The 57,671-nt window shown below is 38.7% G+C and carries 50 protein-coding genes (1 of these 50 running past the window's edge); 24 read left to right on the top strand and 26 right to left on the bottom strand.

What is annotated here, in order from left to right; translation table 11 throughout:
- Positions 1-157 precede the first annotated feature (157 nt).
- The 3 genes from clpB to rluD all read right to left on the bottom strand — a co-directional run bounded on the left by clpB (position 158) and on the right by rluD (position 4,539).
- Positions 158-2,734: an ATP-dependent chaperone ClpB gene (gene clpB, locus H5118_RS09385; RefSeq protein WP_165723615.1), complete on the bottom strand. Its 2,577-nt coding sequence runs from the start codon at positions 2,732-2,734 to the stop codon at positions 158-160.
- A 96-nt stretch (positions 2,735-2,830) separates the two neighbouring features.
- Positions 2,831-3,562, bottom strand: coding sequence for a peptidoglycan editing factor PgeF (gene pgeF, locus H5118_RS09390; RefSeq protein ID WP_182748641.1), 732 nt, complete (start codon positions 3,560-3,562; stop codon positions 2,831-2,833).
- Positions 3,562-4,539, bottom strand: a complete 978-nt coding sequence (rluD, locus tag H5118_RS09395; RefSeq protein ID WP_024596579.1) for a 23S rRNA pseudouridine(1911/1915/1917) synthase RluD — start codon at positions 4,537-4,539, stop codon at positions 3,562-3,564. Before rluD ends, pgeF begins: the two co-directional genes overlap by 1 nt.
- A gap of 141 nt (positions 4,540-4,680) precedes the next feature.
- Between rluD and H5118_RS09400 the strand changes: the two genes are divergently transcribed.
- Entirely contained in the window at positions 4,681-5,445 is a 765-nt protein-coding gene (locus H5118_RS09400) for an outer membrane protein assembly factor BamD (RefSeq protein WP_002962210.1), read from the top strand.
- A 50-nt stretch (positions 5,446-5,495) separates the two neighbouring features.
- Here H5118_RS09400 and glnB read toward each other — a convergent pair whose 3' ends face one another.
- Positions 5,496-5,834: a nitrogen regulatory protein P-II gene (gene glnB / locus H5118_RS09405; RefSeq protein ID WP_002962211.1), complete on the bottom strand. Its 339-nt coding sequence runs from the start codon at positions 5,832-5,834 to the stop codon at positions 5,496-5,498.
- A 160-nt stretch (positions 5,835-5,994) separates the two neighbouring features.
- Between glnB and H5118_RS09410 the strand changes: the two genes are divergently transcribed.
- Positions 5,995-6,558 carry a GspH/FimT family pseudopilin gene (locus tag H5118_RS09410; RefSeq protein WP_165723617.1) on the top strand — a complete coding sequence of 188 codons (564 nt, stop codon included), beginning with the start codon at positions 5,995-5,997 and terminating at the stop codon, positions 6,556-6,558.
- Between the two features lie 79 nt (positions 6,559-6,637).
- Entirely contained in the window at positions 6,638-7,168 is a 531-nt protein-coding gene (locus H5118_RS09415) for a GspH/FimT family pseudopilin (protein ID WP_182748642.1), read from the top strand.
- Positions 7,169-7,174: 6 nt separating this feature from the next.
- Here the strand turns inward: H5118_RS09415 and H5118_RS09420 are convergent, their stop codons facing one another.
- The 13 genes from H5118_RS09420 to murJ all read right to left on the bottom strand — a co-directional run bounded on the left by H5118_RS09420 (position 7,175) and on the right by murJ (position 22,085).
- Positions 7,175-7,591, bottom strand: a complete 417-nt coding sequence (locus H5118_RS09420) for a type IV pilin protein (RefSeq protein WP_182712591.1) — start codon at positions 7,589-7,591, stop codon at positions 7,175-7,177.
- 9 nt (positions 7,592-7,600) lie between these two features.
- Complete coding sequence (locus tag H5118_RS09425; RefSeq protein ID WP_182748643.1) at positions 7,601-10,819, bottom strand: PilC/PilY family type IV pilus protein; 3,219 nt, start codon at positions 10,817-10,819, stop codon at positions 7,601-7,603.
- Between the two features lies 1 nt (position 10,820).
- Positions 10,821-11,324 (bottom strand): pilus assembly protein PilX, encoded by a 504-nt coding sequence (locus tag H5118_RS09430; protein ID WP_165723619.1) that lies wholly within the window; start codon positions 11,322-11,324, stop codon positions 10,821-10,823.
- Positions 11,312-12,289, bottom strand: coding sequence for a PilW family protein (locus tag H5118_RS09435; RefSeq protein WP_182712589.1), 978 nt, complete (start codon positions 12,287-12,289; stop codon positions 11,312-11,314). The genes H5118_RS09430 and H5118_RS09435 overlap by 13 nt, the downstream gene beginning before the upstream one ends.
- A gap of 1 nt (position 12,290) precedes the next feature.
- Positions 12,291-12,851 (bottom strand): type IV pilus modification protein PilV, encoded by a 561-nt coding sequence (gene pilV, locus H5118_RS09440; RefSeq protein ID WP_182748644.1) that lies wholly within the window; start codon positions 12,849-12,851, stop codon positions 12,291-12,293.
- 185 nt (positions 12,852-13,036) lie between these two features.
- On the bottom strand, positions 13,037-13,738 hold the full coding sequence (locus tag H5118_RS09445; protein ID WP_024596571.1) for a LytTR family DNA-binding domain-containing protein: 702 nt from the start codon (positions 13,736-13,738) through the stop codon (positions 13,037-13,039).
- Positions 13,735-14,769 carry a sensor histidine kinase gene (locus tag H5118_RS09450; RefSeq protein WP_002958233.1) on the bottom strand — a complete coding sequence of 345 codons (1,035 nt, stop codon included), beginning with the start codon at positions 14,767-14,769 and terminating at the stop codon, positions 13,735-13,737. The genes H5118_RS09445 and H5118_RS09450 overlap by 4 nt, the downstream gene beginning before the upstream one ends.
- A 29-nt stretch (positions 14,770-14,798) precedes the next feature.
- On the bottom strand, positions 14,799-15,728 hold the full coding sequence (ispH, locus tag H5118_RS09455) for a 4-hydroxy-3-methylbut-2-enyl diphosphate reductase (RefSeq protein WP_002958232.1): 930 nt from the start codon (positions 15,726-15,728) through the stop codon (positions 14,799-14,801).
- Positions 15,728-16,168: an FKBP-type peptidyl-prolyl cis-trans isomerase gene (gene fkpB, locus H5118_RS09460; protein WP_002958231.1), complete on the bottom strand. Its 441-nt coding sequence runs from the start codon at positions 16,166-16,168 to the stop codon at positions 15,728-15,730. The genes ispH and fkpB overlap by 1 nt, the downstream gene beginning before the upstream one ends.
- The gene (gene lspA / locus H5118_RS09465; protein ID WP_002958230.1) at positions 16,165-16,665 is read right to left on the bottom strand and encodes a signal peptidase II; all 501 of its coding nucleotides are present in this window, start codon (positions 16,663-16,665) and stop codon (positions 16,165-16,167) included. The genes fkpB and lspA overlap by 4 nt, the downstream gene beginning before the upstream one ends.
- A 12-nt stretch (positions 16,666-16,677) precedes the next feature.
- Complete coding sequence (gene ileS / locus H5118_RS09470; protein WP_182720530.1) at positions 16,678-19,506, bottom strand: isoleucine--tRNA ligase; 2,829 nt, start codon at positions 19,504-19,506, stop codon at positions 16,678-16,680.
- Positions 19,507-19,511: 5 nt separating this feature from the next.
- Entirely contained in the window at positions 19,512-20,462 is a 951-nt protein-coding gene (gene ribF, locus H5118_RS09475) for a bifunctional riboflavin kinase/FAD synthetase (RefSeq protein WP_024596625.1), read from the bottom strand.
- Between the two features lie 84 nt (positions 20,463-20,546).
- Positions 20,547-22,085, bottom strand: coding sequence for a murein biosynthesis integral membrane protein MurJ (gene murJ / locus H5118_RS09480; RefSeq protein WP_409074709.1), 1,539 nt, complete (start codon positions 22,083-22,085; stop codon positions 20,547-20,549).
- Between the two features lie 295 nt (positions 22,086-22,380).
- Between murJ and rpsT the strand changes: the two genes are divergently transcribed.
- Positions 22,381-22,641, top strand: coding sequence for a 30S ribosomal protein S20 (gene rpsT / locus H5118_RS09485; protein WP_002958225.1), 261 nt, complete (start codon positions 22,381-22,383; stop codon positions 22,639-22,641).
- Positions 22,642-22,750: 109 nt separating this feature from the next.
- On the opposite strand, the gene H5118_RS09490 is transcribed toward rpsT, so the two are convergent.
- Positions 22,751-23,134 carry a response regulator gene (locus H5118_RS09490; RefSeq protein ID WP_002958224.1) on the bottom strand — a complete coding sequence of 128 codons (384 nt, stop codon included), beginning with the start codon at positions 23,132-23,134 and terminating at the stop codon, positions 22,751-22,753.
- Positions 23,135-23,247: 113 nt separating this feature from the next.
- On the opposite strand from H5118_RS09490, the gene H5118_RS09495 reads away from it, so the two are divergent.
- Positions 23,248-23,691, top strand: coding sequence for a hypothetical protein (locus H5118_RS09495; RefSeq protein WP_182748645.1), 444 nt, complete (start codon positions 23,248-23,250; stop codon positions 23,689-23,691).
- Positions 23,692-23,797: 106 nt separating this feature from the next.
- Positions 23,798-24,043 carry a hypothetical protein gene (locus tag H5118_RS09500; protein ID WP_002958222.1) on the top strand — a complete coding sequence of 82 codons (246 nt, stop codon included), beginning with the start codon at positions 23,798-23,800 and terminating at the stop codon, positions 24,041-24,043.
- A gap of 194 nt (positions 24,044-24,237) precedes the next feature.
- On the opposite strand, the gene H5118_RS09505 is transcribed toward H5118_RS09500, so the two are convergent.
- Together H5118_RS09505 and H5118_RS09510 are read right to left on the bottom strand one after the other, a co-directional pair.
- On the bottom strand, positions 24,238-24,384 hold the full coding sequence (locus H5118_RS09505; protein ID WP_002958221.1) for a hypothetical protein: 147 nt from the start codon (positions 24,382-24,384) through the stop codon (positions 24,238-24,240).
- Between the two features lie 96 nt (positions 24,385-24,480).
- The gene (locus H5118_RS09510; protein ID WP_182696008.1) at positions 24,481-25,401 is read right to left on the bottom strand and encodes a glyoxylate/hydroxypyruvate reductase A; all 921 of its coding nucleotides are present in this window, start codon (positions 25,399-25,401) and stop codon (positions 24,481-24,483) included.
- A gap of 129 nt (positions 25,402-25,530) precedes the next feature.
- Here H5118_RS09510 and H5118_RS09515 point away from each other — a divergent pair, with 129 nt between their 5' ends.
- Both H5118_RS09515 and H5118_RS09520 read left to right on the top strand, forming a co-directional pair.
- Complete coding sequence (locus H5118_RS09515) at positions 25,531-27,237, top strand: lysophospholipid acyltransferase family protein (RefSeq protein WP_002958219.1); 1,707 nt, start codon at positions 25,531-25,533, stop codon at positions 27,235-27,237.
- A 412-nt stretch (positions 27,238-27,649) separates the two neighbouring features.
- Complete coding sequence (locus H5118_RS09520) at positions 27,650-28,303, top strand: OmpW family protein (RefSeq protein ID WP_024596630.1); 654 nt, start codon at positions 27,650-27,652, stop codon at positions 28,301-28,303.
- 82 nt (positions 28,304-28,385) lie between these two features.
- Here the strand turns inward: H5118_RS09520 and H5118_RS09525 are convergent, their stop codons facing one another.
- A complete protein-coding gene (locus H5118_RS09525) occupies positions 28,386-28,925 on the bottom strand; it encodes a thioesterase family protein (protein WP_024596631.1) in 540 nt (179 codons plus the stop codon).
- Between the two features lie 106 nt (positions 28,926-29,031).
- On the opposite strand from H5118_RS09525, the gene H5118_RS09530 reads away from it, so the two are divergent.
- Positions 29,032-29,526, top strand: coding sequence for a hypothetical protein (locus tag H5118_RS09530; RefSeq protein WP_024596632.1), 495 nt, complete (start codon positions 29,032-29,034; stop codon positions 29,524-29,526).
- A gap of 28 nt (positions 29,527-29,554) precedes the next feature.
- Here H5118_RS09530 and tyrR read toward each other — a convergent pair whose 3' ends face one another.
- The 4 genes from tyrR to bcsE all read right to left on the bottom strand — a co-directional run bounded on the left by tyrR (position 29,555) and on the right by bcsE (position 34,656).
- Complete coding sequence (tyrR, locus tag H5118_RS09535) at positions 29,555-31,111, bottom strand: transcriptional regulator TyrR (RefSeq protein WP_002958215.1); 1,557 nt, start codon at positions 31,109-31,111, stop codon at positions 29,555-29,557.
- 171 nt (positions 31,112-31,282) lie between these two features.
- Entirely contained in the window at positions 31,283-32,863 is a 1,581-nt protein-coding gene (gene bcsG / locus H5118_RS09540; RefSeq protein ID WP_182712582.1) for a cellulose biosynthesis protein BcsG, read from the bottom strand.
- Entirely contained in the window at positions 32,860-33,036 is a 177-nt protein-coding gene (locus H5118_RS09545; RefSeq protein WP_182748646.1) for a hypothetical protein, read from the bottom strand. Before H5118_RS09545 ends, bcsG begins: the two co-directional genes overlap by 4 nt.
- Before the next feature lie 3 nt (positions 33,037-33,039).
- Positions 33,040-34,656: a cellulose biosynthesis protein BcsE gene (gene bcsE / locus H5118_RS09550; protein WP_182694360.1), complete on the bottom strand. Its 1,617-nt coding sequence runs from the start codon at positions 34,654-34,656 to the stop codon at positions 33,040-33,042.
- A gap of 114 nt (positions 34,657-34,770) precedes the next feature.
- Between bcsE and bcsR the strand changes: the two genes are divergently transcribed.
- The 12 genes from bcsR to H5118_RS09610 all read left to right on the top strand — a co-directional run bounded on the left by bcsR (position 34,771) and on the right by H5118_RS09610 (position 54,759).
- Positions 34,771-34,965, top strand: a complete 195-nt coding sequence (gene bcsR / locus H5118_RS09555) for a BcsR/BcsP family cellulose biosynthesis protein (protein WP_058429545.1) — start codon at positions 34,771-34,773, stop codon at positions 34,963-34,965.
- Positions 34,966-34,980: 15 nt separating this feature from the next.
- On the top strand, positions 34,981-35,694 hold the full coding sequence (gene bcsQ / locus H5118_RS09560) for a cellulose biosynthesis protein BcsQ (protein WP_182693947.1): 714 nt from the start codon (positions 34,981-34,983) through the stop codon (positions 35,692-35,694).
- Between the two features lie 2 nt (positions 35,695-35,696).
- A complete protein-coding gene (gene bcsA, locus H5118_RS09565; RefSeq protein WP_182715391.1) occupies positions 35,697-38,369 on the top strand; it encodes a UDP-forming cellulose synthase catalytic subunit in 2,673 nt (890 codons plus the stop codon).
- On the top strand, positions 38,362-40,608 hold the full coding sequence (gene bcsB / locus H5118_RS09570) for a cellulose biosynthesis cyclic di-GMP-binding regulatory protein BcsB (protein ID WP_182748648.1): 2,247 nt from the start codon (positions 38,362-38,364) through the stop codon (positions 40,606-40,608). Before bcsA ends, bcsB begins: the two co-directional genes overlap by 8 nt.
- Positions 40,608-41,738, top strand: coding sequence for a cellulose synthase complex periplasmic endoglucanase BcsZ (gene bcsZ, locus H5118_RS09575; protein WP_182748650.1), 1,131 nt, complete (start codon positions 40,608-40,610; stop codon positions 41,736-41,738). Before bcsB ends, bcsZ begins: the two co-directional genes overlap by 1 nt.
- On the top strand, positions 41,729-45,547 hold the full coding sequence (locus H5118_RS09580) for a cellulose synthase subunit BcsC-related outer membrane protein (protein WP_182748651.1): 3,819 nt from the start codon (positions 41,729-41,731) through the stop codon (positions 45,545-45,547). The genes bcsZ and H5118_RS09580 overlap by 10 nt, the downstream gene beginning before the upstream one ends.
- Positions 45,548-45,794: 247 nt before the next feature.
- A complete protein-coding gene (locus H5118_RS09585) occupies positions 45,795-47,288 on the top strand; it encodes a peptide MFS transporter (RefSeq protein ID WP_024598453.1) in 1,494 nt (497 codons plus the stop codon).
- Between the two features lie 147 nt (positions 47,289-47,435).
- A complete protein-coding gene (locus tag H5118_RS09590; protein WP_182748653.1) occupies positions 47,436-50,165 on the top strand; it encodes a metallophosphoesterase in 2,730 nt (909 codons plus the stop codon).
- Between the two features lie 318 nt (positions 50,166-50,483).
- Entirely contained in the window at positions 50,484-51,530 is a 1,047-nt protein-coding gene (gene hppD / locus H5118_RS09595) for a 4-hydroxyphenylpyruvate dioxygenase (RefSeq protein WP_002958202.1), read from the top strand.
- 136 nt (positions 51,531-51,666) lie between these two features.
- The gene (fahA, locus tag H5118_RS09600) at positions 51,667-52,980 is read left to right on the top strand and encodes a fumarylacetoacetase (RefSeq protein ID WP_182748655.1); all 1,314 of its coding nucleotides are present in this window, start codon (positions 51,667-51,669) and stop codon (positions 52,978-52,980) included.
- A gap of 143 nt (positions 52,981-53,123) precedes the next feature.
- On the top strand, positions 53,124-54,287 hold the full coding sequence (locus tag H5118_RS09605; RefSeq protein ID WP_024605844.1) for a M23 family metallopeptidase: 1,164 nt from the start codon (positions 53,124-53,126) through the stop codon (positions 54,285-54,287).
- Entirely contained in the window at positions 54,277-54,759 is a 483-nt protein-coding gene (locus H5118_RS09610; RefSeq protein ID WP_002958196.1) for a polymer-forming cytoskeletal protein, read from the top strand. The genes H5118_RS09605 and H5118_RS09610 overlap by 11 nt, the downstream gene beginning before the upstream one ends.
- A 21-nt stretch (positions 54,760-54,780) precedes the next feature.
- On the opposite strand, the gene H5118_RS09615 is transcribed toward H5118_RS09610, so the two are convergent.
- A complete protein-coding gene (locus H5118_RS09615) occupies positions 54,781-55,254 on the bottom strand; it encodes a hotdog fold domain-containing protein (protein WP_024595671.1) in 474 nt (157 codons plus the stop codon).
- 183 nt (positions 55,255-55,437) lie between these two features.
- On the opposite strand from H5118_RS09615, the gene H5118_RS09620 reads away from it, so the two are divergent.
- The 3 genes from H5118_RS09620 to H5118_RS09630 form a co-directional block, all read left to right on the top strand.
- Positions 55,438-56,637 carry a multidrug effflux MFS transporter gene (locus H5118_RS09620; protein ID WP_024598245.1) on the top strand — a complete coding sequence of 400 codons (1,200 nt, stop codon included), beginning with the start codon at positions 55,438-55,440 and terminating at the stop codon, positions 56,635-56,637.
- The gene (locus H5118_RS09625) at positions 56,634-57,278 is read left to right on the top strand and encodes a LysE family translocator (protein WP_182748657.1); all 645 of its coding nucleotides are present in this window, start codon (positions 56,634-56,636) and stop codon (positions 57,276-57,278) included. Before H5118_RS09620 ends, H5118_RS09625 begins: the two co-directional genes overlap by 4 nt.
- A 66-nt stretch (positions 57,279-57,344) precedes the next feature.
- Positions 57,345-57,671, top strand: the 5' portion of a protein-coding gene (locus H5118_RS09630; RefSeq protein WP_002958191.1) for a methylglyoxal synthase. 138 nt of this gene lie beyond the right edge of the window; 327 of the gene's 465 nt are visible here — the first part of the coding sequence; the start codon lies at positions 57,345-57,347; the stop codon falls past the right edge of the window.

Below are 57,671 nucleotides of genomic sequence, written 5' to 3' on the forward strand. Positions count from 1 at the left end.
GAGTATGTTCGTTAATCATAATGTGCCCTCAAACAAGATTTGAAGATCTGATCATGACATTGAGATTTAGTTCAAAAAAATCCCCGCTAATTTCTTAGCAGGGATTTGTGTATAAGAGACAGCTATTTTAGCGGCTTTAGAGTTTAATTATTTACAATCAGCGTTTGGTAAATACCAAAGAGTCGTCATTTGCATCAATAACAATCACGCTACCTGGTATGTAGTCCCCATTAAGTAGCTTTTGTGCTAGCGGATTTTCAATCGTTTGCTGAATAGCACGCTTAAGCGGGCGTGCACCGTACACAGGATCAAACCCACTTGCTGCAATTCGCTCAAGTGCAGCATCGCTTATTTCAAGCAGATACCCCATCTCTGTTAAACGCTCACGTAATTTCATTAACTGAATATCAGCTATTTCTTTTATATGCTCGTTTGCTAACGGGTGGAATACAACAGTCTCGTCAATACGGTTAATAAACTCAGGTCTAAACTCATTAATCAATACTTCCATTACTTTAGCTTTAAGGGTCGTATAGTCATTATTCCCCGCTTGTTCTTGGATAATATCTGAGCCTAAATTTGATGTCATGATAATAACAGTATTTTTAAAATCAACGGTTCTACCTTGTCCGTCAGTTAATCGGCCATCATCTAACACTTGCAGTAAAATGTTAAACACATCTGGGTGTGCTTTTTCTATTTCATCAAGCAATATAACTGAGTAAGGTTTACGACGAACAGCTTCTGTTAAATAACCGCCCTCTTCATAACCCACATAACCTGGAGGTGCGCCCACTAGGCGTGCAACTGAGTGCTTTTCCATAAACTCAGACATGTCAATACGTACCATGGCATCTTCGGTATCAAACATAAAACCTGCCAGTGCTTTTGTAAGCTCGGTTTTACCCACACCTGTTGGACCTAAAAACAAGAAAGAACCAATTGGGCGATTAGGATCTGCAAGTCCTGCACGTGAGCGTCGTATTGCGTTAGCAACAGCAACGACCGCTTCATCTTGCCCTATTACTTTACTGTGTAACTTATCTTCCATTTGCAGCAGCTTTTCACGCTCACCTTGTAGCATTCTTGCAACAGGAATACCTGTCCAGCGAGATAAAATTTCAGCAATTTCATCCTCACCTACTTGGTTCTTAAGCAGAGTCATTTCTTGCATTTCAGCTTGTGAGGCTAAATCAAGTTTTCGTTCAAGCTCTGGAATTCGCCCATATTGCAGCTCTGACATACGCTGTAAATCACTTGCTCTTCGCGCTACATCTAAATCTAATCTTGCTTGTTCAAGTTCGGCTTTAATTACTTGTGTACCTTGAAGCGATGCTTTTTCAGCATTCCAAATTTCGTCTAGTTCACGATATTGTCCATCAAGGTCGGTGATCAACTCTTGCATTTCAGTGCGACGTTTTTGACTCGCCTCATCTTTTTCTTTAGCAAGTGCATTATCTTCTAATTTTAATTGGATAATACGACGCTCAAGCTTATCTAACGACTCTGGTTTTGAATCAATTTGTAATCGAATTGAAGAACCCGCTTCGTCAATTAAATCAATTGCTTTATCTGGTAACTGACGATCGCTAATGTAGCGGTGAGATAACTGCGCCGCAGCAACTATCGCGGGATCAGTAATTTCTACTGAATGATGTAGCTCATATCGCTCTTTTAAGCCACGCAATATTGCAATGGTATCTTCAACCGACGGCTCTTCAATGAGTACCTTTTGGAATCGACGCTCAAGTGCTGCGTCTTTCTCTATATATTTACGGTATTCATCAAGCGTGGTTGCGCCAACACAGTGTAACTCACCGCGTGCTAAAGCAGGTTTTAGCATATTACCCGCATCCATTGCGCCATCACTTTTGCCTGCACCCACAATAGTGTGTATTTCATCAATAAATAAAATGACTTGGCCTTCTTCTTTAGCCAATTCGTTTAACACTGATTTTAAACGCTCTTCAAATTCACCGCGATATTTAGCGCCCGCAACTAGTGCTCCTAAATCAAGCGATAAAACACGTTTGTTTTTTAATCCTTCAGGTACTTCACCATTAATAATACGCTGTGCTAAACCTTCTGCTATTGCTGTTTTACCAACACCTGGCTCACCGATTAATACAGGGTTATTTTTAGTACGGCGCTGTAATACTTGAATCGTGCGGCGAATTTCGTCATCACGACCAATAACAGGGTCAAGCTTACCTTGCTCTGCTCGCTCAGTTAGATCAATCGTGAACTTTTCAAGCGCTTGGCGTGTTTCTTCGGCATTTGGGTCATCAACTTTTTGACCACCACGAATCGCTTTAATTGCTGTTTCAATTTTAGTGGAGGTAATATTTAACGATCTGAATATATCGCCAAGTGGACCTTTATCGTCGCATGCTGCCAGTACAAACAATTCACTTGAAATGTATTTGTCTTTGCGTTTTTGCGCATACTTGTCACATAGGTTAATAAGTGAAGCCATATTATTTGATAGCTGCACGTCGCCACCTACGCCTTCTACTTTAAATAGTTTTTCTATTTCTTGAGAAAGCTTGGTGTTAAGTTCATCTGCGCTGACCCCCGTTTGTGCAAATAACGCGCGCACACTGGAGCCGCTTTGCTGCAGTAGTGAATACATTAAATGTACGGGTTCAATAAATTGATGGTCGCGGCCAAGGGCTAGCGATTGCGCATCAGAAAGCGCAGATTGAAATTTACTTGTAAATCTATCTAAACGCATGGTGTTACCTATTAAATAATCTAATTGCTTAATTAATGGGTATGTTTAGGTGTTTGTTCAAGGTGTAGAGAGAAATATAATAGCTAAAGGTGCTAATTACTTGCGCCAGATCAAACTTGCCATACGTCCGGTTTGCCCATCCCGTCGATAAGAAAAAAATAAGTCACTTTGAGAGACTGTACAATAGTCGCCGCCTGTAATATTTTTAACGCCTTGCTGGGTAAGTAAAGTACGCGCAATGCCAAAAATATCAGCAAGAAATTTGCCATTAGCTTGTGGTGTAAATGCTTGAATAAATGAAGAAGACCTTTTTTGAAATAACTCAAACACTTCAGCGCCAACCTCAAATTGAGTTGGCCCAATTGCAGGCCCTAGCCAAGCATTTATATTTTCATACTTTGAGCTAAAACATTCTAAAGTATTTTTAATAATTCCCTGCTCAAGCCCCCGCCAGCCACCATGTATAGCTGCAACTTCCTTCTCATCATCACTCACTAATAAAATAGGTAAGCAATCGGCAGTCATGATAGCCAAAGGCTGATTTAATAACTGAGTATAAAGCGCATCAGCATTGTGTAACTTATTAGAGTCAAAATGTTCATCAACAATAACAACATCAGAGCTATGAACTTGATTTAGCCACACGGCAGGTTTAGGTAAGTGTTTGGTTAATAGTGAGCGGTTTTTTGATACATGATCTTGATTATCTCCAACATGGTATCCCAAATTGAAACTTTTAAATGGGTTTTTTGAAACACCACCTCCACAAGTAGTACTTAACGTTCCTACTTTATGAAGGTTTTGCCATGTCGCTGACAATAAGTGCATTATCTATCGATATCAGGATTAGCTTTAGTATCTTCACGTAGTGCATGTGTCATAGCAACCATATCATCAGGGATAGGTGCTTGCCATGTCATCATTTCACCCGTGATTGGATGCGCAATACTTAATTTTACGGCATGTAGTGCTTGGCGTCTAAAGCTACGAAGTAACTCGAATAACTCTGGTGTTGCACCTTTAGGTGGACGCGGACGGCCGCCATAAGATTGATCGCCAATTAGCGGATGATTTAAATGTGCCATGTGCACACGAATCTGGTGAGTACGGCCTGTTTCTAGGCGCAGACGTAAACGAGTATGAGCACGGAATTTTTCAGCAACACGGTAATGTGTAATTGCCGGTTTACCCAGTTCATGTACGGCCATATGCGTACGCTGAGTAGGATGGCGGCCAATTGCTTTTTCAACCATACCACCAGCAGTCATGGTGCCATTACACAGTGCTTCATATTCACGAGTGAAATTTTCGCGCTTTTGTAGTGCTTTCACTAAATGCGTTTGGGCCTGAATCGTTTTAGCTACAACCATTAAACCGGTCGTGTCTTTATCTAAACGATGTACAATACCTGCGCGTGGCACGTTAATTATTTCAGGGTAGTAATGTAGCAATGCGTTTAACACTGTTCCATTAGGGTTACCTGCACCTGGGTGAACCACTAGGCCCATTGGTTTATTAATTACCAAAATATCATCGTCTTCATAAACAATGTTTAATTTGATATCTTGTGCTTCGTATTCGCGTGGTGCTTCAATTGTTGTTTCAACACTTACAACTTCACCACCTAGTAGCTTTTCGCGTGGAGTGTTGAAAATTTCACCGTCTACAGTGATTTTATCATCCAAAATCCACGTTTTTATACGAGAACGTGAATAATCAGGGAACAATTGTGCTAATACTTGGTCTAGACGTTTACCACCTAATTCGGTTGGAACGTCGGCTTGAAGAGAAATTTGCTCTGACATTAGTAACTTTACCCAATTTACCAGTGCAAGCTTTGCTCGACTGGGTTAGAATCGCTTTTAATAAAAGCATAATATAATACGCATAGTTTACTCGGTTTTACCGACTTGGCCTAGCCGAAGACATCGAAGGTAACAAATAAAATGATAAATAAAATAGGGAAACGTGCATTTGCCATTGTTTTTTCAGTTTCTGTACTTAGTTTAGGCGCTTGTTCGTCTGCTCCAGACCAAGAAGACATTCAACGTGTACCGAATAAGTCTGCACACGCTTTATATGAAGATGCAAAAGAAACGCTAGATTCTGGTTTATATGCTCGTGCAATTGAACTTTTGAGTGCTATAGACTCTCGCTACCCATTTGGCCCATTCTCTAAGCAAGTACAAATGGACTTAGTCTATGCACATTATCAATCAGGTAATACTGAACAAGCACTTGCAACCATTGACCGCTTTATTCGCTTAAACCCAAATCATAAAGATTTAGACTACATGTATTACATGCGTGGTTTAGTAAATATTAAAGCAGATAAAAATGCGTTCCAAGAGTACTTTGGTGTAGATAGAGCCGACCGTGATGCTAACCGTACTCGTGTTGCATTTACAGATTTATCGACATTAGTAAAACGTTTTCCAAAAAGTGATTACGCGCCTGAAGCTAAGCGTCGTTTAGTGTGGCTTTTAAACCGCATGGCACGTTATGAATTAAAAGTAGCAACTTACTATTACGAACGTGAAGCTTATTTAGCTGCTGCTAATAGAGGTAAGTTTGTTGTTGAGCATTATTCACAAAGCAGTTACTTAGATCCCGCGCTTGAAATGATGGAGAAAAGTTACGACCAATTAGGTTTAACTGAGCTTAGTGAGCACGCAAAGCAAACACGAAAACTAAATAAAAGAACTAAATAAATAAAAAAGGCGCTTACTAAAGCGCCTTTTAACTACATAGAAAAACAAGCTTAAATCGCTTCTTCATCTTCCTCTGCAGTACGAATACGTATTACACGCTCAACATCTGTGACAAATATTTTACCATCACCGATTTTTCCTGTTTGCGCCGTTTTTACAATAACTTCAATTGCACGGTCTACATCTTCATCAGTCAATACAATATCAAGTTTTACTTTAGGTAAAAAATCGACCATATACTCTGCGCCACGATATAGCTCAGTGTGACCTTTTTGACGCCCAAAGCCTTTAACTTCGCTTACCGTCATCCCCGTAATACCCACATCTGACAACGCTTCACGCACATCGTCTAACTTAAAAGGTTTGATAATTGCTTCTATTTTTTTCATATTAATTACTTTTGAAAGCTTCAGTTGCCTCGATTTTAGACAATCATAGTGTTCATAGCAAACAAAGCAATTGAATTACGGTGATAAAACAACCGATCGTGGTATAATTTATTATATAAAAATAGCTATACTTAAATGACTAGCAGTAAATGAGATTAATATGAAAAACAAACAAAACGGGTTCACCCTTTTAGAACTCATGGTAACCGTTGCTATCGTTGGCATTATTGCATCAATTGCGATTTGGAATAGCAGCGATATGCTAGAAGAAAATAGAGCTGAGAATTTTTTGTTGGAATTAAAAAGAAATATTAGCTACGCCCGTGCTCAAGCTGCAAGTACGGATGAAATTGTTATCATATGCCCTGCTCCTATAAGTAAAGTTGAGATTAATAGATACTTTAAATGTCAAAGTTCATGGGGGGAGGATTCAATCATAACTCTCTTTGTAGATACTAATAATAACGGAATATATAACTGGAAAGAAGATACTATTTTACGCACCATGGAGCAGATAAATAGTATAGACAAGGTTAAATTTACTGGTGATAGTAGCCTTCGCTTTAATACTAGTGGGCGCATTACAACAAACCTAAACACCAGCGGTAACTTTGCTGGCTTTGTATACTGCCCTAATAATGACAATGAAAACAATAAAGCGCTGAATGTATCAGTATCTGGTACTGCTTTCTACCTTGGTGACACCACTGAAAAGTGCGATTAAAAAACGTACAATTATATCTTGTCATATTTGTATCATTTACTAGACTGAGTTAATCATTTATTAACTCAGGTCTTCAAGGATGAGATTATCAATATCAAAAAGTAAGGGAGTAACACTTCTCGAATTAATGGTATCTATGGCTGTTGTCAGTATTATCAGCCAATTATCTATGTGGTTTTACCCAGATTTTTTAGCTAAAAACCGCTTAGATAACCACGTAAACCTCCTACACCGAAATATAAATTATGGCCGTTTATATGCCATTGAAAATACTACTTACGTCACGCTTTGTGCACTAAAAGACAGTCAATGTACAAAAGATGAGTGGAATGGCCAAATGTCACTCTTTATCGACAAAGATAAATCAACCTCGTTAGATGATGATGAACTACTCTTAAGTACTTTTGAGGAGATCCATGAAGCTGACAGTTTTAAATACCCTCGCAGCGCAATTACGTTTCGTCCTGATGGTTCTTTGAATGGTTTTCAAAATGGTACTTTTATATATTGCCCCAACAGCAATAAGGCCAACCTCGAGGGGTTGGCCTTATCAGTAAGTCAAACTGGCAGAATACGTATTAAATCAACTGATAAGTGCCAGAAGAAGTAATCTAGGCTATCGACCCCAGCAATAACCAACATCGGTGTCACCTTTAGACCCTTTTGCACCTTTGAGACCAATATCAGTGATTGAAAGCTCTTTACAATCAGTATCTCCTTTTACAGCACCGTCTATAGGCTTAGCTGTAATAGTGAAGGTATTACTATCGACTACGCTGATAGATAGTTCAAAGTGACCATTTTCGGTTTTACTTTGTAGCCCTAAGTCAGTAAAGGATTGCGTATACTCACGATTATCTACAAAATATTGCTCCTCTTTGTTTGCAGCATCTAACAATGCTGCAGCAGCTTCAGCGCGCGAAGCACGCTTTACATATTCTGTATAATTGGGCAATGCAATTGAGGCAAGTATGCCTACAATTGCAACCGCTATCATCAGCTCAATTAAGGTAAACCCATGTTGTTTCTTCATTTAATTTCCTTAATTATTAACTTCGTCATTTTCTTCACGTTTATAGATATATGTTTGTTGAGTTTTAAAGCCAAACCCTACAGCATTGTCATTAACCAATACAACTTTACCATCAACAATTGTTAAGCCAGGGCCCTTTATCTCAACAGGCTTCATTGGGTTTTCAGCATTTTCACCTTTGATACCCGGCCCAATTAGATAAAACTGACTTTCTTGTGTTAAGTCAACTGTTGGGTTGTCATCACACTTACCATCTCCATTACCATCTACGCATGAAGGGCCTTCGCCAAAGTATAACTGAGGTGTATCAGGTACATCATAGCTGGTTGTAAATTTAAGGTCGTCATACACTTTAGTACCGTAATGTAAGTGAAATGCGTATAAAGAACCACCACCACCACTTAGTGAACATTGGTTTTCAGTCGATGTATCTGATGCAGGTGTGAAACTTGTAAAATAAGCAACACCTCCAACAACTGTAGCAGCAGCTAGTGATTTTTCACCCGTTCCTAACTCATATCTCCAACCATTAAATTTAGCCAAGTCGACTTCTAAGTCAACAAAATCATTAACGTCATCTAGAGCATTACCAAATGGGTCTGAATTCATTTGCATCAAATCAGCAGGTACAATAGTATCCGGTGCATTCGTTTTATATGATTTAGTAACTGTATTTTCATCTCTGATCATAAACAGTTGATCTTTTTCATTGGTACCGGTTGGTTTTGAGCGGTTACCACTACCAATAACTATTGCATCATACGGCGTATCTAAGCGTGTTATAACGGTACTACCATCAACGGTTGTCTCGCTTACTTTACTATAAATGGTTCGTGCAACGAGTGGTTTGTAAAAAAAGCGTCTGTCCTCAGTTGCTTTATTACTGCCAAGCTCAGCTAATTTAAAGTGACTAAATTCACTAGTACTAGTGCCTGGCATATCTATACGCCAAATATCTCCACCAGTATCTGCCGCATAAATTCGGTCTATATATCCATCATAATCTGAGTCAAGCGTGGTAATATCTGCAGCAATACTATGCTTACCTTTAAAGCCATTAATATCGGGTGTTAATGCCCATACTCTTTTACCTGTTTCGGCTTCAACAATGTAAATACCTCGCCCTGTACTATCTTCACTTTTAATCACCGCATCTTTGTTTGTATCGTACCCAGCACCAAAAATTAATAAAGGCTTGTCACCAAATGCTTTAATGTAGGCTATTTGCGGTTTTGACCATGTTTGCGCAAGCTCTTTAAAATCACCTTTTCCGCCTTCTATTGGTGCGCTCCATAGTTTTTTAGGCTGATCGGGATTTGTTATATCCAGTGCGTAGTAGTTTTTACCACCTCGACGCATTCCTGCAAAAGCCCATACTTCATCATCACCACTCGCATCAATAATCCCGTCGTTTAAACCATCGCTATTTAAGTTTTTATTATTAAAATAAACGCTGATTGGTCCATCCATACCATATTTTTTACCCGTTTCTTTGTTGCGCAGCGGTTGGATAATACTGTACAGATCTGAGGGTATAAATGCCCAGCTTTCAGATACTTCATTATTTGTATCATCGTCTTTAAACATATGCAAAAAGCCAGCATTGGTACCAATAAGAATACGAATATCATCATTACCGTAATCAAGCGCAACAGGCTTTGAATGCAGAGGATCACCAAAAATATCATCTCTTTGATCCGTGGTATCGTTATCGTTATCTTCATCATCAACATCAATACCCATAGCCCATTTAATATCTGAACTAGATAAGCTAATTGGGTTATTAGTTATTAAATCAAGAATGTCACTAACAATCGATGTAGTAAATCGTACTATATCGCCTTGTTTATCTGTATATAGTGTTCTTCGTTCTTCTGCGTTGGTTCCTGTTAAGGTACTTAGTTGATAATTAACGCCACCTTGTGCTACTAAGTTCCCATCTGCTGACTTACCATCAGGAAGCCAAAATGTTTTTGCATCAGTGTCTATCAAACCATTAGAATCAAGCGCTACATTGCCTGTTGAATCAACTATGTTACTACCCGATACCTTTAACTTTTTTAAGTTACCGCCCCAGCGGGTATTTGTCTCTGGATAAAACATTGCAAAATAAATAGCATCTCGACTACGGGTTTGATCTACGTTGTTACTAGCAACGGACGGCGATGAAAAGCTATCATTTACTTCACGAATACGAGAAATTGCACTGTTTAATGATTCAGAAAGCTCATCTGGCGTACTTGCGGGCAAGTTTTCACCACCACCTAAAGAAGCGGCCCTACGTAAAAGCTCTTGTCCACTCGCGCTCATACCAGAGCCAAAACCGATAGTATATAAACGGCCTGTTTCATGAATATCGGGAGTCGACGGGTATAAATCAACAGTAGTATCACTTGTACCATGAATAATTTTAGCCATTTGGTGTAGGTAACTACTGTAGTAACTATCCGTATTCCAGTTTAATCCTTCCCCAAAGTACTTCTCATGCTCTGCACTAATTTGGCTGTCACTATCATTATCACCAGATGGGTCGCCATCGGTCATATAAATGATATTTATCGAATTATCACAACGTTTAGCTTCTGCTGTACTATCTGCAAAAGGTGATATATAGGTATAATTCGTTTCAGGTACATAATATGTATTACATACCTGATAGCGATTTCGTCCCCGACCAGCCCAGTAACAATATTGATTTTCAACTTGGACAGTAGAGGAACTTTCTACACTCGTATCACGCTCTATTATTGAAGCTTCAAGCCCGTACTGAACTCCTTGCCCAGTAATATATAAATAAGCTTCCCAAAGAGTTTCTGTTAAAGGGGTCCCCCCAGCAGCAGGTAAAGCAGCAAGTGAATTTCGTATAATTGTAGAATCTTTACCAACTCCATTAACTATATAACCACCGTCTGTGGCTTTAAAGCGCATTAAACCAAAGTCGATAGTATCTTCGTTATCGGTAATAACTTTATTCATCGCAAACTGTGCTGCAGCTAATCGACTATCAGAACATAAAACCCAACCTCCACTCGAATATTGCCCACAATTACTACCTGTACTTGATGAAAAAGCCATGCTTCCTGATGTATCAAAAATCAGTAATACTCGAGGTTTTTCTTCAACATCCACATCATGATTAACATAAAGCTCTATATCTTCAGCATAAACTGACGCACTTATTGTTAAGCCAAGTAAAGAGGCTAGCACTTTGTTTAATTTAAATTTCATCTTAAATCCCCTTACTTACGCTAGCCATTTCTTGTGCTACACCTGTAACAATGGTTAGTTCATGCTTACTTTTAGAGCCATATTCTATTGTCGTGGCGACCTGTAACATATTGCACGATATACCTGCAGTAAAATTAAAGCGTCGAGGACACTCTAGGTCAAGCGCACCTTTGTTTAGATTAACCATTTTGCTTTGCATACCATCATGTGTTGCGATCACCATGCCTTCTTTATCAGAGGCTGCAATCGAAGTGACTTCATCTGGACTCAAAAAAAACTGATTATTCGCACCTTTATTTGCTTCATCAGAAATCATGCGCTGTACTTCGCCAATAAGTTCATTTTCGGCCACTTCACGCTCTTGCGCTGCATTGGTAATTTTAATATCAATACTACTACTGCTCATAAGAGTCACCGCTATACCCGTCACTGCAATTACCATTATTAGAGCAGTGATCAGTACTACACCCTGCTGCTTTTTCTGTGATTGTTTTAAATACGCCATAAATTTGATCCAACATTATTTAATCGAATAGTCGTGGTAAACACTGTGCGTCTGAAACTATCTGTGAATTTCAATTCACGCTTGTTTTCATCTTCACCTAATATGTAAGTTTGGTTTTTAATTTTAACCCCAGGGTCTGGCTCCAATGCGCGTATTAATAAAAATACCTGTACTGTTAAAATACCCTTTCGATTTTCCCAATCAGTGTGCTCCATACTTTTAATACTTCGGTATGTATCTACACGATTGTCGCTGTTTGTATCGAGACCAAAAACAAACCGCATGTTTTCGACACCTTCCATAATAGTTTCTGTGGTGATATTTCCACCAACTAAGCGCTTTCTCATTAATGCAGGTACAGTTAGGTTCTTGTTATTTACTTTATATGTTTGCTCTGAAATATAATAAACATGATGGCTATACGGCCAAATAGAGGCATTAACAGAACTTCCTGTAATTTCACCTCGCTTGAATTGAGCTCTCTCTTGCTCCGCTATGAAATAGTTTTCACTCGTTTGAGTCTCAGCTTCAGTTAATTGATCACCTTGTAAAAACTTTAACTGAATAATATCGGTACCTTTTACTGGACTCGTTACGCAGTTTAGTTCTTTTGAAGCATCTGCAACCTTCGCATAAATAGTTCTAAAGTTACTCGCAGTTGCCAAATCAGGAAAACTACCGTTATTTAGTCCTTCGAAACAGTCATTTAGCGGGTTTGATAATGCTTCTGTGTTTACCGAAGTAAAAGAATCATCATAATAAGTGCCCCAAAAGCCAATTTGCTCAATATCACGTTGCATTATGTTAATTGCAAGGCGTCCTGATTCTTGAAGTTCACCAATAGTCATCGTATCTTTAGTGGTTACTTTCATACCTATATAGGTAAACATAACGCCGCCTAAAATTAACCCACCAATAAATAATGAAATCATCATTTCTACAAGTGTAAAACCTTTTTGCTTCATGTTAGCTCCTAAGGTAAATATAACTAGTTAAAACAACTAAACGGCGCTTTTTATCAGCCGTTCCACACTTTATAGCGCCAGTAGCATCATTTGCATTAAACTCTTGACGCCCTTGCCAAGATACAACGACCTCTAAATTAAATGCTTTACCACCTGTACCTGCAACTGCAGTAGCCGCAATACATACAGTTGCGTCATCTAAAGAGCCTGTGTTTCCCCTTGCTTTTATAGCTCTTTTCCATTGCTCAAGGTCTAGGGCTGCAACTTGCGCTGCGCTACAAGTGCTTGTAAAACACGTCTGTGAGGTTTTAGTTGAGGCTTCGCTATTAAATGTTTGGGTATATAGGCTAGCTATTTGCGGGGTATCGTTAGCACGGATACGCTGCACAATATCATTACCAAGTGCAACTGCAGCAGCACGCTGCATAGAATCAAAGCTTGCTTGCTTTGCTTTTGCTTGCAAAGCAACTGCGCCTAAAAGGCCAAAACTAAGAATAATAAATGCAATTAGCACTTCAATCAGAGTGAAGCCTCTTTGCACTTTTACGTGAGGTGATTGCATAATAAAACCAAATAAAAATTATCTGATTATAAGTTTATGTTATTTATTTGAGGAATCAATGAGGACTAAGACAAGCGGTTATATTTGTTGATAAACGGTTAATTAAACCTGTTTATTCAATAACACCGTTGATAATTAAGACTCAAATGTATTTAAATCAGGGGGAGGTTAATTGCAAGGTAAGCCTAAAGCGAATTTTTTACTAATTTAAGCTCACGGCGGCTCACTGGCAATAACTCACTGCACCCTTGTAGCTCAATCATATGATTGCCATTCGCTTTTGAATGCAAAGCAATTACTTTTTGTTTATTAACCAATGTATTGCGATGAATTCGCAAAATATGTGTAGGAAATTGTAACTCTAATTGTTTTAGACTTTGTTCAAGTAAAGCTTCTCCACCACAGAATATCATTTTGGTATACTTTTCTTCGGCACTAAAATACAAAACATCATTTATATCAACACTGCGTAGAGTACCAGCTAGCTGATAAGAGATTTTTACATTTTGTTGTTTTTGAATATGTACTTTATTTAAGCGCCCGACTTGCTTAAGCACCTTTTGCAATGATTGCTCTGAAATAGGTTTAACTAAATAACCTGCAGCGCTTAATTGTAAAGCATCGAAGGCATGCTCAGGGTGAGCAGTTATAAAAACAATAGCAGGAGGTAGAGTTAAACTATTGAGCTCATTAGCAACTTGTAAACCATTCATACCGGGCATATCAACATCTAAAAAAATCAAATCCGGCGTTTGCTTTTTAGCAAGTACCAGAGCTTCATTACCATTACTTGCCTCGCCTTGTACAACTATGCTTTTATCATGTGCCAACAAACGAATTAAGCGCGATCTCGCAAGAGGTTCATCATCTACAATGAGTACGTTCATACACTGCCCTCAATTAACTTAGGGATCACAACCTTGACCCTAAACACATCATTTTTATTAGTAATTGTTAGCTGCGCTTTATTTTTATAATAAATATTTAATCGCTGGCGAATATTTTCAAGCGCCATGCCGTTATTAGGCCTAGTTTGAGCATTAGAAATTGTTATTGGGTTAGAAACAATCATGGTTATATAGCCGGTAGTAATATGTAGCTCTACTTTTATTTCTGCACCATGCTCACTTGTTTCAACACCGTGGCATACTGCATTTTCAATTAATGGCTGCAGTGTTAAACAAGGAATACTCAATGCAGGTAGTTCATTGGGTATTTGCCAATCAACGCTTAAGCGATTACCGAAACGCCATGTTTCAAGTGCTATATATTGCTTACTCAGCGTTATTTCATCGTCAAGAGATACATTTTTTCCTGAGTGCATTGCAGCCTGCGATAAGGCGGCTAATGCTAAAATAGCCTGCTCTGCCGCATCGGCATCATGATGAGTAAGCTCTGCAGCAGTGTTTAAACTATTATATAAAAAATGAGGACGTATTCTAGCTTGCAAGGCATCAAGCTCAGCTCGAGAAAGCGCTTTAGTTTGCTGCTCTTTCTCAAAATGAATTAATAAAAATTGGACGAATAAAGCCGCCAGCAAAGCCACTATAATGCAATTGCGAAGTGTAAAATAAATTAAGTTATCTGTATCATCTATATCAAAAGCAAAATGGGAAAATAAAATACTAAAAATGCATGTAGATAATAAAAAAAAGATAAAAAACAAACTTAATTGAAAAGTTTGAGTGCGCGTTTGTAAGAAAAATCTACAAAAGTATAAAGAAGAGGTACCGACTAAAACAATTAAATGCATAAACAAACTGATGATCCCAAGTCGAAGCCAAATATCGCCTTCTACATTGGGTGCAAAGGCTAAAACAATAGCAATAACTTGAGAAACAATAAGCGAAGCTAGTACGCCTCGCTCATTAAAAAGAGCCGAAAAAAGCAAACCATCATTTTTTAGTGACTTGCTCATAACGACTCTCCTATAATCTAAATTTTAAATTAACGTAGCTCTACAGGAACAGCAAATACGATATTCTCTTCTTCGCCTGGGTTTTCAACAACCTGCGTACCACCAAGATCTTTTAATCGGCTTATAACTTGTTGTACAAGTACTTCTGGCGCAGATGCACCCGCAGTTACACCCACTGATTTAGAACCTGAAACCCACTGCTCTTGCACATCAGTTGCATCATCAATTAAATAAGCAACAGTGCCCATTTTATCTGCAAGTTCACGTAAGCGATTAGAGTTAGAGCTGTTTTTAGCGCCAACAACTAATAGCACATCAACTTTGTCAGCTAAGTCACGAACAGCATCCTGACGATTTTGCGTTGCATAACAAATATCATCTTTACGAGGTCCGTCAATTGATGGAAACTTATTGCGTAGTGCATCAATAACATCAGCAGTATCATCAACTGATAAAGTCGTTTGACTACAGTAAAAAAGATTTTCAGCATTTTTTACATTAAGCGCAACAACATCATCAACGGTTTCAACAAGATAAATACCACCGTCTGAGTTATCATATTGTCCCATTGTTCCCTCTACTTCAGGGTGACCATGATGTCCAATTAAAATACACTCAATACCTTTGCGACTCGCACGTGTAACTTCCATATGCACTTTAGTTACAAGCGGACACGTTGCATCAAATACTTTTAAATCACGACGTTTAGCCTCGCTGCGAACCGCTTGCGATACGCCATGTGCGCTAAAAATAACAATACTGTCGTCAGGTACTTGATCAAGCTCTTCAACAAATACCGCACCACGGCTTTTTAGTCCATCAACCACATAGCGGTTATGTACTACTTCGTGGCGAACATAAATTGGCTTTTCAAAAATATCTAAAGCGCGCTCAACAATACTAATAGCACGGTCAACACCAGCGCAAAAGCCGCGAGGATTAGCTAGTAATATTTCCATTAACCTTCCACCTCAATAATATCAACTTCAAAGGTTAAACGCTGGCCAGATAAAGGGTGATTAAAATCAATCGTTACCGACTCACCTTGCACTTCGCGAACTAAACCAGGAAGCTCAGTGCCATCAGGTTGAGTAAACGCAATAATTGCACCTACCTTAGCTGGTGTTTCTGGACCAAACTTACTACGGTCAACGTAGTAAATATTATCTGGGTTTGGTTGACCAAAAGCATCTTCAGGTTCTAATTCAAACGTTTTACTTTCGCCTGCAGTTAAACCTAATAAACACTTTTCGAAGTTTGCCGTTAAGCTGCCATCACCCATTGTTAATTTAGCAGGTTTGTTGTGCACCTTGGTAGAATCAGCGGCAGAGCCATCTTCTAATTTAATAGAAAAATGGAAAATAACTTGCGAGTTTTCACCAATTACAGCTTGGCTCATGCTTTATGCTCCTTTGGACTCTCGCCGGTGAAGGCGTCAAATAACAATAATGCTGCGCCAATACAAATAGCGCAATCGGCAATATTGAATACAGGAAAATGTGAGTCTTTATAAAAAACGTGAATAAAGTCGATTACATAACCATACGCAATACGATCGTATAAATTACCAATAGCGCCAGCAAGTACCAATGCATAAGCACCGCATAGTACTTTATTTGTAGCAGGTAAGCGTTTTAGCCACCATACAAGCAAAGCACTAATAGCAACGGCAATTGCACTTAAAAACCAACGCTGCCAACCACCCGCTTCACTTAAAAAGCTATAAGCAGCACCATAGTTATGTACATAAGTAATACTAAAAACAGGGAGTAAGTTTATAGACTCTTGATAAGCCATAGTCCCTACAACAAGTGTTTTACTGGCAAAGTCTATTACTAAAAGTAATAGACTCAACCAAAGCCACACTAAACCACTTTTTTGGGCTAGTTTGCTCACTAAGAATAACTCCTAAGCGAATTGACGCTTTTCACCTTCGCCGTCAACATTACTTACACAACGACCACAAATTTCAGGATGAGCAGGCTCAACGCCTACATCTTCGCTGTAATGCCAACAACGCTCACATTTAGCAGCATCTGTTGCAGCAACGCTAATGAACAAACCTTCAATCTCGGTAGCTTGTGTATCTACAGGCTGGCTATCAACTTCAGTAACATTCACGGCTGATGTTAACAATACAAAACGCAGTTCATCACCAAGCGCGTTTAATTTAGCGGCAAGCTCTTTACCCGTAAATAAATTCACCGTTGCTTGAAGTGTTGCACCAATGACTTCTTCTTTACGTGCAGCTTCTAATAAGCGGTTTACTTCGTCACGTACAGTTAAAATCTCTAACCAATCATCGTTACTAAATTGGCTATTTGTTGGTGCTTGTAAGCCATCGTACCAAACTGATGTAAATACGTAGTCACTACGCTCACCCGGTAACGCTTCCCAAATTTCTTGTGCGGTAAAGCTCATAATAGGTGCCATCCAACGCGTCATTGCTTCTGCAATATGATAAAGCGCAGTTTGACAAGAACGACGTGCATGGCTATCACTCTTAGCTGTATATTGACGATCTTTAATAACATCTAAATAGAACGAGCCAAGCTCACCCGTACAGAAGTTCATTAGCTTTTGAGTTACTAATAGCATTTGGTAGCTGTCGTATGCGGCTAAAATCTCGTCTTGCAACTGAGCTGCGCGACCAACAATCCACTTATCAAGCTCAACCATATCATCAACAGCTACTTGATCTGTTTCTGGGTTAAAACCATTTAGGTTAGCAAGCAAGTAACGGCTGGTGTTACGAATACGACGGTAACGATCGGCTGAGCGTTTAAATATTTCATCCGACACAGTCATTTCTGCCGTGTAATCGGTAGAAGCCACCCACAAACGTAGAATGTCAGCACCTAGTTTATTCATCACATTTTGTGGTGAAATAACATTACCTAGTGACTTAGACATTTTGCGGCCGTTTTCATCAACAGTAAAACCATGAGTCAATACTTGGCGGTATGGCGCATGACCATTAATAGCAACAGATGTCATCATTGATGACATAAACCAACCACGGTGCTGATCAGAACCTTCAAGGTATAAGTCAGCTGGACCAACCAGGTCTTCACGTGCATCTACTACACAAGCGTGTGACACACCTGAGTCAAACCATACATCTAGCGTATCTTGCACTTTCATGTATTGCTTGGCGTCTTCTTCACCAAGTAAAGTAGCTGGTTCTAAATCGTACCATGCTTGTATACCAGACTTTTCAACAAGCTCTGCTGCTTGAGCAATTAACTCTTGTGTATTTGGGTGAAGTGCACCGGTGTCTTTATCAACGAACAATGCAATAGGAACGCCCCAAGTACGCTGGCGAGAAATACACCAATCTGGGCGGCTTTCAACCATGTTAGAAATACGGCTTTCGCCCCACTCTGGTAACCACTGCGTGTTTTTAATCTCAGCAAGAGAATCTTGACGTAAGTTAGCCTGATCCATACTTACAAACCATTGTGGTGTAGCACGGAAAATGATTGGTGTTTTATGACGCCAGCAATGTGGGTAACTATGCGTAAGCGCATGGTGATGCATAAGCGCACCACGCTCTTTTAACACTTCAATTACGCTCGCATTCGCCTTAAATACATGCTGACCTGCAAAAAGTTCGGTATCTGGTAAATAAACACCATTTGCACCAACGGGGTTAGCCACTTCAAGGTTGTAATTTAAACCAGCCACGAAATCTTCTTGACCATGGCCTGGGGCGGTATGTACAACACCAGTACCTGAATCAGTAGTTACGTGTTCTGCAACAATCACTGGTACATTAAAATCATAAAAAGGATGGGCTACTTGCAAGTTTTCAAGCGCTGCACCTTTTACATACCCTAGTACGTGAAAGTGATTAAAACCAAAACGGTCCATAGCATCTTTAACAAGCTCAGAACCTAAAATTAGACGTTGTTGTACTCCTTCATCTTCAACCTGTACTAACGCATACTCTAAATCGGCATGCACAGCCACAGCGCGGTTTGCAGGAAGCGTCCACGGTGTTGTTGTCCAAATAACAGTACCAACACTGCCTTCGCCTTTATGACCATCAGCCAAATCAAATGCACTAACAACAGCATCTTGATCAACAAATATAAAACGCACATCGATTGCTGGAGACTGCTTATCTTGGTATTCAACTTCAGCTTCTGCTAATGCAGAGCCACAGTCTGTACACCAATGCACAGGCTTGGCGCCTTTATGCAAATGACCTTTTTCAATAATTCGACCAAGCACACGAATTGCATTCGCTTCAAAGTCAAAGTTCATTGTTAAATATGGCTTATCCCAATCTGCAAATACGCCTAAACGTTTAAAATCAACTTTTTGACCTTCAACTTGTTTTTTAGCGTATGCACGGCATTTTTCACGAAACTCACTCGCAGTAACTTTTACACCCGGCTTGCCTACTTTTTTCTCAACCATTAACTCGATTGGTAAACCATGACAATCCCAACCTGGAACTAATGGTGAATCAAAGTCAGATAATGTTTTAGACTTAACAATAATATCTTTTAATATTTTATTAACTGAGTGGCCTAAATGGATATCGCCATTTGCATACGGAGGGCCGTCATGCAAAATAAAGGTTTTTTTACCTTTCTTAGCGCTGCGAATTTGACCATAAAGGTCGTCCTCATACCATGCTTTAAGCATTTTTGGTTCACGTTGTGCCAAATTGCCACGCATTGGAAACGGTGTTTCCGGTAAGTTCAAAGTATGTTTATAGTCGCTCATTTATCCTACATTCCGTCTCTATCGGCTACCTGATTTAAACCAAAACACTGCTTAGCGGCAGCAACATCAGTTGCTATTTGCGCCGTTAATTGTGTTAATGTCTCGAATTTTTTCTCATCGCGAAGTTTTTCTATTAACTCCACATGCATAAATTGTCCGTAAATATCCTGTGCAAAATCAAAAAGGTGAACTTCTAATAATGCACGAGTTCCATTAAATGTCGGCTTATTGCCTACATTTGCAACTCCAAAAATCTGTTTTCCTGCAATCGTTGCTTGCACTGCAAACACTCCGTTGACAGGACACACTTGGCGTTTTAGGGCTATATTTGCCGTTCTAAAACCGAGTTCACGTCCTCTTTTCCAACCATGTATAACACGCCCAGAAATAGCATAATCGTGACCAAGCATTATTTTAGCACTCGCTAAGTCACCGGATGCTAAAGCATCTCGTATTAAAGTGCTGCTTACTCTAGCATTTAATTGACGAAAGCTCGCGGTGCTTTTTACATCCATGCCCGCTTGCTTACCCATGCTAGCAAGTAAGTGAAAGTTACCTTGGCGTTGCTTTCCAAACTTAAAATCATCACCAACAGTAAGTGCTTTAACACCTAACTTTTTAATCAAAATCTCATTAACGAATTGCTCAGCATGCATGTTTGCAAATTGCTGATTAAAGCTAATGCAAATAACTCGCTCAATACCTAAATCACTCAATAAACGTAACTTATCTCGTAAGCGCGTTAAACGTGCAGGGGCATTGTTTTTAGCAAAAAACTCTTGTGGCTGGGGTTCAAACAGCATTACAGTACTAGGCAAACTATGCGCTTTAGCATCGCTAAGTAAACCTTTTAATACTTCTGCGTGGCCTAAATGAACGCCGTCAAAATTACCAATAGTTAACACACAACCAAAATGGTGTGGGCGAATATTGTGTATACCTCTAATTAACTCCATGCCACCTAATGCCTTGTTTAGCGAGCTATTAATTACGGCTAAAAAATGATTAAAGCCGCAGAGTTGCCGATTATAATCTTTTTTTTAGTTTGATTCAGTAATTGCTACACTTTTTATCGTATTTAGTCTAACGCCCATCACAAATAGCATTGCAAAGTAGCTAATACCTGCCAAAGCCACTAGCGCTACTAATAATATTACTTGCTGTGTAAAGACCCATGTAGCCCAATAATAGTAACTGCTCACAAACCATGTGACAGCTCCCATAACAATACTTGCAACAACACATTTAAGTGTAAAACGCATACTCATTGATGAGAACTGGTATACATTTTCTTTTTTAAGCTGTCTGTATAATAAAAATGCATTGCAGCTAGCCGATAACGAAGTAGCAAGTGCCAACCCTAAATAACCAATGAAAGGAGCCAGCATAATGTTAAACACCATATTAAGTACTAAGGTAATAATACCAATACGCACCGGTGTTTTTGTATCTTGACGAGCATAAAAGCCAGGAGCGAGTACTTTTATTAGCATAAAGCTTACAAGTCCGACCGAATATGCGACTACGCCTAAGCTTACAGCTTTGACATGATCAATACTGTCTTCTTTAAATGCACCGTGGTCGAACAACACGGTAATAATAAGTGGGCTGATGATCATCAAACCTATCATTGCTGGCAGGCCTAAAAATATAACAAAACGAACTCCCCAATCGAGAGTATGCTGAAAGTCGCTACTTTTTTTACTGCTATGTAGTTTAGAAAGCGCCGGTAAAATAACTGTCGCAATACCAATACCAAATAACCCCAGCGGAAATTCAATTAAGCGGTCTGAATAGTAAAGCCATGCAATTGAGCCCGTCATCAGTAATGACGCAATCATGGTATCGAGCAACAGATTAATTTGACTAATAGAGACACCAAACAAAGCCGGTAGCATAAGTTTTCGTACTTTTTTTACGTTTTCGTCTTGCCATGCCCAGCGCGGACGCGCCAACATTTTAGCGCGATACAAGAACGGTAATTGAAATAGTAGCTGCACTACACCACCGACAAATACACCTATGGCAAGTGAATAAGCACCTACCGAAAATTTATCATGTAAAAAAATTGCACACGTAATAATAGAAACATTAAGCAAAACTGGTGTAAACGCAGCAACAGCGAAACGGTTATACACATTCATCACCGCACCACTAAGTGCAACTAAACTTACAAAAAATAAATAGGGGAATGTAAGTTTAAGTAGTGAACTTGCAAGTTCAAATTTTTCGGCATTAGGTCCGCCTTGCCACCAATCTATAAACCAACCGGTACCAAATAATGCTGCAATAACAGGAGAAGCAACAACACCTATAATAGTGACAATTAGTAAAATGGTTCCTAATGTGCCTGCTGCTTGTGCAACAAAAAGTCTGACCTTGTCGTCTCCTTGCTGTTCTTTAATTTCACTTAGCACCGGTACGAATGCTTGTGCGAAAGCACCTTCTGCAAATAAACGGCGTAAAAAATTAGGAATACGGTTAGCAAATAAAAAAACATCAGCCGCTGCACTTGCGCCTAATAAATTGGCAACGACAGCATCTCGAACGAGCCCTAAAATACGCGATATCATAGTCATACAACTAACAATCATACCAGAGCGAAATAAACCTTTTGACACCTTAAACCTACTCAAAAATCCTCAAGATAGGCGATTATGCCACAGTCTTTTTTATAAATCGCTTTAAAGCACTAGGCTGGGGGTCTGTGCTTTGTTACAATGTCTATATTAACTGCTAAAGCGGCAAATTGATGCTCGTTATATGGTGCAGTTTTTCTTGGATTGTTAAATTTAAATTGACATCCATGATAGAAACAGGCATATTCCACGGCCTTTAATTTAAGCTTTATTTTAAGATTGTTAGGAGCAAACCTTGGCTAACATCAAGTCTGCAAAAAAACGCGCTATCACAAGCGAAAAAAACCGTCAGCACAACGCAAGCCGTCGTTCAATGATGCGCACTTACTTCAAAAAAGTAATTGTTGCTATTGAAGCGGGCGATAAAGAAGCTGCACAGCAAGCTTTTTCTGTTGCTACACCTATCCTAGACCGTTACGCAACTAAGGGTCTAATTCACAAAAACAAAGCAGCTCGTCATAAGAGCCGTATAGCAGCTAAGATTAAAGCTCTATAATTTGTTTTTGATAGAATATAAAAAACCGGCTTTTGCCGGTTTTTTTTTTATCTAAGATTTAATCTCGTACTTTAATAACAGTCGACATAAATATTTAAACAGATTGGTGTCATACATTTTCCAAGTCTGGATAAAACTTCTTAAGCATTGCCGCTATTTTTTTAGGTGTAAACGGCTTCACTACAAATCCTTTAGCGCCTTTATCAATTGCATCCTTAACATTTTCAATACCTGAATGTGCAGATACCATTACTACATTTGTCTCAGGGCTTAATTCATTGATTTGTGCAATCAAATCTTTGCCATCGCCGTCCGGCAGTTCTATGTCTAAAAAAATGATATTATAATTTGCAGCCTGGCACTCACTAATACATTGTGAGGCAGTAGATGCTTCCTTTACGTTATCTATCCCTAAGTGCATGAGCGTTTGGCTCAAAAAACTACGCACTGTGCTAACGTCATCTACAATTAAAATTGATAGCTGCGTATTCATCTTTATTCCTCGTAGGCTATAAGCTAACTTTAAGTTATCATAATAATTAGCTTAGTATATAAATTTGCTCATTTAATTATAGAGACCTACGGAAAAAAGGCCAGATTTGCTTTATGTCTAAAACCCCAAATAAACAGTCGTTGCTAGGTAAAGCACCAACAAGAAAAAAAACAGCGCAAAAAAGAAAGCCGCAACACCCTACTCAGCGCTCTATACCCGTAGAGGAAAAAACAAACATAAACAATGGCACTAGCCAAAAAACAAAGTCTAAAAAGGGGCTATTTATATCTCTGGCCATTGTTATTGTAATAATTTTAGCTTTTCCAAAACCAACCTTGCTCACCTATAAAAAATTAGGGATGGTAAGTGAGAGTGTTTACTGGCCTGGACTTTTAGGTTACGGAGCTACTTTAATTGATTCCAACTTGCACCCCAACTATGATTCTAGCCGTGAATCCCTTTATTTATGCAGTGATTTACAAAAACCACAGAGCTGTCAAAAGTATCAAGTAATTGCTGACAATGGTTTGTTTTCGGCAATTGGCAGTTACTTTTAGCATTAAAAAAACTAATCTGAAAATTTAAAATTACTTGGTTGAAAGGTGTGCAAAAGATCAACATAATGGCGCTCCTTTTTTCAACAACTGAACTATTGAAACGACCATGCTAAACGAGCTAGATTGGCTTTTAAATACTACACTACTTGCACTAGGTTTAGGTGCATTCTTTATTAACCAGATAACACTGCTGCGCGTTGCCGCCATTAGTGCATGTGGTTTATTGTTCTTATCATTTAGCCTAGATCTTATGTCGTCGAGCGTTATTTCAAATATGAGTTTAGTGTTGATCAACACTTTTTACTTGTTTAAAGTTTATACATTCGGGCAATTTAATGTAACCCAAAGTTAACAACTTTTCCTTAGAATATTTAATAGCCCAGCATTGCTGGGCTTTTTTATTGCGAATTTTTAAAATATTAGAAACACGTTGCATCAGGACAATATTAAACGCCACTAAAGCACCACTACAATAATGGTGCTGAGCATGTACTGTTGAGAGAAACGAGAAGAAAGACGAAAACCGAAAATACCTAATAAGCTAGGTTAATCTGCTATTGTTAATTCACTTTGGGTTTGTGTTTTAGATGGACTATCTTCAGCGTTAGCCTGATTAAACCAAGCTGAAACACCTAGCACGATAATTGAAATAACAACGAGGCTTAATTTAGCCCCACTTTGACTGGATTTCATAACACCCTCTTTATATTTTTATTAGTGAGAATATCTTTTACACTAATGAAAATTACAAATGTTAACAAGCTGTTTTTTAAACTAATTAGCTATCAGCTAATAACCTTTAGTTCTATCTACTGAATTATTGAGTGCTAAGCCCATATTCAAACGTTCAATATTATCGGCTATTTGGTCTATAACGCTATTTAAATCAGATAGCGCTGCACAATGTGGTGTAAGTGTTATTTTGGGGTTTCCCCAGTAAGGGTGATTCTGCGTTAAAGGTTCTTGGTCAAAAACATCCAAGGTAGCAGCGCGTAAGCTATCGTTATTTAATGCATTTAATAAATCTTGCTCAACCACATGAGCACCACGTGCTACATTAATAACAACAGCATGTGAAGGTAGCTTAGCGAGCATTGAGTGATTAATAATACCCTTCGTTGCCTGCGTAAGAGGTAATAAGCACACGAGATAATCAATCTTACAGAGCATATCGCTAAGTCCTTCATCGCCATAATAAACCTCGACATTAGTCGTGTTTTTATTACTTTGCGCCCAGGCACTTACTTTAAAACCATTAGTTACAAGTTTTTGCGCACATGCTTTACCTAATTCGCCAAATCCAAGTATACCAACATGTTTATTACTAAAAGCTCGTTTTGGCTTCCATGTTTGCTGTGTTTGTTTAGTGTAATACTCTTTTAAGCGTAATTTTTGAGCTAAGACATGTGTAAGTACATATTCCGCCATATCTTCAGCAAGTTGCATGTCAACAATACGTACTACTTCGACATGTTCAGGTAATAATGTTAAATCGATACTGTCTACGCCTGCACCAAATGACGACACAGCTTTTAAGTTAGGCAGCTGCGGCCACAGAGACTCAGGAGCATTCCACGCAAGTACAAAATCCACATTATTTGCGTTTTTGCAATCAGGCCATTGCTCTATCAATGTATTTGGTAATCGCTCTTGTAACTTCGTTATTAGCTTTTCGTTGTTGCGCCCCGTTATAGCCACCAATACCGACATAAATTCTCCTAGCAATTCACAGTTTATAATTTAGTACTTTAAAAAGTCACACTACTGCAAAGTAACTGTCACACCCTTTTTTTAATCTTACATGTATAGCGAATAGACCAAACGGGATATGAGGTTAATATGATAAGTGTTGATAAAGTAATTGCAGCAAACTTACCACAACTAGAGAACTCTCCAAAAGTAAAAGGTTTAGTAAAAAAGGGCTTAGGTTACTTATTGCATGAACAAGAGTTTATCACCTTTGGTAATACGTACCCTCACCTACAAGGATTAGAATTTGTTGAGCAAGTACTTGATGAACTCAATTTTGATACGCGCTATAAACCTAAGCAGATAGAACATATTCCTAACGAGGGTAAACTTGTTATTGTTGCTAACCACCCTATTGGTTCACTAGATGCTTTAGCACTTATCAAAGTACTCTCTACAGTAAGGCAGGATTTAAAAGTAGTCGCAAACCGCATGTTAATGTCGGTCAGCGCAATGCATTCTCTTTTACTCCCTGTTGATAACTTATCTGGTATGAGTAAAAAGCAAGAGCTTAGTAATATACAAAACCATTTAAAAGGTGGAGGTGCCTTACTTATATTTCCTGCAGGGGAAGTGTCGCGCCTAGGACCAACCGGTATTAAGGATTGCAAATGGAATAGCGGTTTTTTACGTATGGCAAAAAAAGCCAACTGCCCCATTTTACCTATTTTTATTAAAGCCAAAAATAGTCCACTTTTTTATGGTACATCAATGATTTATAAGCCTCTGGCAAGTTTATTATTAGTGACAGAAATGTTTAAGCAGCGCAAAAAATCTTTAGAGTTTGAGATTGGTGCTTCTATCCCTCCTGAGTCCTACTTAATAGAAAACCTTAAAGATAAAGAAATTGTAAACCTCATACGTAAACAGCTTTATAGGCTTACAACTAAAAAAACACTACCGCTAAAAACACAAACACCTATTGCTGTGCCCGAGTGTAGAAAAGAACTAAAAAGAGCAATTGAGCAATGTCAGCTTCTGGGTAAAACACACGATGGCATGCACATTCATCTATATCAATATGTAGGTAGTTCCCCTATTTTTAGAGAGCTAGGACGCCTCAGAGAAATAGCATTTAGAGCAGTAGGTGAAGGAAGCGGTAAGCGTCGTGATATAGATAAATACGATATGGATTACCAACACCTTGTACTGTGGGACCCTATGCAACTAGAGCTAGTAGGTGCTTATCGATTAGCCTGCGCACAACAGATAATACAAAAGCATGGACGTGAAGGTTTATATACCGATAGTTTATTTTCTTACACCGACGCTATGACGCCCTATCTGCACCAAGGTATTGAGCTTGGTCGAAGTTTTGTACAACCTAAGTATTGGGGACGTAAGAGTCTCGACTATTTATGGTACGGTATTGGTGCTTTTATAAAAAACTACCCACAGTATAGATATTTATTTGGGGCTGTAAGCGTGTCCAACGCTCTACCTGAGCAAGCCAAAGCCATGCTCGTTTATTACTATCAACATTATTATAAAAGCAGTATAGAACTAGCTACGCCTAATAATGAGCTTAAATTAACTGAGCAACAGCTAACTCAATGCAATATTCTTTTTAATGGAAACGATGTTAAAGAAGATTTTGTAGAGTTAAAACATGTGTTAGCTAATATGGGCGCTCAAGTCCCTACTTTATTTAAACAATATACTGAGCTTTGCAACCCTGGCGGTGTACAATTTTTAAGCTTTAGCATTGATCCCGATTTTAATAATTGTATTGATGGATTGGTATTAGTCGATCTTAAAAGTGTGAAAGAAAACAAAGCTAAACGTTATTTAGAATAACTATTGATAAGTAAAGTCAGTGCACCGAGTATTTTATGCATTATAAAATACTCGGTTTATATTTCATTATACAAACCGACTCAATCGCATTTAAGTCTTCCAATACTTTTTTAAGTGTCGGCTGTTTTAATTATTTTTTGAACCCTGCTAAAAACATATTTTCTTGTTTATTAAGGCCCTTGGTTAAACACGAGATTATGGCAAGGCAGTGCCTGCCTTAATATATTCATGTGACTGTTAATTAAATAAATATGTCAATCTTTACAAAAGCATAACGACACTAAAATTAATCTAAATCAATAAAATATTTTATAAGCTTCAAATGCTTTTTAAACTTTGATCTAGAACAGGTTTTCATATTTATTGCTCGGTAATAATAGCGCCAATCAAACAGTAGTTCTTGGAGAACAACATGAAAACTCAAATTAGCATCGCATTATTAACCTCTTTATTAGCACTCTCTCCAGCTGCACACGCTAACTTTAGCGTAAATGTTGGCGCTATTAACGTAAACCCTGATAACAGTAGCTCAGCGATTAATGAAGCACCTACGCTAGGCCTTAAAGGTGATTCAGATACTCAACTAGGTATCACCGTAGATTATGCATTTAACGATCAATGGGTGTTAGAGCTGATAGCAGCAACACCGTTTTCACACGATGTAAATGGCGCAGACGGCTTAGCAGGCAACAAAATTGCAGATATAAAACAACTTCCACCGTCATTGGTTGCACAATACCACTTTTTAGATACAAGCTATGCGCTAAGACCTTTTATAGGCGTAGGCATAAACTACACTACATTTTTTGATGAGCAACCCTCTCAAGCACTTAAAGCAACACTAGGAACAGACGATGTAGAAGTAAAGTTAGATGATTCGTTTGGCTTTATGGCTCAGGTAGGTGCTAACTATAAAATTGATAAAAACTGGGGTTTACACGCTATGGTATCAATTATGGATATTGATACCGATGCCACTGTTTATGCTAATGGTGCAAAATCGCTTACATCAACTGTTGAGCTTGACCCTGTTGTGGCTATGTTTGGTGTTAGGTACAGCTTTTAAAGTATATATGAAGTAGTACATAGTTACCCAATTACAATGTGTGTTAAAAGGCCGAAAGGCCTTTTTTCTCATTTGTAGGGTATTAGCGATTTGGCAGGTTACTTAACTTTTTCTGCTCTAACATTTCTTTCCAGTGCATTACTTCACTTGGCAATATAGGTGTTTGCCCATCAAAACCAGCAACTTCAAGCATTTCTTCAATACTTATAATACCCTTTTTACTTTTAAATACACCGCGTACATAAGCAATAGCATGTAAGCCTCGCTCTGAGTGAAACTTTTGCTCAATATAAAAATATTTATGATCCCAGCCAACTAACTTAGTACTTATTGTATATCGCTGCATAGGTTTAATATCGCGGATATAAGTAATAGCAGTTGCGTTAACAATCGGAAACCAACGACGCTTCATTATTTGCTTTAGTAAGCCAACACGCTCCGTCATCCACGTGCGAGATAAATCCATCATCGCAAGATAGCGTGAGTTCGTTAAATGTAGATTAATATCACAATCAGTCGGCAAAGCTTTGTAATCAATATCTACTGTATCAAGTAGATTTTGATATTGCTTATTGCGTTTAATTTTGAAAAATAATAATAAAAGTCGAATATATAAGTTCACAATAAAGGTCTTACCAGTTAAATTTATTCGAGTGTAGCATAGCCCCTTGCGAAGACGAATATTCTACTTTAATCTTAAATCATTATTACAATAAAAAAGATAACTAATGAAATCAAAACTAAAAATCATCGCTGCACTGGCCCTATTAGTCCCTAGCTACAATGCTTTTGCCGATTTTTCGTTACCAGGTAAAGGCTCAGTAACTTACCCTACCGGTGTAGTTAAAGAATTTAAATTTGGTTTTGAATGGCAGCAAAAAGCTGAGAAATTCACTATTGGATCTAAAAGTTACAATATGGAGCAAATTCCTAGCTCTTATTCTGTCGCTATCACGCTTTCAAAAGATGACAGCCAAGTATGGGTTCAAGAATTTAATAATGGGTTTATTGAAGAGTTTGAATGGCAAATTGGCGAACATACAGTCACTTTAAAAAAGCAGCAGTTTAGCGATCCCGTAAAAGGCGATTATGTTATTGAACTTAATGGCCGTAGCTATTTTTTCACTCGTAATAACGCCAGTATCGTAATGAACTTTAACGAAGAAGGTATTGAGACGATTGCAATTGATGGGGTAACAAAAAATATGGGCACTAAAAATTAGTCCCCATATTTTAATTTATTTAGGCCAATTACACTTTTACTGTTTTTCGGTTAATCCCGTAATCACGTAACTTATTAGCTACAGCGGTGTGACTTAGGCCCAATCGCTTAGCTAACTGACGCGAGCTTGGGTAAGCGGGGTAAAGTTTACGAAGTAAAGTCGCTTCAAAACGTTTAACAGCTTGATCTAGTGAGCCTTCAAAATCAGACTCTAAATACCCTAAATCATGAGTAAAAGTTGGTAACTGCAAATGCTCTACGCGAAGCTCGCTATCATCTAGTAACGACACTGCACGGTAAATTGCATTTTCCAGCTGACGTACATTTCCAGGCCAGGGATACTCTTGTAAAAAGCTTAAACACTCTTGTGATAAAACAGGAATTGCATGACCATTTTGTTGCGCATATTTTTGAATAAAATGCTCTGCAAGTGGTCCTACATCTGCTTTTCTATCTCTTAGTGGCGCTATTTCTAAAGTAAGCACGTTTATACGGTAATATAAGTCTTCTCTAAAAACCCCTTCTTGTACCATTGCAGGTAAGTCTTTTTGAGTAGCAGCTACAATACGAACATTTACTTTAACTTCGTTCTCATCGCCTACTTTTCTAAACGTACCATCTTGTAAAAAACGCAGTAACTTAGTTTGTAGTTGAGTCGACATTTCGCCAACTTCATCTAAAAATACAGTTCCACCATCAGCTTGCTCTAATACACCACGCTTTGGCGCTGCGTTTTCTTCGTACCCGGCATAACCAAATAATTCAGACTCAGCAACATCATCAGGAAGTGAAGCACACGATAGCGCAATAAAAGGCTTAACAGAGCGATTAGATGCGTAATGACACGCGCGAGCTAATAACTCTTTACCAGTGCCAGTTTCGCCAGTAATCAAAATAGGGGCTTCTAGTTGCGCCATTTTGCGTGCTTCGCGCACAACTCGGCGCATTGCCGTACTAAAGTTATGAATAGTAGCAAAGCTTTCTTGCCCGTAGCGTCTAAATGCACTGACCTGCTGCCCTAAGCGGCTTTGCGATTTAATGTTAATAACCGCACCCGCAAGCACATCACCTTCACTACCTTGAGGGACTGCAATTGGTAAAATGTCTGCAATAAAATCTTCACCCGCCACTTCAACGCGCGTGGTTTGCCCAAGCACTTCTTTACCTTCTAGCCAACGCGTAAAGTTAAACCCTTTAAGTAAGTTATTAATATTTGCACCAATAACTTCTTTTTCAATTAACTGTAAGTCCTTACATGCTGCATCGTTGCATAAGCGTACCCAACCTTTAGCATCAATAGAGATAACGCCATCAGGCAATGCACGTAGCAAAGTATTTAATTCGTTGTGTTCACGCTCAGATGGTAAAAACGCAGTGGTACGCACGTCATGTACGCCGTCGATTAAACGTATCGATGGCATAATTTTTTGAAATTGTTCAAATTCTATTTCGGGAAAGCTGACGTACATACGACAATTTACAGAATCGACTTCGATTCCTTTTAAATCAACGCTGTAGTTAACTAGTATGTTAAGGATTTCTTGAGCAATACCAATTCGATCAGCACAGTGAATATCTAGACGCATACATCCTCAAAGAAGGAAAAACTAAATTAGCCGAATAATACGCTAAGTCGCTTTGAGAAGGTAGCTTATTGTAAACATTTTTGGACAAGTCTGCGTTTTAATTAACGCATAAGAATAACAACATAAACACGCTACACAGCAGAGCTAGCCTGCTGCGTAGCTAAATTACTTTTAACCTTGAGGGTAAGCAGACCATTCTTCGCCATCAAGTTGTATGTAAGGTCGTTTATTAACATACATCATGATTGTGCCGGCATTTTCAGCAACTTTTGGTGCTTTTGGCAAGTTTTCAACTAAATTGGCAATGCTGTTATTACCCCCAAAAACATTTGTCTCAAGTGTTTTTGCAACAATTTCAGATAAGGCAAAGTAACTAGTCGATTCGTTAATCATAATTTGCGAATAACTTTTAACGTCTGGGCCAATAAATTTTATAGCAGCTGGTACAGATACAATAGTAGGGCTTGGTATTTCACGAAGGCCAGCAAACTGTACCTTGTCACCTTTTAATGCTGCACCATGTTCGGGTACTACCATTAACATGACATTACGGCCGCGCTTTTCAAGGTTTTGAATAAAACGATTAATATCAGATAATAAATTAGCGTGCCTGATTGGGTAACTTTCAAGGCTGTTCATGCGTTTTTTATTGGCCAGCTGGTTACCATCGTGAAGGCTTGTTGTGTTGTAATACATTGCACACGGCTCACAATCTTGCGCTTCATTTTTAAGCCAACTATCTAGCACTGCACCGTCAGAATAAATAGGACTGTCGTCAAAACCGTATTGCGCTACTGGAAGCGAATCAATATTAAGTGGTTTATCGTTTAGGCCACCAAAGCGATTAACCAAACCTTTAAAGTCATCGAAGTGGCCATCGTGGTTCATCACAACGCTGCTTTGATACCCTAATTTTTCTAAGTTTTTAAATAGATAACATTGCTCTGGTGCATCACTAAATAAAGCCGTTTGGCTTGTTTGCCCACAACTTGCGCGTAAAAGCCTTATAGCTGCAGGCCCACTGTATGATGTTGCTGAGTTAAAATCTGAAAACACCACATCAAAATCATTAAACATGTCTTCAACACTAACGCCAATAGCGTTCAAATCATCAATCGCCATTGAACAAATATTTAAAACGATGACATCGAACAGTTCGCCATTAACTTGCGAAGGAAAATGGCTAATTAAATGGCTTTGTTGTTGATAAAAGTCTGACAATTTTTGATCAGGCGTTTGGCTTTCGCGAGTAATGACTTGTGCTTGATTAGTAGGCTCATTTCTAATTGTTGTATTTGTAGATTTGGCATTTACTACTGTGCCTGGTTGTTCACCCTCTCCTTGCCATCCAATCAAAAGCAGCCCAACAATTGTAATTGTTGTAAAACGTAACCACTGAGATGTATACCAAAAACACACGGTAATAACGAATAATGCCAATAGCATATCTACACTGATTACACGTGCTAAAAGTTCAAAAAAATAACCAAAGCTGAAATCTTGAACATTACCAGCTTGCTTTGTCAGCCTATTTATTGGCGGCAACCAAGAGTCTTGGTAAAGTATGATAATCGCAAAAATACCACCAAGTACATGTTTTAACTTTTCAAAAGTCGATTTATTAAATTTGATTGCTAAAAGTGCTGCAAGGGCAGCATTGGTTAATACATTAAAATCAATTGCGCCGTAATAAAACAAGGCAAATTTAGCTAAGAAATAAAGATTCCACGCTCCTAAACCTGATAATTTCACTGCTCATCCTTCTTTTTTTTATTCGGTGTATAAGGTTCAAGTACTTCGTGTTTAAAAGTAAGCTTGTAATAATATGTTTTTACTCTGGCCAATATTTGAGTTGCCGACATACAAAGCATAATACCGACTATAATTGCCAAAATAACGGTAATAAAAAGCTGATTAATACTCATTGGTTAAGCCTTTAATCTCATTACAAATGACACAGCATCGGGGCGCGCATCATTTGTAAACTCAGGTGTGTCTAACGACTCAGTAATCCCTTTTGACACACCGGGTTCAAACTTATAGCTATCATTCTCTGTTAACTGTTTAGAATAATCAGTAACATGTTTACCGCTATAAAGCCGCCTTAATTGCTTACATTCTTGCTGTATATGAAAATGATCTGAAATAACATTTTGCTGCACAAAAAAGTCACTCGTTTGTAGCTTGAATAAATGCTTAATTGCATTATTTACGTCGTTCTCTCTACACGCATGCAAGTACAAATACACGGTGTTATTTGCAAGGCTAAATACATCCCCTTCACGCTTAATATGAAACAAGTGTAAAGGGTGAATGGGCTCTATGCGGGGTAGTAACTCAAGCTTAACCAACACGCCGCTAACACCCAGATTAACAGCCGAGTCACTATGAACCTCTACTTGGCGCGTAAATTCATCAAAAGGTAAATAGCCTTTAGAAAACGTATTTTCAGTATATTTCAGAACGTGCTCGACAGATGGCGGTAACGGTCTAGAAAATTGAAACCCTTGAATAGATTGAATTTGAGATAATAATCGCGAAGGTTCAGAAAAGCTATACAAAATAAGGTTAACGCCTAAAGTTAAAAATAAACATTCATCTTGATGGCGAATAACGCCATCAACATTTTGTACTACCAATTTCAACCAACGACCGCAGCTTTTTCTGAGTTCAAAGCACTGTTTACCAAGCAGTACTAAATCTGTGTAACGCGTAACAGCAAACACCAATGTTGCCGCTTTTAATTTGGGGCCTTTGTCAAACAGCTCATTATTGTCTTTTGCGGTATAATAATGCGTAGGCAATTTTGTACCGATTGGTACCGCGCTTTGCACTAACCAAACATCGTCCTCATCTGGAAAATGCGAGCCATTGAATACTTTTAGATCGTTTACAGTTCCCTCTTGTACCAAAAACTGATTATCTTCAAGCGAAAGTTGAAACTGCATATCAGCAAATACACCCGTAGTGTGATGCCAATAATCGTACTCTAAAACGCGGGTAGCGGAATCATTATCTACAAAAATTAATCCATCAAAAGATTTATTAAGCTGCCTTATTAAAAATCGATAGTGTGTTACTTCTGGACCAGATAACAAAAATAATAAGGTAACCCCTGTTTTTTTTGCAAACTCACTGTAATCGTTCATTATTGCTTTTGTGCTAGCTTCGGTTGCTGCACTAAGTAGCTCTGTATTGAAGTGAATAAACACTAGCGCATTTTTTAATTTTTTATACGCGCCTATCTCTTTAATTATACCTTTGTTTATTCGCTCTATTGAGTAATGCTGTGTCTCAGATGAGAGAGAAAATGGATGAACTTTACTACGTTTGTACGCAGTATTAATTGCTGCAGAAAATGACGACTCAAAAAAAGATTCAACGTCTTGAGAAACAATGTAAATATCGTTTGCGCAATTTTGGTTAATTGCATGTAAAGCAAATTCAACTACAAAATTGTCTAAAGGCGCTAAAACAGCATAACTTGAAGCCGATTTTAACTCTTTTGCAGCCGGCTCTAAACCCGTTATGTTAAAGTTATGCACTTAAAAAGCCCTCAAAAAAATACTTTTTTACTAGTTTTACCCGCTATTCTATATATAATAGCCAAATATTGTCCACTTTTAATAAAAATAAATATTACGCTTACAAAGGTTGTGATGAACAATTTAGCTACAAAAAGCTCACAAATACTCACATCAAGTGACATAGAAAACCTAGCTCGCCGTTTTGGTGGAAAAAGTGACGACTATATAGAAATTATGAATACACAAAAAAATCAAAAAACAATTAACAAGTATGCGCTATTGAAAGAAATTGATGACGCAATAAAAACATCTAAAGAAAAAAAATAAAAAAGGTAAACTCCATTGCAAAGGATTTTTATTAAAGGTATCAAAGGCGGCATAGGTAGCACATCAGTTGTTGCAAACTTAGCGTGCGTTTTGAAAAAATCTGATGTTGATGTGGTTGCAATAGACCTAGATGCTAAAAGTGACCTTGGTTTGCACTTTGGCCTTAAGTGGACAGCCACAAAAGGTTGGAGCAACGAGAGTACTTTTGACGATGCGTTATTGCATTTTCGTAAAGACAGCGATGGCGTTCTTTTTTTACCCCATGGCGATAACGAAGCAACGCTAGATGAAATTATAGCCACAATTAACAATTGCAAAAAACTGGACTATAAAGAATCTGCTTGGATATTATTCGACTGCCCTTCACACATTAATATTTCTCACTACCCGTTAGAAGAAAACGATATTGTTATTGAGCTAGTCACTTGCGATGCAATTTGTCATAGCCTCATATACAAGCGCCTACAAACCCTTAAGTCAGTAGAGTCAAGCTGGAAACACTTTTTTGTCGTTAATCGTTACAACGCAGCCTCAGTGTTAGAATTTGATCTATTTTCTCTTTGGCAATCTACATTGCCATTTATGGCGCCGTTTTTTATCAACAGTGATGAAGTTATTAAAGAGGCCACAGCTAATCGTAATGTAGCCCTTAATTGCGCACCATACAGTGTAGCGAACGATGACTTTGAAACACTGGCCGGTTGGCTTGTAAGCAAGGCGGCGAACTGAGGATGAGCTTTACTCTTTTTTACAAAAGGCCCATACACAGTACATTGTATATTCTATTGAGTATATTATTCACTGATAAGCTTGTGCGTTACATTTTATTTAAATTTCATAGTTACTTTAATCAGCACAAAGTAAATGTAATTGAAGCCTTTTTAATGCCCTTCATAACTTTGTTCGGTTCATTATTTGTGAATATTAAAAAGAACAAAGAAAACTTTGAGTTAGCGTTATATAACTATTATCCACATTTAAGATTGCCATACAGAACTTATATCTATTCCAATATTATACGCTTTGTTATTCAGAGCATATTTTTGCTTTTTGCTGTTCATAAACCCAAAAGAAAATCAGTGTCTATAAAAAAGCATGCTGTAAATTATTTTTATGATGGAGTCAGTTACAGCCTAAGGCAACTTCGTTGGTACGACCTTAAATTAGGCCGATTAATAAGGCGCCTTTTTTCCAAAAACAACAAGCCTAAAAAAAGTGCTTTTAAAACAATGGCCGACGCTCGTATTTGGCAGAACAAACTTATTAAATACATCGTTGTTGCACTGATATTATTCTTGCTTGCCATATTTGTTACTATTCCCTTTAGCCTTGAAGCGCAAGCGGTGTTTATTAGCTTTATTTTACTGGTTGCTTACGCGCTCAAACGCGTAAAAGGCCATATGGCCACGATTGTAATGATCACCTTATCTGTCACTACATCTTCTCGATACTTGTGGTGGCGATACACTGAAACACTTAACTGGGATGACCCTTTAGCACTTACATTAGGTGCAGGCTTGTTACTAGCAGAAACATACGCATGGATGGTACTTATTTTAGGTTTTTTTCAAACTATTAACCCACTTGAAAGAAAACCTGTCATGTTGCCAAAAAATACTGACTTATGGCCAACGGTAGATATTTACATTCCTACTTACAACGAGCCTTTAAGTGTTGTAAGGCCGACTACCCTTGCCGCTTTAAGCATAGATTGGCCAGCAGATAAACTAAAAGTCTATATTTTAGATGATGGTAAACGCCCTGAGTTTGCTGAATTTGCTAAACAAGTTGGTGCAGGTTATTTAACAAGACCAGATAATAACCATGCAAAAGCCGGTAACATGAATAGTGCTATGCGCTACACAGATGGTGATTATATTGCCATTTTTGATTGCGACCACGTACCTGCTCGTTCATTTTTGCAAATGACTATGGGACAGTTTTTAAAAGACAGTAAAGTGTGTTTAGTACAAACACCACATCATTTTTTCTCAGCAGATCCATTTGAGAGAAACTTAAATAACCACAGTCAAATTCCAAATGAAAACATGTTGTTTTACGGGCTTATTCAAGACGGAAACGATATGTGGGATGCTACGTTCTTTTGTGGTTCGTGTGCGGTACTCAAAAGAGAAGCGCTTGATGAAATAGGTGGCTTTGCTTTTGAAACCGTCACCGAGGATGCTCATACTGCACTGCGAATGCAACGCGCAGGTTATAAAACTGCCTATATAAATATTCCTCAAGCTGCTGGCCTTGCCACTGACAGTTTATCGGCTCATATTGGCCAGCGAATTCGTTGGGCACGGGGCATGGCGCAAATATTTAGGCTCGATAACCCGCTGTTAGGCAAAGGCTTGAACATACCTCAGCGACTTTGTTACTTAAATGCTATGCTGCATTTTCTATCAGGTATTCCGCGCATTGTATTTTTAACCGCGCCCCTGGCACTTATATACTTTAATGCATACATTATTTACGCGCCATTTTTAGCTATTTTTATCTACGTTGTACCTACACTTATTCAGATAAAAGCAACTAACTCACGAATACAAGGTAAGTATCGCTATTCGTTTTGGGGCGAAGTTTACGAATCTGTGCTTGCTTGGTACATATTAAAGCCAACAACAGTTGCTTTGTTTAATCCAAACAAAGGTAAATTTAACGTTACCGAAAAAGGTGGCTTAAACGATAAAGAGCATTATGACTGGGGTATTTCTAAGCCATATTTGGTTTTACTCGCCATTAATTTAGTAGGTATGTTAATTGGTATTTTACGCCTGTTTTTTGGCGACCCTACGCAAGTTGGTGTACTGCTGATTAGTATGGGGTGGGCGCTTTATAATATTATCATTTTGGGTGCTGCGGTTGCCGTGGCAGCAGAAGCACGCCAAGTGAGGCATTCACACCGTATTAAAGCAAACTTCCCAGCGGGAGTTCGTTTAGCAAATGGCCACACATTAAAAGTAAAAATTACAGATTACTCCGATAACGGCGTAGGAATAGAAACCGACCATGCACATGCTTGTCGTGTAAACGATAAAATAGAATTATTAATGAGCCGCGGTAATAAGCAATTTTCGTTTACTACCCATGTTTGTAATACTCGGGGTAATCAAATTGGCTTAACCATTAAAGATTTATCTCTTGAAAAACAGCGCGCGTTTATACAATGTACATTTTCACGAGCTGATGCGTGGCTTGACTGGCAAAATAACTTTAGACATGACCGCCCATCTTACAGTTTTAAAGAAGTGCAAAAAACAAGCCTCAGAGGGTTTAGTAACTTGCTCTTCCACGCACCAAGAGTGCTTCAACCTATCATTCAGTTTATGACTAATTTAGTTGTATACGTAAACTCATTTACTCCAAAAAGACCAATAGTGCATAATAATTATGATTAAAAAGTTGCTTAATATATCCCTAACATTGTCGCTTATTTGTTGCGCTTATTTTGCGCATGCAATTGAGCCATTACAAAATAAATCAATGTTCATTAATGGATACCCTGAGAGCGCTCAGGTGTCGAGTTTACGCTTAGATTTTGAAGCGTTAGGCTTTACAGGTTTTAGGCTCAACGGGGTAAATAATAACTCCCGCGTTGACTTTACAAACCGAATAGATAAATTGAGCACCAATTTAAAGCTTAACTTTTCGTATACTAACTCGCCTTCATTAATCGCGAATGTTTCGCACTTAAAAGTATACTTTAATGATAATTTAGTCACTGTTTTACCTATTAACGAACAACTTAGTATTGTAAAAAACACAGTGCAGCATAGCCTCGATCTTAACGCTAAATACATTCAAGATTACAACCAAGTCCGCTTTGAATTGGTTGGTTATTACGACCTTAGATGTCAAGACTACTTCAGCCGTACTATTTGGACAGAAATAAATAAATCAAGCAACATAACGCTCGACCAAAAGCAGCTTGCTATCGATAGCCGTTTAGAATACCTCCCAGAGCCGTTTTTTGATGAAAAGGATTACAACAAGCTTAACCTTCCATTTGTATTTGCTAAAACACCCAATACCCAAGCTATTGAGGCAGCAGCAACGCTATCGAGTTGGTTTGGAGCCCAAGCTGATTGGCGTGGATTTAATTTTCCCGTAACGTTAAATAAATCGCCTGATCAACACAGTGTGGTTTTTATTACTAATGATTCAAAACCTGATTTTTTGAAAGATTACCCAGATGTTGAAAAACCAACGATTGAAATCATTTCAAACCCATTTAATCGTTATTATAAAATGTTACTGATATTGGGCCGTGATGAAGCTGATTTAAAAACAGCGGTGACTGGCCTTGCATTTGGCCACAAAGTAATGACTGGAAGAAGCGCAAGTATTGAAGCCATAAATCAGTTGCCACTTCGAAAAGCGTATGATGCACCACGCTGGCTTAGAAGCGATCGTCCAGTGCATTTTGACGAGCTTATTGACTACCCTACGCAACTACAGGCGCAAGGTCTTAATAATGGTCCAGTAAAACTAAACATTCGCTTTGCACCTGATCTATTCACGTGGCGTGAAAGAGGAATACCTATTACTCTTCAGTACCGTAGCACGCCAGAATCAGAAGCCATCGACTCTCGTTTAAATATGCTAATAAACCAAGAATTTATAAGTGGTTTTTTACTAGATGAAAACAACGATTTATTACAAACAACACAAGCGTTGTTGCCACTAGTTGCCAATACTGACACCACACAAAGTACAGAAGGCTTTTCTGTCAATGGCATTAATTTAGCTAACAGAAATGAACTTAACTTTGACTTTAGGTTTGGCGTACTCAAAAAAGGCGAATGTGCTGTTGCACCTCCTGGCGGTGAGTTTGGTGTTATTGATGGCGATTCAAGCATTGACGTAAGTGAATTTGATCACTACATCGCATTACCAGATCTGAACGTATTTGCTAATAGTGGCTTTCCTTTTACCAAATATGCTGATTTACAAAAAACACTTGTACTTATTGATGAAAACCCAACACCTAATGCTTTAACCGTTTTATTTAACTTAACGGGGCACTTTGGCGCAATCACCGGCTACCCAACCCACAGAATGAGTGTTGCTCATTTAAATGAGGACGCTGATTTAGATGATAAAGACATACTCGTTATTGCTAAACCTAACAGTATTGCTAATGACTTAGATGAAGATGCACAAACAAATGTTTTGCTTAACAATAATCAGCGCGCAATTAAACAAGCAATTTATAATGGTGCATACGACGAACAAACGACCGATAAAGTAGAGGTTAGTATTAAAAGTAGTGGCGATATGGCTGTTATAACAGGGTTTCAATCACCGTTTGACTCAGACCGCTCTATCGTCTCGTTGAGTGCTACGACGCAAAATGCATTTACTATACTTGACGATGTTCTAATGAACTCAGAAAAATTAGCTCAAGTAAAAGGTAGTGCAGCCATTATCAACTCACAGGGTATTAAAACCATTCAAGTAGATGAGCAATACTTTGTAGGCCATATCCCAGTCCATACATTAGTGTGGTTTCACTTATCTGATCATCCATTTATTTTGGCATTACTGTCTATTTTAACGCTATTGCTGATCTCATTTATCTTATGGCGATTATTACAAGCACTAACTTACAAGCGTTTAGCTGAAGGAGACGAATAATGAAATCACTCGTTAATATGTTTTTTACTGTGATGGCACTATTTGCTTTCAATGCCAACGCACAAGTTGAACAGTGCGAACCTTGGCAGTCGTGGCAAGTGTTTAAAAATCATTTTATAAGCCAAGACGGCCGCGTTATTGACTTGGGCAGTGATCAAAGTATCACAACCTCTGAAGGCCAATCATATGCACTATTTTTTGCGCTTATTGCCAACGATAAAGCCGCTTTTGATTCTGTTTTAAATTGGACCCAAGAGCATTTATCAGAGGGCGATTTAAGTACGCGTTTACCAGCATGGAAATGGGGACTAGATAAAAACCGCGTAGGGGGTATTTTAGATTCAAACCCTGCGTCAGATTCAGACCTATGGATTGCCTACAGTTTATCGCAAGCGGCAATTTTATGGGATGAACGCCGCTATAGTATTTTAGCCGCAGTGCTTGCTCAACGTATAATCAGAGAAGAAACCGCCTACATAACGGGCCTTGGCCTGTCTTTACTCCCCGCACCTGCCGGTTTTGAGTTTGACAATGAGCGCTATAAGCTAAATCCTAGCTACTCGCCGTTATTTATTTACCAGCAATTTAAAAAGCTTTATCCACATTCACCGTGGCACCAACTGCACGAAGGATCAGCTAAGCTAATTTTAGATACCGCACAGCAAGGCGTTAGCCCTGATTGGGTTATGTTTGATTCAAACCGTGGTTTTTACTACAACAGAAAAAATACAGATTTAGGTAGTTATAATGCAATTCGTGTTTACCTTTGGGCAAGTATGATGGCAAAAGATGCACCCTACAAACAAGAGCTTCTTGCTCAGTTTGCACCATTTGTGAATACTATTGAAGAGCGCGGCTATGTTCCTTTAAATACGTACGCTCAATCAGGTAAATCTGAAAAAAGAGGACCTTTGGGCTTTAACGCTGCCCTGTTGCCTTTGTTAGCAGAGCAAGGTAATGATGAGCTAGTAATGGCCATTCAGCAAAAGCTAATGATTGATAAGTCTTTTACGCAAACACGTTATTACGACAGTGTATTGCATTTATTTGGTGAAAGTGCTGTAAACAAGCGCTTTAAAATAACGGCTGATGGAACGCTACAACCTACTTGGAGCACTGAATGTCGTTAAGGTTGGCCTTAGCTTGTACATTGGCACTAAGCACTAATTTAAATGCCGCAACAATAAATGATATTGATACACAATCGGTTGATTGGTTATTAAACCAAATTAGTATTGGTGAAGCACAACAAAACAAAAGACTTGTTGAAGATAGCCTGCAAAAATTGGTTGCAATTGCCCCTACGCGAATAGAAACGCAATGTGCGCTTGCACATTACGACTTTACGAATGGCAATACAGACCAGGCAAACTTGTTATTAAATAAGCTTGATAACCAACTAACACAACAAACACCTTGCGTAAAAAAACTCAAGGTTATGTCTCGTATTCAAGGTAAAGACAAGGCAGTAATTCAAGAAGCAAAGCTGCTTGCTCGTGCCGGCAGATATGAACAAGCACGTCAAATTTACAATAAAATATTTAATGATGTTTATCCTACTTTAAACTTTGAGCTTGAGCATTTAGGCTGGTATGCACAAGACAGCGCTCAATGGCAAGGGGTTAAAAATGGTTACAAGCAATTATTAAAACGCTATGACAACCTAGGCACTATAGAAGTTGCTTATGCCAGACATTTGCTAAGACGTAACCCACGCGATAAAGCAGCAATGCGTATTTTAAGTAAGTATGGATCGACATCGGGTTTTAGTGATGAAGTTGAAGGTATTTGGCTCTCTGCATTAAAAAATATGCCAATAAACAGTAATACTGACAAGCAATTTCAGCAATACTTTATACTTTACCCGTTTAGTAATAAGGGAGAGTTACAGTATCAAGACTTTAAAAAGCAATTAAAAGCACGCCAAAAATTATTAGCCGACCCGGCTTATCAGCTCTGGTTAAAAGGCAATAATCTACTCGAACAAGAAAAGTTAAAAGCAGCAGAACCTCTTCTATTAAAAGCATTAAAAGGCCGCCCTACTGACGGCGAAATCATGAACAGCTTAGGCATACTTTACCTACAACTAGGTGAAAATGGTAAAGCCTATAATTATTTTACACGTGCACAAAAATACACTGCCGACTTTGCAGAGCGAAATACCCTTAAAAGCATGGCTAAAACAGCTAAGTTTTGGCTGTATATTCGCCAAGCAAGAGACGCTATAGATAGCAGTGAATTTAGAGTTGCTAAACTAAAACTCGATTTAGCCGCCGCATTAGAAGAAGAACCTAATACCGTATTGGTAAATCGTGGCACCTTACAATTTGCCCAAGGGCTATATTCACAAGCTGCGCTTACCTACCAAGTGGTGCTTAAAAGCGAGCCTTTAAACGAAGGCGCCCTATTTGGCTTACTTGAAATTGCAAAGCTTGAACAAAGTGAAAAAACGCTCACCTCTTTTTTTAATCGACTTTCATTTTCACAAAAAGAAATATTAAGAGCGTCATATTTAAGCTCATTAAGTAGCGTGTATAGAGCTAAGGCAACAAAGCTAACTGAAGCTGGTGAGTTAGAAGAGGCTGAAAAAATATTAAAAGAGGCTATTCAGGCAACACCAGAAGAGCCTTGGTTATATTACGACTTAGCGTTTATATATCAACAAAAAGGACTCACCGACAAAGCTCGCTCATTGTTTAATAATGTATTGTGGCAATTTCCGCTAAATTCACAGCTTAGGTATAGCCATGCACTGTTTTTGCGCGCTTTAGATGATTACCAAGGTGCGCTTGCTACGCTTCAGTATATTCCATTTAAATCTCGCGATGCTGACATTGTATCTCTTGAACAACAGTTACAACTTAATGAGTCTTTAGCACAAAGCGAACGTTTTATTAATTCTCAAAATAAAGCGGCTGCTATTTATCACTTAAGTGCGTTAGAAGCACAAAATTTAACGCCACCAATGAAAGCGGAGCTAGCACGAAGCTGGTTTAGCATAGAAGAACAAAACCACGCTTTAAAACTCATGCGTGACGCATTAGCTGAAGACCCCTCATTATCAGCCTATTGGCATATGCTGTATGGAGAATGGCTTTTAGCACAGGGTAATAAAACTCAGACTACGGATTGGTTTAATCAATATCGGCTTCCTGAAAATGCCTCTGAGGGTGAAATAGATCAGTTTGTGCAATTACAAAATGCCTATTATTCTGAGTATTTTAGTGGCAGTGATCTTATTGCGAAGCTAAATCAGCTTGATCAAAAATACCCAAGTTCATCAGCTACAACAACTGCGCTAATAAATGCAAACTTAGCACTTGAACAAAACCAATCTGCGATTATTTTATACGAACAAAAAGTAAAAAATAATCAGCTAATTGAACCTCAAGCTTTAATGGCAATATCCAAAGCCTACAGAGCGCTTGGTGATGATTTCCAATCGAAAGAAGTCACACAACTCGCGATTGAACAAAGTACAACGCAAGAAAGTTATTTTCAGCGTCAAATTATGGAGTCGTTAAACGATTTTAACTACGCAGGTGATGCCCTTTACTTAGCTGAACAGCTTATTCAAAAAGCACCTAATGATTTAGAGCTTCGTTATTTAGGCGCGCAAGTTGCCTCTAATTTTAATGAAACAGAGCAAGCACAAACGTGGTACGCACAAACGCTTTCACCTAATCGTCAACTGAATGAGAAAGAACTCTACACATCCCTTTCGCGCATCAACGAAAACGACGAGTGGTATATAAACGGTGCCAAACGAGAACTACTCAGCCAACAAAACAAAAACCAAGCCTACATTGCCGTTGGTGTAAATTTTAGCGGACAAGTAAGTACTGAAAGTGAGGCCACATTGGGCGCTGGTTTAGTCCCTATTGAAGCGTACTTTCCGCTTTGGCAGGGGCAAGGCTTTGTAAAAATAGATCCTACAAGTATTAGCGCGCAAACAACACGATTTGACGAGCAATTTGCTGGCAGTCGATACGGTCAAGGCGCTTTGTGTATATTTACCTGTGGTATTGACGAGGTAAGTCCTGAGCAAGATGGCGTTGATATTGGCATTGGTTGGCAGAACGAAAACTGGCGCGTAGATATTGGCACAACACCACTGGGCTTTTTAATCGAAGACATTGTATGGGGTGTTAACTATTCGGACGACTTTGGTGACTTTGGCTATAGCCTTGAGTTAGAAAAACGACCAGTAACCAGCTCAGTACTCGCCTATGCAGGCCTTGAAGACGTTAATACTGGTAAAATTTGGGGGGGGGTTCGCTCAACTGGTTTAACCGCTAATGTTTCTCATGATTTAGGCGGCAATTGGGGATTTTGGTCTAGTGCTGACTTTACATTGTACAAAGGTCAAAACGTAAAAGATAACCAACGCTACCGCTTGATGGGCGGCACCTATTATCGTGTGATAAGCAATCAAGACCGCGAATTTACAGTGGGTGCAAGTTTATTGCATTGGGCCTATAAATTTAATTTAAGTGAAGAAACCTGGGGCCACGGCGGTTATTACAGTCCGCAAAACTATGTAGGTCTATCCGTGCCACTCACTTATGACGCGCGTTGGGGCGATGATTTTGTTTATCGATTAAAAACCGGTGTTTCGTACTCGCAAACAAAAACTCAATCTATTGATTTCTTCCCTAACGATAGCGATTTGCAAATAGCTGCGTATGATAGAGAATCAATAACAGGTGTTGACCCTGTATTTGAAGGTGAAACAAGTTCTGGTGTTTCATATAATCTTGAAGGTAGTTTTGAGTATAGAATAACGCCGAATTGGTTCTTTGGTGGCTACTTAGCCATCGATCGCTCTGACTTTTACGAACCAAACTTTGGTCAACTTTACATACGTTACTATTTTAACCCTGTTTATGGAACGCTTGAGTTCCCAGGTACCCCTATTGTTCCTTATGCTGAGTTCTAACTTGGCATAAGGTGATACACCGCGCAATACTTCCCCTAGCACTAAGGTATATGTATACTTGTGCCCAATTGTAACTAGGATAAGGGTGTGTCTCTTACCTTCTGGTGTTACTACCATATAGCAAATCATTATCTTAGCTACAAATAATAAACTGATGGTCGAGCATTTTAGTATGACTAAATACTAAGATAGCTAAAGCAAAAAATTATAAGGCCATTACAACAATTCTTAAAGTTAGGAAGTAAATATGAGTTCAGCTCCAGATAGTGGTTGGTTTGGCCACCCTAAAGGACTTTCGACATTGTTCTTCACTGAAATGTGGGAACGAATGAGTTATTACGGTATGCGAGCTATGCTCGTATTATTCATGACAGCAAGCTTACAAGAAGAAGGCCTTGCCTTTACTGTTGCATCAGCTGCTGCAATCTATGGTTTGTACACAGGCGCAGTATACTTTTTAGGCTTACCAGGTGGTTGGCTAGCTGATAGATTGTTTGGTGGTCAAAAAGCAGTTTGGTATGGCGGCATAATTATTATGATTGGCCATATTATTTTGGCTATTCCACATGATTATTCTTTCTTCGTTGGCTTAATATTTGTAGCAACAGGTACTGGTTTACTAAAACCAAATATCAGTGCAATGGTAGGCCAATTATATAGCGATGCTGATGAGCGTCGTGATGGCGGTTACGCTATTTATTACATGGGTATTAACATGGGTTCTTTAATAGGTTACTACGTATGTGGTTACTTTATGGAGAACGTAGGCTGGCACTGGGCATTTGGTGCGGCAGCTGTAGGTATGGCCATTGGTTTAGTACAGTACAAACTCACACTTAATAACTTACCAAAGCACAGTGCTTTACCGGCTAATCCATTAGGCTCTAAAGGTACTTCACGTGCATGGGGCGGTATTGCTGCATTTGTAATTGCAGCTGCTGCAGTTACTACGGCTGCAATGACCGGCGCTATTGTTATTAATCCAACTGTAGTTGCAGGTTACACAGCCATTGTATTTACTATTATCTTTTTTGTTTATTTTGGAGTTATTTACTTTACAGGTAATTTAACAGATGCAGAAAAACAAAGAATGTGGGCACTATTTTTAGTATGTATTGCATCTGCATGTTTTTGGTCTGGCTTTGAACAAGCTGGTTCATCATTAAACTTATTTGCTCGCGACTATACTGACCGTCTTATTGGTACTTTTGAAATCCCTACAACGTGGTTTCAATCATTAAACTCACTGTTTATTATTGCTTTATCGCCATTTTTTGCAGCGCTTTGGATTAACTTATCTAAAAGCTTAGTATCACCTAGCTACAGCGTTAAATGTGCAATTGGCTTAATTATCATGGCATCAGGCTTTTTAGTTATGTTTATGGCGGCTCATTACGCAGCTGAAGGCTTAAAAGTTGCGCCTTACTGGCTTGTTACTACGTACTTTTTACATACAGTGGGTGAGCTTTGTTTAAGCCCTGTAGCATTAAGTGCTGTAAGTAAGTTATCGCCTAAACGTTACACTGGCCAAATGATGGGTGTGTTTGTATTAACTTACTCAATCGGTAACATCATCGCAGGTTTACTTGCTGGTAATTTCGATCCGAATAATGTTGATGAAATTCCTAACTTATACTTACAAATTGCATTATTTAGCATTGGTGTTGGTGTTGTTTTAGTACTAATGACTTTTAAAGCTAAAGTATGGGAAAAACAAGGTTTAGAAGAGAAAGTCTCTTAATTATTGTTTATTTCAAATGTAGCAATATAACCTAAGACAATTCCTCCATAGCTTCTATGGGGGAATTTTTTATTCAACTTTGCCCTTCCCCCGTTAACTGATATTATATCCTGATTGGTTATTGAATAGACTCAGGGACATCCGTAGATGCAATCGTTAACGATATCACGTGTTATTATATTTATATTTCTTAGCTTTATTCTAACTGCCTGTGGTAGCGGTGATGAAGTGACGGTTAATCCAAACGATCCTGTTGAGCCTGAACCTAGCAAATTAACACTATCAAGCGCTAATGGTTTAGAGGCTACATTAGACGAAGGCAATTTTATATTTAATGCACCTTCCAGTGCTATTTCTAGTGATGTAGAGCTTACCTACGAGAAAACATTATTAGATGAGACGAATATACAACAAAATATAATTTCTGATTTACATGCGCTTACGCCCTCCACGCTTACTCTTGAAAAACCTATTACCATTACAATAAAAATCCCTGATGACTATGCATTAGGCGGACAACTGTTTATCGCAAAACTATCGGGCGCTAATTGGGATACTGTTACAAATTCAATAGTTTTAGATGGGTTTGTTAGCGCTCAAGTAACAACACTGGGCACATATGCAATACAAATGCAGCGCAATGAAGCTTTCGCAAATATCGGCCCAACTTGCGACGCTAATGCAACAGAGCAATCGGTAAGGTTTGTTCACGTTGCAGATTTACATGCTCGCTTTGGCTATGAAGAGCAATATTTCAGCCGGATCAAAGCCTACTACAACCAAGTAGCAAGCCAAACCCCGCACACCTTATTTACAAACGGTGGTGACGACTATGAAAAAGGCACCGTTGCTGAGCAATTATCACAAGGTACCGCGACAGAAGAAGCTATAAAAGCAATGCAGTTTGACCTGCGAGTCGTTGGAAATCATGATTATGCTTGGGGCCCTGAAAAATTACTAAGTTATTCCCAAGACGAGAATGCAATTGTACTTGCTAGTAATACTCGTTATGAAGCAGAGCAACTACAAGATTTTGCAGGCGTAGGATTTGCAAAAGTACAAGTAGGGTGTATTACACTTGGTGTCTTTGGCATGACCTCAGTGCCATGGAATGAGCTAGATGAACCAATTCAAGATGATCCGATCCCTGATTTTATTAAACAATTTAAAATGAGCTGGCAATGGCAACAAATCGCACAAAGCATCGTAAACCAATACAGTGATGATGTAGATTACATGATTATGTTGAGCCACTTAGGTGTAGGCCAAGATACTGATATGGCAACAAACGTACCCGGTATAGACTTAGTACTTGGCGGCCATACACACGGTGGGGAAAGCTACACAACCCTTGATAACGGCGCTATTGTTTTACAACCGGACTTTTACGCTAAAGGTATTACGGACTTAACGCTTAATTTTAATTTAGCTGATAAATCATCCCCAGTTGTTGATTACAAAACGATTGAAACCGATACAATTGATGAACGCGATGAGGCAACAAAACTAGCTATAGATGAGATAATGGGGCGTTATGCTCCCGATGCAGAAACTGAAATCGCTATTTCTGAAAACTATCCAACTGATGCGCAGCTAGCCGAAATAACCGCCTTAGCCGCAAAACATTCAAGCACAATTAGCGCAGCATTACTTAATCCTGAACTAGTACAAAAGCGCTGGACACCCGGCACACTGACTCAAGAAGACTTCCATAAAGCTTTTTACGTAGAAAGACAGCCATCAAATACGCCAGGGTTTAACTCTATTTATAAAGTAACAGTATCGGGAAGCGACTTAACAACGATGTTTGCAAGTCAACCAGATTGGTTTTTACTTAAACCTGAGGATATACAACCCACTAATAATTACGAAGTTGCACTATTTAAAGGAGCAGCTTTGAATCCTGATTTATTTTTTAATAGTGTTACATTCTCAAACGTAGAACCGATAGCTGAAGCTTGGTGGCTACTTGATAAATATGCACGTGCTAGAACAAGTCAGTGCCTTCACCTTGACACTGACACCGAACTTTATTCATGCAACAACTTAGCAAATGTAACTGTATGGAATTTTGACGATACTAACAACCCGTTAGCAGCTGATTTTGGACCTTCGGTACTTAGCTACTTTGATCCAGATGAAACAAATTGGGGCACTGCAGAGACACAATATAGCACCACTACTCAATTAAATATTGATGATTTAAGTGATGGTCCTTCAGGTGTTATGGCGTTTTCTCGCCACGCTCCAACAGAAGGCTTACTTATTGATTTAAACACACCAGCAAATGGTGACTTTGCAAATGAAGGAATGGTGTCTGACTACACCTTGGTTATGGATTTATACTGGCCCGCAGAAGGTAAAGATATTTACCGTGCAATTATGCAAGCCAATACAACTGATTATCTTAATGATGATGCCGATATGTTTATTGACCCAAGCGGCGGCTATGGACAAGCAACTAGCGATAGCGGCTATTTTGGCAATACACAACCTGACTCTTGGCATCGTATAGCTTTTGTATTTTATACAGCACCAACCAACGGGGTGTTTGAAGTCTATATAGATGGAGAACTTGCTGGCGTAAAAGAGGATGGCGAAATCGATAGTCGCTGGGCACTCAATCAATCTATATTGCTTTTTACAGATAACAATTATGAAACAGTACCAGGGTACTTAAATTCGCTGCTTTATGCAGGACGTGCTATGACCAGAGATGAAATTAAAAGTATGGGCGGCGCACAACAAAAGCTGTCTTTTGAGCAACCGACGCGAGTGCTAAATCAAACCATTGAGCGCCATTACCAAGCAGCTCCAGCAATTAAAACTAACATGTGGATAGTACAACGGAACAAGTTCTTTGGTAACGGCTCTTAAAGTGTAAACAATTACATACAAAAAGGCTTTTACTTATTAATTGTAAGAGGAGGTTTAGCGCAGGTTAAACCTCCTTTTTAGTATTTAAATACAATAACTTAAAAACAAATGCTCCCACTTGAATTTATACCATATAACTTCATTTTACTTAACTGTATTACAAACACGTAACTTTATAATAACCGTCCTATAAAATTTACACATGCACTACATACTAAATAGCGCCCCCCTCTTCCCCAAATTAAAAATCTGGTTGATTATCTACTGCAATATGACAACAACACATAATCGCAGTGCTTAATTGCGGGAGTAATAATAATGAGTGAAGTAAATAACTATTTGGGTTTAGTCGGTATTGAGTTTACCGAGTACGCAACACCTGATGCTGATTATATGGATAAAGTATTTACTGATTTTGGCTTCTCTAAGCTTAAAAAATTCAAAGGTAAAGACATTGTTTATTACAACCAAAACGATATTCACTTTTTACTGAATAACGAGCGTGAAGGTTTTTCTGCAGAATTTGCTAAAAGCCATGGCCCTGCTATTTGTTCAATGGGTTGGCGTGTTGAGAATGCGCAAAAAGCATTTGAAACAGCTGTAGAACGTGGTGCAAAACCAGCGACCGACTCAACGCATAAAAATATGCCTTACCCTGCGATCTATGGTATTGGCGACAGCCTAATTTACTTTATTGAACAATTTGGCGACAAAGGCACTATTTACGAAAGTGATTTTGAAGACTTAGAAACGCAAAATGTTGTAGAAGATAAAGGCTTTATCCGAATCGATCATTTAACCAATAACGTTTATAAAGGCACCATGGAAAAATGGGCTAACTTTTATAAAGACGTATTTGGTTTTACTGAAGTACGCTACTTTGACATTAAAGGTCAAAAAACAGCGCTTATTTCGTATGCACTTAAATCGCCATGCGGCACCTTCTCTATTCCAATAAACGAAGGTAAAGGTAACGATAACAACCAAATTGATGAATACCTTGGTGAGTACAACGGCCCAGGCGTTCAACATTTAGCGTTTTTAACAGATGACTTAGTAAGCTCTCTTGATAAGCTTGATAAATCAACAATTGCCACTTTAGATATTATCCCAGAGTACTACGATACTATTTTTGACCGTGTACCTTGGGTTGCTGAAGATAAAGAAAAAATTCGTGAGCATCAGATACTCGTAGATAGCCAAAGTGAAAATTGTTATTTATTACAAATTTTCTCTAAAAACTTATTTGGTCCAATCTTTATAGAAATGATCCAACGCGTTGATGATGGTGGCTTTGGTGAAGGTAACTTCCAAGCATTATTTGAATCAATCGAACGTGACCAAGAGCGTCGCGGCGTTTTATAAAATATTTGAGTAAATTAAAAGCAGCGAACTTCGCTGCTTTTTGTCGTTTTAATATTTAAAAAGTATGGCGCCAAGTACAAGTATGATTAAATAAACTATACCTTGTCGCCATACAGTAAAATCCAAAGGAAATGTAATGAGCCTAATTAACGAAACCCACGATATTAATTTAACCAGCTGGGTAGAATCAGCTAATGTTGATAATTGCGACTTCCCGATTCAAAACTTACCGTTTGCAGAATTTCGTCGTAAAGGGTCTGATGAGGCCTTTCGTGGTGGTGTTGCAATTGGTGACCAAGTAATCGATTTAGCAAAACTAAGTAAATTAAACGTTTTAACAGGTGACGCTAAAACAGCCGCTGATGCAGCAAGTGAAGCAACCTTAAATACATTTATGGGTTTAGGGAAGCAGTATTGGTCAGCTCTTCGTTTAGCGCTTTCAAAAGCACTAAGAGCAGGCTCTGAGCACCAACAAGCGCTTAGCGATACATTGGTTGCACAGTCTGATATAGAGTATTCTTTGCCTTGTCGTATCGGTGATTACACCGACTTTTACACTTCTATTTATCACGCTACAGCTGTGGGTAGTTTATTTCGCCCTGACAACCCATTACTACCTAACTATAAATGGGTACCTATTGGTTATCATGGTCGCTCTTCATCTATTGACGTATCGGGTCAAACATTTCATCGCCCTAAAGGTCAAACCAAAGCGCCAGACGCAGAAGTGCCATCATTCGGTCCTTGTAAACGCCTTGATTACGAACTAGAGCTGGGTATTTACTTAGGTAAAGGCAATGCACTGGGCGATGCAATCGCTATCGAAAATGCTGAAAACCATGTATTTGGCTTTTGTGTATTTAACGATTGGTCAGCACGTGACTTGCAAGCGTGGGAATACCAACCGCTTGGTCCATTTTTAGCTAAGAACTTTGCCTCAACGGTATCGCCTTGGATTGTAACAACCGAAGCATTAGCGCCTTACAGAACAAGCTGGACACGTGATGAAAACGATCCACAGCCTATGGACTATTTAGAATCAAAAGCGAATCGCGACCAAGGTGCTTTTGATATTCAAATGGATGTTAAAATTCAAACGCAAAAAATGCGTAGCGAAGGCCATAACCCAACGCGCGTATCAACATCTAGCTTTAAGCACTCTTACTGGACTGTGGCACAAATGGTTACTCATCACACAGTAAATGGCTGTAACTTTATGCCAGGTGACATGCTAGGTTCGGGCACTCAGTCAGGTCCAACGCACGAAGAAGCAGGTTCATTACTTGAGCTTTCTCGTGGCGGTAAAGAAAAAATCACGCTAAGTAATGGCGAACAACGTAGCTTTTTAGAAGATGGCGATAACGTTATTATGCGTGGCTGGTGTGAAAAAGAAGGCTATGCACGTATAGGTTTTGGCTCTGTAGAGAGTACTGTACTGCCGGCAAAATAATACGCATATTAAAAAATTTATTAAAAGGGCTGCTTACTAAAAGCAGCCCTTTTTTATTAATTTTTGAACAGTTACAATTTTTTTCTAGCTTTTTTAACTCAAATTGCTATCTTAATTCGGTTAATAGCCAGTGTTTATATGCCATGTCAGTATTTATAAAGTCTTTTTATCATAAATTTTTCCCTGCTCGTCAGCTACTTATTCGTCAAAATGGCGAAGTTAAGCATGTTGTTTTAGCCTCTTGGTTTCAACTTCTTGTAGCGTTGCTTATTTTAGTCACTTTTACTTGGCTGAGTATTTCAAGCTTTCGTGTTTATACACAAACAAATAAAATCTCTGACATAAAACAAAATCAAATAACCGAGCAAACGCTGTGGCAACAAAAAGTCAGTGAGCAACAAGCCCTTCAAGCAACGCAGTTAGAGCAACTTGCAATTCTTGAGCAAAAGCAGGCGCTACTGCAAAGCATGATAGAATCCCTTCCTGCTTCAATTAGCAAAGACGTTATTAAGCTTGATACAGAACTTGATGTACCTATTAATGAAAATGGCAATGAATTTCATGAGCCATTAGTCGATGAAAATCAAAAAGGTAAACAAGCACAGTTAATCGCTCCAATCACATTCGCAACAAGAGTGGCCAACTTAAATAATCAGTATGAGCAAAGCTTTACCTATTTAGATAACCAAATTAGTGAACGTCACCAAGCCATTTTAGCTATGGTTAAAGGCGCAGGAATTGAGTCTGCGCTTGAGCAACACCTAATATTAAGCGCCCAAACAACTGCACAAGGTGGGCCACTTGATATATTTAACGAAACAAAAATTCCGAGCCACTTTTTAGCCATCGTTGATAAGTTATTAATATTAAATAATTTAGAAAACTTTTTAACTGAGCTACCAAATACCCTGCCTTTAGCTAAAGCTAAATACTATATTTCGAGTAATTTTGGCCTTAGAAAAGATCCCATGAATAGTAATCACGCCTTTCATAAAGGAATTGATTTAGCCGGTTGGCATAAAACCGAAATATTCGCCCCAGCAGACGCAGTAGTTCTTCGTGCCGGTCGTAATGGTGGTTATGGTAACTTTATTGAGCTTGAACATAAAAATGGCTTAGTGACTCGATTTGGACACTTAAATAAAATTAAAGTAAAGAAAGGTCAATCAATCACTAAACATGATGTGATCGGCCTAATGGGCAGCACCGGCCGAAGCACAGGCACGCATTTACACTACGAAGTATTACTTAATGGTAAACAAGTCAATCCTCTAAAAATAACAAAGGCGCTTTCTCGTGTTTGGTAGAAAAAAACAAAAAACAGTTAGCTCTAATTTAAAAAGAGTGAATCACACACCGTCTATTATTTCTGAAGACGTACGCCTTACAGGCACTTTAGTTAGCCAAGGTGAAGTACAGCTTGATGGCCGTATTGATGGTGACATAAAAGTGGAGCATTTAGTTATTGGCTCAGCGGGAGTTGTTGAAGGTATTGTTGAAGCTAAAAGCGTTATTGTTAAAGGTAAAGTTATTGGGTCAATTAATGCCAGTGAAGTAAAAGTACAAAGTGGCGCTCATGTTCATGGCGATGTATTTCACGATACATTGAGTATTGATGCAGGCGCAGTAATTGAAGGCAGTTTAAAGCAACGCTTTGAAAAAGAAGAGCCGGAACTAATTTCGAAAGAACTAAAACCCGCAAAAGAAGTTAAAGCATTATTAAAAGAAGATGGCAGCGACTTATCATTTGTAAATAAACAAGCCGCTGATAAAAGCTAAGTCAAATCAGCTTTACGTAAATTAATTTTTCTCAGTAATGTACATAGTAATATCTGCAGTGAAAACAAGCTCATTGCGGGTATTATACAGTTTAACCGGTACTACTAAATCTTCTTTATCAATCCACTTGTGTGGTAAATCAATTTCAGCGACTGCTCGTACATCTGTATCTACTTTAGCCAAATACCTAACTGTCATCCCTTTTGGGATCCAACGATGCGTTTTAACTGGCACTGTTGCATCAACCATTACACCTGCACACAATTCAGCTAAATTACACTGCGCAATAGCATGAATAGTTCCAATATGATTATGAACGCTGCGACGATTTTTAACCACCGCACTACAATGGCCCTCTCTCAAATCGAGTACGTAAGGTTTCATCGAACCAAAATATGGCGCTTTAAAGCAAACAGCTTTAGTAAAAAGCCAATTCCCAAAAGGTAGGCGCTTAAATTTATGCCATGTTTGTACAAGTGCAGATTTATTACTCATTATTATTTTCCATCAACAGTTACTTTTTTAAAATTAACACATCAGACCAGTTTTAAAAAGTGCATTTATGCTGGCTTTTTCGCTTAATCCAATCAAAAAGTACGAATGACGACCTATGCAGGGGTCATAAGCCCTTTCTTTTTTATGAGTGCCCACCTAAAATACTCGACAAAAGGAGACTCAATGCAAACACAGCCCGCTAAACCTAATATGACTTTGTTACTTATCTTAGCGTTACTCGTTATATTTTGCCCTATGGCAATCGATATTTACCTACCTGCTTTCCCTACTATTGCAGAACAATTTGCAGTTACTGAACAACAAGTACAGCAAACCGTTGCTATTTTTATGCTAACAGTGGGTTTAGGCCAATTAATTGCAGGTCCTTTAGCTGATAAATTTGGCCGAAAGCCAGTGGCTATAGTGGGCATTAGTTTATATGCAAGCTCTGCATTACTCGCATACTACTCGCCTTCTTTTGAGATATTACTAATAGCACGTGCTTTTCAGGGATTTGGAGCGTGTGCCACATTTGTTGTCGCATTTGCGATAGTGCGTGATAAATATGGCAGTGAGCGAAGCGGACAAATGATTACCTACCTTAACGGGATTGTGTGCTTTATTCCGGCAATGGCACCTATTTTAGGGGCTTGGCTTACCGTACAGTTTGGCTGGCGTATGAACTTTATGTTTTTAACCGCGTTTGCTATTTTGGGCCTTATTGTTACCCTATTCTTTTTTAGAGAAACTCGACCTGCTGATAGTCATTATCAGGGGCATATTTTAGATTTACGTCGCTTTACACCGATTATTAAAACACCGGTATTTTTGTTTAATAGCCTAATTTGTATGGTCTCAATGTCAGCCATATTAGTGTATGTAACGCTCGCACCAGGCTGGCTTATTACACATTTAGGCGGCACCGTAGCCGATTTTACTTTTTGGTTTACGTTAAATGCCGTAATAAGTATTGTCGCAAGTTTTATTTTACCTACCTACATTAAACGAAATAGCCAACGTGCTTTGCGTGTCGGTGTGAGTGTACTGGTTTTCTCAGGCATTTTAATGCTAGCCTTGAGTCATATAGAAACAGCATTTGCGCTTATGCTACCTATCTTAATTGCTGCATTAGGGTTTGCTTTAAGTTTAGGCTCTGCTGCAGGAATGTCTCTGTCTAGCTTTCCTAAACAAGCAGGCACAGCCTCTGCATTACTCGGTGCTATGCAAATGAGTGGCGCGAGTATACTTGTTGTTTTAACCCAATATTTAGGGCTAAGCACACCGTGGTTGATTGCTTTTCACTTATTATTGCTAGTTCCGCTTTGGCTTATTTTAATGAGCAAAAAAGCACATACTTTACACCCGGCTAAAAGTACTCAATGATCAATCCTGACTTTCTAGTCTCATTTTTATTAGCCAGTTTTTTAATGGCAGTAGCGCCTGGGCCATCAAATGCATTTTTGATGGCGCAAACATTTGCTAATGGTCGAAGTGCTGGTATGCAAAGTGCTTTTGGTTTTGCATTAGGTGGGGTTGTTCATACGCTATTTGCTGTTGTAGGCCTAAGCACAGTACTGAAAGCTTCCCCTAGTGCCTATGCCGCAGTGCAATATGCAGGCGCAGCATACTTATGCTATTTAGGGTTTATGATGATTAAAGGCACGCTAAAGCAGCCAGAGCCGACATCTGATGACAAGCAAACCGATAAACCGCATATAAGTACCAGTAAAAAAAGTAATGTCATGTTTCAGGCCATGATGACTGAAGTATTAAACCCTAAAGTAGCATTATTCTTTATTGCATTTATTCCACAATTTGTAGATCCAACGCTTTCATCGGCTACTTTTCAGCTCGCATTTTTTGGCTTACTTTACCCTCTTTTTGCTTTTCCGATTGACTGCACGTATATTTATTTTGGCGACAAAATTGCACAGTTTTTTAGACGTAACCCAAATAGCCAACTTTGGATTGATAGGATCACTGGCATTGTATTTATTGCCCTTGCTATCAATCTATTATTTTAACTAACCTGCACTTTGGTTAAGAGATTTATTCTTCCGAGTTTAGGTTCATCAATAAAAAGAATTAGCATGGAACAAAAAACACAATCTCTTCCCGCACAAAAAAATATTGCTTTAGTGGCACACGATGGTAAAAAAGCAGCACTAAAATTATGGTGTGAAAAGCACAAAGAAATACTAAGTAAGCACACTTTATATGGCACAGGTACTACGGGGCATTTAATTCAAAAAACTACGGGGCTTGATGTAGTTCAGCTTTTAAGTGGTCCTATGGGCGGCGATCAACAACTTGGCGCAAAAATAGCAGAACATGAGATACATGTTTTAATATTTTTTTGGGACCCATTAGCATCACAGCCTCATGACCCTGATGTTAAAGCACTACTGCGTTTAGCC

Source organism: Pseudoalteromonas sp. SR41-1 (genome assembly GCF_014164015.1).
GTDB classification, from domain to species: domain Bacteria; phylum Pseudomonadota; class Gammaproteobacteria; order Enterobacterales; family Alteromonadaceae; genus Pseudoalteromonas; species Pseudoalteromonas distincta.

What these genes read in the sequence shown, in the direction of transcription:
- hppD (WP_002958202.1), top strand. Translation starts at nt 50,484, where the DNA reads ATGAGTGAAGTAAATAACTATTTGGGTTTAGTCGGTATTGAGTTTACC.
- H5118_RS09415 (WP_182748642.1), top strand. Translation starts at nt 6,638, where the DNA reads ATGAGATTATCAATATCAAAAAGTAAGGGAGTAACACTTCTCGAATTA.
- murJ (WP_409074709.1), bottom strand. Translation starts at nt 22,085, where the DNA reads ATGACTATGATATCGCGTATTTTAGGGCTCGTTCGAGATGCTGTCGTT.
- H5118_RS09515 (WP_002958219.1), top strand. Translation starts at nt 25,531, where the DNA reads ATGATAAGTGTTGATAAAGTAATTGCAGCAAACTTACCACAACTAGAG.
- bcsZ (WP_182748650.1), top strand. Translation starts at nt 40,608, where the DNA reads ATGAAATCACTCGTTAATATGTTTTTTACTGTGATGGCACTATTTGCT.
- H5118_RS09620 (WP_024598245.1), top strand. Translation starts at nt 55,438, where the DNA reads ATGCAAACACAGCCCGCTAAACCTAATATGACTTTGTTACTTATCTTA.
- H5118_RS09545 (WP_182748646.1), bottom strand. Translation starts at nt 33,036, where the DNA reads ATGAGTATTAATCAGCTTTTTATTACCGTTATTTTGGCAATTATAGTC.
- glnB (WP_002962211.1), bottom strand. Translation starts at nt 5,834, where the DNA reads ATGAAAAAAATAGAAGCAATTATCAAACCTTTTAAGTTAGACGATGTG.
- H5118_RS09615 (WP_024595671.1), bottom strand. Translation starts at nt 55,254, where the DNA reads ATGAGTAATAAATCTGCACTTGTACAAACATGGCATAAATTTAAGCGC.
- H5118_RS09425 (WP_182748643.1), bottom strand. Translation starts at nt 10,819, where the DNA reads ATGAAATTTAAATTAAACAAAGTGCTAGCCTCTTTACTTGGCTTAACA.
- bcsA (WP_182715391.1), top strand. Translation starts at nt 35,697, where the DNA reads ATGAGCTTTACTCTTTTTTACAAAAGGCCCATACACAGTACATTGTAT.
- H5118_RS09420 (WP_182712591.1), bottom strand. Translation starts at nt 7,591, where the DNA reads ATGAAGAAACAACATGGGTTTACCTTAATTGAGCTGATGATAGCGGTT.
- H5118_RS09520 (WP_024596630.1), top strand. Translation starts at nt 27,650, where the DNA reads ATGAAAACTCAAATTAGCATCGCATTATTAACCTCTTTATTAGCACTC.
- H5118_RS09445 (WP_024596571.1), bottom strand. Translation starts at nt 13,738, where the DNA reads ATGAACGTACTCATTGTAGATGATGAACCTCTTGCGAGATCGCGCTTA.
- ileS (WP_182720530.1), bottom strand. Translation starts at nt 19,506, where the DNA reads ATGAGCGACTATAAACATACTTTGAACTTACCGGAAACACCGTTTCCA.
- H5118_RS09510 (WP_182696008.1), bottom strand. Translation starts at nt 25,401, where the DNA reads ATGTCGGTATTGGTGGCTATAACGGGGCGCAACAACGAAAAGCTAATA.
- H5118_RS09605 (WP_024605844.1), top strand. Translation starts at nt 53,124, where the DNA reads ATGTCAGTATTTATAAAGTCTTTTTATCATAAATTTTTCCCTGCTCGT.
- bcsR (WP_058429545.1), top strand. Translation starts at nt 34,771, where the DNA reads ATGAACAATTTAGCTACAAAAAGCTCACAAATACTCACATCAAGTGAC.
- H5118_RS09580 (WP_182748651.1), top strand. Translation starts at nt 41,729, where the DNA reads ATGTCGTTAAGGTTGGCCTTAGCTTGTACATTGGCACTAAGCACTAAT.
- fahA (WP_182748655.1), top strand. Translation starts at nt 51,667, where the DNA reads ATGAGCCTAATTAACGAAACCCACGATATTAATTTAACCAGCTGGGTA.
- clpB (WP_165723615.1), bottom strand. Translation starts at nt 2,734, where the DNA reads ATGCGTTTAGATAGATTTACAAGTAAATTTCAATCTGCGCTTTCTGAT.
- bcsB (WP_182748648.1), top strand. Translation starts at nt 38,362, where the DNA reads ATGATTAAAAAGTTGCTTAATATATCCCTAACATTGTCGCTTATTTGT.
- H5118_RS09505 (WP_002958221.1), bottom strand. Translation starts at nt 24,384, where the DNA reads ATGAAATCCAGTCAAAGTGGGGCTAAATTAAGCCTCGTTGTTATTTCA.
- H5118_RS09490 (WP_002958224.1), bottom strand. Translation starts at nt 23,134, where the DNA reads ATGAATACGCAGCTATCAATTTTAATTGTAGATGACGTTAGCACAGTG.
- fkpB (WP_002958231.1), bottom strand. Translation starts at nt 16,168, where the DNA reads ATGAGCCAAGCTGTAATTGGTGAAAACTCGCAAGTTATTTTCCATTTT.
- H5118_RS09500 (WP_002958222.1), top strand. Translation starts at nt 23,798, where the DNA reads ATGCTAAACGAGCTAGATTGGCTTTTAAATACTACACTACTTGCACTA.
- H5118_RS09495 (WP_182748645.1), top strand. Translation starts at nt 23,248, where the DNA reads ATGTCTAAAACCCCAAATAAACAGTCGTTGCTAGGTAAAGCACCAACA.
- H5118_RS09585 (WP_024598453.1), top strand. Translation starts at nt 45,795, where the DNA reads ATGAGTTCAGCTCCAGATAGTGGTTGGTTTGGCCACCCTAAAGGACTT.
- ispH (WP_002958232.1), bottom strand. Translation starts at nt 15,728, where the DNA reads ATGGAAATATTACTAGCTAATCCTCGCGGCTTTTGCGCTGGTGTTGAC.
- H5118_RS09530 (WP_024596632.1), top strand. Translation starts at nt 29,032, where the DNA reads ATGAAATCAAAACTAAAAATCATCGCTGCACTGGCCCTATTAGTCCCT.
- pgeF (WP_182748641.1), bottom strand. Translation starts at nt 3,562, where the DNA reads ATGCACTTATTGTCAGCGACATGGCAAAACCTTCATAAAGTAGGAACG.
- H5118_RS09450 (WP_002958233.1), bottom strand. Translation starts at nt 14,769, where the DNA reads ATGAGCAAGTCACTAAAAAATGATGGTTTGCTTTTTTCGGCTCTTTTT.
- tyrR (WP_002958215.1), bottom strand. Translation starts at nt 31,111, where the DNA reads ATGCGTCTAGATATTCACTGTGCTGATCGAATTGGTATTGCTCAAGAA.
- H5118_RS09590 (WP_182748653.1), top strand. Translation starts at nt 47,436, where the DNA reads ATGCAATCGTTAACGATATCACGTGTTATTATATTTATATTTCTTAGC.
- H5118_RS09430 (WP_165723619.1), bottom strand. Translation starts at nt 11,324, where the DNA reads ATGGCGTATTTAAAACAATCACAGAAAAAGCAGCAGGGTGTAGTACTG.
- rluD (WP_024596579.1), bottom strand. Translation starts at nt 4,539, where the DNA reads ATGTCAGAGCAAATTTCTCTTCAAGCCGACGTTCCAACCGAATTAGGT.
- H5118_RS09435 (WP_182712589.1), bottom strand. Translation starts at nt 12,289, where the DNA reads ATGAAGCAAAAAGGTTTTACACTTGTAGAAATGATGATTTCATTATTT.
- pilV (WP_182748644.1), bottom strand. Translation starts at nt 12,851, where the DNA reads ATGCAATCACCTCACGTAAAAGTGCAAAGAGGCTTCACTCTGATTGAA.
- H5118_RS09410 (WP_165723617.1), top strand. Translation starts at nt 5,995, where the DNA reads ATGAAAAACAAACAAAACGGGTTCACCCTTTTAGAACTCATGGTAACC.
- H5118_RS09400 (WP_002962210.1), top strand. Translation starts at nt 4,681, where the DNA reads ATGATAAATAAAATAGGGAAACGTGCATTTGCCATTGTTTTTTCAGTT.
- H5118_RS09625 (WP_182748657.1), top strand. Translation starts at nt 56,634, where the DNA reads ATGATCAATCCTGACTTTCTAGTCTCATTTTTATTAGCCAGTTTTTTA.
- ribF (WP_024596625.1), bottom strand. Translation starts at nt 20,462, where the DNA reads ATGGAGTTAATTAGAGGTATACACAATATTCGCCCACACCATTTTGGT.